At 77.7% G+C, this 57,671-nt stretch carries 44 protein-coding genes and 3 pseudogenes; 21 read left to right on the top strand and 26 right to left on the bottom strand.

Annotation, left to right across the window (positions count from 1 at the left end; all coding sequences use genetic code 11):
- The first annotated feature begins 154 nt into the window (after positions 1-154).
- The 5 genes and pseudogenes from LO771_RS15405 to LO771_RS15385 all read left to right on the top strand — a co-directional run.
- Entirely contained in the window at positions 155-766 is a 612-nt protein-coding gene (locus LO771_RS15405; RefSeq protein WP_230652705.1) for a hypothetical protein, read from the top strand.
- A 170-nt stretch (positions 767-936) separates the two neighbouring features.
- Positions 937-1,770: a polysaccharide deacetylase family protein gene (locus LO771_RS15400; protein WP_230652703.1), complete on the top strand. Its 834-nt coding sequence runs from the start codon at positions 937-939 to the stop codon at positions 1,768-1,770.
- On the top strand, positions 1,763-3,202 hold the full coding sequence (locus LO771_RS15395; RefSeq protein WP_230652701.1) for a glycosyltransferase: 1,440 nt from the start codon (positions 1,763-1,765) through the stop codon (positions 3,200-3,202). The genes LO771_RS15400 and LO771_RS15395 overlap by 8 nt, the downstream gene beginning before the upstream one ends.
- 6 nt (positions 3,203-3,208) lie before the next feature.
- A complete protein-coding gene (locus LO771_RS15390; RefSeq protein ID WP_230652699.1) occupies positions 3,209-3,964 on the top strand; it encodes a sugar transferase in 756 nt (251 codons plus the stop codon).
- 255 nt (positions 3,965-4,219) lie between these two features.
- A pseudogene (locus tag LO771_RS15385) lies at positions 4,220-4,315 on the top strand (oxidoreductase); the annotation flags it as partial.
- Positions 4,316-4,778: 463 nt separating this feature from the next.
- Here the strand turns inward: LO771_RS15385 and LO771_RS15380 are convergent.
- A complete protein-coding gene (locus LO771_RS15380) occupies positions 4,779-5,957 on the bottom strand; it encodes an alpha/beta fold hydrolase (RefSeq protein WP_230652697.1) in 1,179 nt (392 codons plus the stop codon).
- A gap of 521 nt (positions 5,958-6,478) precedes the next feature.
- The gene (locus LO771_RS15375) at positions 6,479-7,570 is read right to left on the bottom strand and encodes an O-antigen ligase (protein WP_230652695.1); all 1,092 of its coding nucleotides are present in this window, start codon (positions 7,568-7,570) and stop codon (positions 6,479-6,481) included.
- A 138-nt stretch (positions 7,571-7,708) separates the two neighbouring features.
- Between LO771_RS15375 and LO771_RS15370 the strand changes: the two genes are divergently transcribed.
- Positions 7,709-8,407, top strand: a complete 699-nt coding sequence (locus LO771_RS15370) for an acetyltransferase (protein ID WP_230652693.1) — start codon at positions 7,709-7,711, stop codon at positions 8,405-8,407.
- Between the two features lie 500 nt (positions 8,408-8,907).
- Entirely contained in the window at positions 8,908-9,504 is a 597-nt protein-coding gene (locus LO771_RS15365) for an NUDIX domain-containing protein (RefSeq protein ID WP_308188910.1), read from the top strand.
- Positions 9,505-9,546: 42 nt separating this feature from the next.
- On the opposite strand, the gene LO771_RS15360 is transcribed toward LO771_RS15365, so the two are convergent.
- The 4 genes from LO771_RS15360 to dhaK form a co-directional block, all read right to left on the bottom strand.
- A complete protein-coding gene (locus tag LO771_RS15360) occupies positions 9,547-10,476 on the bottom strand; it encodes an NAD-dependent epimerase/dehydratase family protein (RefSeq protein WP_230652691.1) in 930 nt (309 codons plus the stop codon).
- A 185-nt stretch (positions 10,477-10,661) separates the two neighbouring features.
- Complete coding sequence (locus LO771_RS15355) at positions 10,662-11,060, bottom strand: PTS-dependent dihydroxyacetone kinase phosphotransferase subunit DhaM (protein ID WP_230652923.1); 399 nt, start codon at positions 11,058-11,060, stop codon at positions 10,662-10,664.
- A gap of 194 nt (positions 11,061-11,254) precedes the next feature.
- Positions 11,255-11,971, bottom strand: a complete 717-nt coding sequence (gene dhaL / locus LO771_RS15350) for a dihydroxyacetone kinase subunit DhaL (RefSeq protein WP_230652689.1) — start codon at positions 11,969-11,971, stop codon at positions 11,255-11,257.
- A gap of 184 nt (positions 11,972-12,155) precedes the next feature.
- A complete protein-coding gene (gene dhaK / locus LO771_RS15345) occupies positions 12,156-13,148 on the bottom strand; it encodes a dihydroxyacetone kinase subunit DhaK (protein ID WP_230652687.1) in 993 nt (330 codons plus the stop codon).
- Between the two features lie 349 nt (positions 13,149-13,497).
- On the opposite strand from dhaK, the gene LO771_RS15340 reads away from it, so the two are divergent.
- Complete coding sequence (locus tag LO771_RS15340) at positions 13,498-13,749, top strand: DUF397 domain-containing protein (RefSeq protein ID WP_230652685.1); 252 nt, start codon at positions 13,498-13,500, stop codon at positions 13,747-13,749.
- Between the two features lie 120 nt (positions 13,750-13,869).
- Positions 13,870-14,364 (top strand): hypothetical protein, encoded by a 495-nt coding sequence (locus tag LO771_RS15335; protein ID WP_230652683.1) that lies wholly within the window; start codon positions 13,870-13,872, stop codon positions 14,362-14,364.
- A gap of 134 nt (positions 14,365-14,498) precedes the next feature.
- On the opposite strand, the gene LO771_RS15330 is transcribed toward LO771_RS15335, so the two are convergent.
- A complete protein-coding gene (locus tag LO771_RS15330; protein ID WP_230652681.1) occupies positions 14,499-15,671 on the bottom strand; it encodes an aminoglycoside phosphotransferase family protein in 1,173 nt (390 codons plus the stop codon).
- Positions 15,672-16,101: 430 nt separating this feature from the next.
- Here LO771_RS15330 and LO771_RS15325 point away from each other — a divergent pair, with 430 nt between their 5' ends.
- The gene (locus LO771_RS15325; RefSeq protein ID WP_230652679.1) at positions 16,102-17,571 is read left to right on the top strand and encodes a hypothetical protein; all 1,470 of its coding nucleotides are present in this window, start codon (positions 16,102-16,104) and stop codon (positions 17,569-17,571) included.
- Between the two features lie 319 nt (positions 17,572-17,890).
- Here LO771_RS15325 and LO771_RS15320 read toward each other — a convergent pair whose 3' ends face one another.
- Entirely contained in the window at positions 17,891-19,060 is a 1,170-nt protein-coding gene (locus LO771_RS15320) for a SpoIIE family protein phosphatase (RefSeq protein WP_230652677.1), read from the bottom strand.
- Between the two features lie 349 nt (positions 19,061-19,409).
- On the opposite strand from LO771_RS15320, the gene LO771_RS15315 reads away from it, so the two are divergent.
- Positions 19,410-20,900: a HEAT repeat domain-containing protein gene (locus tag LO771_RS15315; protein WP_230652675.1), complete on the top strand. Its 1,491-nt coding sequence runs from the start codon at positions 19,410-19,412 to the stop codon at positions 20,898-20,900.
- Between the two features lie 168 nt (positions 20,901-21,068).
- Here LO771_RS15315 and LO771_RS15310 read toward each other — a convergent pair whose 3' ends face one another.
- Positions 21,069-21,623 carry a TetR/AcrR family transcriptional regulator gene (locus tag LO771_RS15310; protein WP_230652673.1) on the bottom strand — a complete coding sequence of 185 codons (555 nt, stop codon included), beginning with the start codon at positions 21,621-21,623 and terminating at the stop codon, positions 21,069-21,071.
- A 270-nt stretch (positions 21,624-21,893) separates the two neighbouring features.
- Here LO771_RS15310 and LO771_RS15305 point away from each other — a divergent pair, with 270 nt between their 5' ends.
- Positions 21,894-22,451: a transglycosylase SLT domain-containing protein gene (locus LO771_RS15305; RefSeq protein ID WP_230652671.1), complete on the top strand. Its 558-nt coding sequence runs from the start codon at positions 21,894-21,896 to the stop codon at positions 22,449-22,451.
- A 487-nt stretch (positions 22,452-22,938) separates the two neighbouring features.
- Positions 22,939-23,928 (top strand): ABC transporter permease, encoded by a 990-nt coding sequence (locus LO771_RS15300; protein ID WP_230652669.1) that lies wholly within the window; start codon positions 22,939-22,941, stop codon positions 23,926-23,928.
- Positions 23,929-24,015: 87 nt separating this feature from the next.
- Here the strand turns inward: LO771_RS15300 and LO771_RS15295 are convergent, their stop codons facing one another.
- Complete coding sequence (locus LO771_RS15295; RefSeq protein WP_230652667.1) at positions 24,016-25,593, bottom strand: TerD family protein; 1,578 nt, start codon at positions 25,591-25,593, stop codon at positions 24,016-24,018.
- A 195-nt stretch (positions 25,594-25,788) separates the two neighbouring features.
- Here LO771_RS15295 and LO771_RS15290 point away from each other — a divergent pair.
- A pseudogene (locus LO771_RS15290) lies at positions 25,789-26,899 on the top strand (glycosyltransferase family 4 protein); the annotation flags it as partial.
- Between the two features lie 565 nt (positions 26,900-27,464).
- Here LO771_RS15290 and LO771_RS15285 read toward each other — a convergent pair.
- The 4 genes from LO771_RS15285 to LO771_RS15270 all read right to left on the bottom strand — a co-directional run bounded on the left by LO771_RS15285 (position 27,465) and on the right by LO771_RS15270 (position 31,360).
- On the bottom strand, positions 27,465-28,559 hold the full coding sequence (locus LO771_RS15285) for an exo-alpha-sialidase (RefSeq protein ID WP_230652665.1): 1,095 nt from the start codon (positions 28,557-28,559) through the stop codon (positions 27,465-27,467).
- Between the two features lie 224 nt (positions 28,560-28,783).
- Complete coding sequence (locus tag LO771_RS15280; protein ID WP_230652921.1) at positions 28,784-29,662, bottom strand: biotin-dependent carboxyltransferase family protein; 879 nt, start codon at positions 29,660-29,662, stop codon at positions 28,784-28,786.
- A 95-nt stretch (positions 29,663-29,757) separates the two neighbouring features.
- Entirely contained in the window at positions 29,758-30,411 is a 654-nt protein-coding gene (locus tag LO771_RS15275; protein WP_230652663.1) for an allophanate hydrolase subunit 1, read from the bottom strand.
- 172 nt (positions 30,412-30,583) lie between these two features.
- Positions 30,584-31,360, bottom strand: a complete 777-nt coding sequence (locus LO771_RS15270) for a LamB/YcsF family protein (protein ID WP_230652661.1) — start codon at positions 31,358-31,360, stop codon at positions 30,584-30,586.
- A gap of 158 nt (positions 31,361-31,518) precedes the next feature.
- On the opposite strand from LO771_RS15270, the gene LO771_RS15265 reads away from it, so the two are divergent.
- Positions 31,519-31,752, top strand: a complete 234-nt coding sequence (locus LO771_RS15265) for a hypothetical protein (RefSeq protein ID WP_230652659.1) — start codon at positions 31,519-31,521, stop codon at positions 31,750-31,752.
- A 423-nt stretch (positions 31,753-32,175) separates the two neighbouring features.
- Here LO771_RS15265 and LO771_RS15260 read toward each other — a convergent pair whose 3' ends face one another.
- A complete protein-coding gene (locus LO771_RS15260) occupies positions 32,176-32,538 on the bottom strand; it encodes a four-helix bundle copper-binding protein (protein WP_230652657.1) in 363 nt (120 codons plus the stop codon).
- Positions 32,539-32,843: 305 nt separating this feature from the next.
- Here LO771_RS15260 and LO771_RS15255 point away from each other — a divergent pair, with 305 nt between their 5' ends.
- The 3 genes from LO771_RS15255 to LO771_RS15245 all read left to right on the top strand — a co-directional run bounded on the left by LO771_RS15255 (position 32,844) and on the right by LO771_RS15245 (position 40,282).
- On the top strand, positions 32,844-34,361 hold the full coding sequence (locus tag LO771_RS15255) for a hypothetical protein (RefSeq protein ID WP_230652919.1): 1,518 nt from the start codon (positions 32,844-32,846) through the stop codon (positions 34,359-34,361).
- 148 nt (positions 34,362-34,509) lie between these two features.
- Positions 34,510-35,412: a hypothetical protein gene (locus LO771_RS15250; RefSeq protein WP_230652655.1), complete on the top strand. Its 903-nt coding sequence runs from the start codon at positions 34,510-34,512 to the stop codon at positions 35,410-35,412.
- Between the two features lie 118 nt (positions 35,413-35,530).
- Positions 35,531-40,282: a hypothetical protein gene (locus tag LO771_RS15245; RefSeq protein WP_230652653.1), complete on the top strand. Its 4,752-nt coding sequence runs from the start codon at positions 35,531-35,533 to the stop codon at positions 40,280-40,282.
- Between the two features lie 79 nt (positions 40,283-40,361).
- On the opposite strand, the gene gndA is transcribed toward LO771_RS15245, so the two are convergent.
- The 7 genes from gndA to mmuM all read right to left on the bottom strand — a co-directional run bounded on the left by gndA (position 40,362) and on the right by mmuM (position 49,154).
- Positions 40,362-41,798, bottom strand: a complete 1,437-nt coding sequence (gndA, locus tag LO771_RS15240; RefSeq protein WP_230652652.1) for an NADP-dependent phosphogluconate dehydrogenase — start codon at positions 41,796-41,798, stop codon at positions 40,362-40,364.
- Positions 41,799-41,951: 153 nt separating this feature from the next.
- Positions 41,952-42,326, bottom strand: a complete 375-nt coding sequence (locus tag LO771_RS15235; protein ID WP_230652650.1) for an LMBR1 domain-containing protein — start codon at positions 42,324-42,326, stop codon at positions 41,952-41,954.
- A gap of 406 nt (positions 42,327-42,732) precedes the next feature.
- Positions 42,733-44,319: a glycerol-3-phosphate dehydrogenase/oxidase gene (locus LO771_RS15230; RefSeq protein ID WP_230652648.1), complete on the bottom strand. Its 1,587-nt coding sequence runs from the start codon at positions 44,317-44,319 to the stop codon at positions 42,733-42,735.
- A gap of 195 nt (positions 44,320-44,514) precedes the next feature.
- Entirely contained in the window at positions 44,515-46,071 is a 1,557-nt protein-coding gene (gene glpK / locus LO771_RS15225; RefSeq protein ID WP_374228182.1) for a glycerol kinase GlpK, read from the bottom strand.
- Between the two features lie 135 nt (positions 46,072-46,206).
- Positions 46,207-46,515, bottom strand: a complete 309-nt coding sequence (locus LO771_RS15220) for a hypothetical protein (RefSeq protein ID WP_230652644.1) — start codon at positions 46,513-46,515, stop codon at positions 46,207-46,209.
- A gap of 683 nt (positions 46,516-47,198) precedes the next feature.
- Complete coding sequence (locus tag LO771_RS15215) at positions 47,199-47,963, bottom strand: IclR family transcriptional regulator (RefSeq protein WP_230652642.1); 765 nt, start codon at positions 47,961-47,963, stop codon at positions 47,199-47,201.
- Between the two features lie 234 nt (positions 47,964-48,197).
- Positions 48,198-49,154, bottom strand: coding sequence for a homocysteine S-methyltransferase (gene mmuM / locus LO771_RS15210; protein ID WP_230652640.1), 957 nt, complete (start codon positions 49,152-49,154; stop codon positions 48,198-48,200).
- Positions 49,155-49,301: 147 nt separating this feature from the next.
- Here mmuM and LO771_RS15205 point away from each other — a divergent pair, with 147 nt between their 5' ends.
- Complete coding sequence (locus LO771_RS15205; protein ID WP_230652638.1) at positions 49,302-49,844, top strand: NUDIX domain-containing protein; 543 nt, start codon at positions 49,302-49,304, stop codon at positions 49,842-49,844.
- A gap of 156 nt (positions 49,845-50,000) precedes the next feature.
- On the top strand, positions 50,001-52,052 hold the full coding sequence (locus LO771_RS15200) for an acetoacetate--CoA ligase (protein WP_374228177.1): 2,052 nt from the start codon (positions 50,001-50,003) through the stop codon (positions 52,050-52,052).
- A 119-nt stretch (positions 52,053-52,171) separates the two neighbouring features.
- Here LO771_RS15200 and LO771_RS15195 read toward each other — a convergent pair whose 3' ends face one another.
- Complete coding sequence (locus tag LO771_RS15195) at positions 52,172-52,675, bottom strand: transposase (RefSeq protein WP_230652634.1); 504 nt, start codon at positions 52,673-52,675, stop codon at positions 52,172-52,174.
- A gap of 96 nt (positions 52,676-52,771) precedes the next feature.
- A pseudogene (locus LO771_RS15190) lies at positions 52,772-53,059 on the bottom strand (transposase); the annotation flags it as partial.
- A gap of 143 nt (positions 53,060-53,202) precedes the next feature.
- On the opposite strand from LO771_RS15190, the gene LO771_RS15185 reads away from it, so the two are divergent.
- Positions 53,203-54,405, top strand: coding sequence for a glycoside hydrolase family 3 N-terminal domain-containing protein (locus LO771_RS15185; RefSeq protein WP_230652632.1), 1,203 nt, complete (start codon positions 53,203-53,205; stop codon positions 54,403-54,405).
- Between the two features lie 368 nt (positions 54,406-54,773).
- Here LO771_RS15185 and ptsP read toward each other — a convergent pair whose 3' ends face one another.
- Positions 54,774-56,444, bottom strand: a complete 1,671-nt coding sequence (gene ptsP, locus LO771_RS15180) for a phosphoenolpyruvate--protein phosphotransferase (protein WP_230652630.1) — start codon at positions 56,442-56,444, stop codon at positions 54,774-54,776.
- Between the two features lie 167 nt (positions 56,445-56,611).
- Positions 56,612-57,061, bottom strand: coding sequence for a PTS glucose transporter subunit IIA (locus LO771_RS15175; RefSeq protein ID WP_230652628.1), 450 nt, complete (start codon positions 57,059-57,061; stop codon positions 56,612-56,614).
- Positions 57,062-57,671: the final 610 nt, after the last annotated feature.

Raw genomic sequence — 57,671 nt, 5'->3', positions numbered from 1 at the left:
ACGACGGAGTACAGACACGGACGGACCGCGGATGGTTGTAGCCGGTCCGGCCGGAACCCGCGCACGGTGCCGCCGGGGCCGGCCGCGGGGGCCGCTGCGGCCCCTCATGCGCTTGACCGTGCCCGCTGCGGGCAGGCGGTATACCGTGAGGCCCATGGAGGATGCGGAGAGCGATCGTGAAGGCGGTCCGCACGGCGCCCCCGCGCCCGGTCCGGCCGCCCCCTCCGGCCCCGGCCTCCCGCCCGGGCCGGCCCTCCCGCACGGCCCCGCCCTGTGGACCGGTTCGGCCCGCAACCCCCACCAGTGGCTGCTGGCCGCCGTGGGCGCCGCCTGCCTGGCGCTCGGCGTGCTGGTCGCCGTCACCGTCCCGGACACCGACGGCCCCGCGGCCTGGGTCATGACCGTCGCCGGATGCCTCGCGGTGGGCGTGATGCTGCTGGCCGGGACCCTCGCCTTCGTGCACGTCGACGTCCGGATCGACCGGGACGCGCTGGAGGTCCGCTGCGGCCACGTGGGCCTGCCCCGCCGCCGCATCCCCCTGGACCAGGTGGTCGACGCGACGTACCAGCCCTGTGCCCCGATGCACTGGGGCGGCTGGGGCTACCGCTACCGGCAGAGCCACGGCGCCGCCGTGGTGGTGCGCAAGGGGCCCGCCCTGGTCCTGGAACTGGGCGGGGGCCGCCGCTTCACCGTCACCGTCGACCACCCGGAGGACGCGGTGCGGGTGATCCGCGACCACCTGCCGCCGCGCCCCCGCGCGGCGTAGCGCACAGGGGGCGCACACGGGCGCACTCCCGCCCCTCCTCCGCCCCTCCTCCTCGGTTCTTTCACATTTCCCGGGCGGCGGCCCAGGACTCCCCCTATCGTGGTCCACGTCCGGCGCGGGGGACAGGCGCCGGGACGCGGCCTCGGGGAGGGGCCGCAGAGGGGGGAACGATGACCCGCACCACCGCCCCGGCGCCCTCCGCCGGAGCCAGAGCCCGGATCAAGCACCTGCTCGCCCGCACCGCCGGAGACCGCCCCGCCCGGGGCGCCACGCTGCTCATCTACCACCGCGTCGGCGGCGGCTCGCCCGACGAGCTCGACGTCTCCGCCGCGGACTTCACCGCCCAGATGGACCTGCTCGCCGGGCTCCCGGGCCGGCCGGTGGTGCCGCTGGACGAGGCCGTCGACCGCCTGGAGCGCGGCGACCGCGCCGGCACGGTCGTCCTGACCTTCGACGACGGCTTCGCCGACGTGCACCGCAACGCCTGGCCGGTCCTGCGCGAACGCGGCCTCCCCTTCACCGTCTACCTCGCCAGCGGCCACGTCGGCGGGGAGATGCGGTGGGAGGGGTCCACCGCCAAGGCCGCCGGCGCCCCCGCCCTCACCTGGGCGCAGCTCGCCGAGATGACCGCGAGCGGCCTGTGCACCGTCGCCAACCACACCCGCAGCCACGCCCGCCCCGAACTGCTCTCCACCGCCGAGCTCGACGCCTGCGGCGACGACGTCGAGGAGCACCTCGGCACCCGGCCCCGCCACTACGCGTACACCTGGGGCGTGCCCGTGCCGCACATGGAGCCCGCGCTGCGCGCCCGCTTCCGCAGCGCCGCCACCGGCGAGGTCGGCCGCAACCTGCCCGGCGCCGACCCGGTGCGGCTGCGCCGGGTGCCGGTCCGCCGCACCGACCCGCTCGACTTCTTCCGCGCCAAGCTGACCGGCCGCCTCGGCCCGGAGCGCGCCTACGCGCACCTGGTCGCCGCCGCCAAGGCGGTGGGCGCCCGTGCCTGACACGCCCGACGTGCCCCGCACGCCCGACGTGCCCCACACGCCCCACGCGCCCTACGCGCCCCGCCGGACCGGCGGCACCCACCGGACGGACGGCCTCCACCCGACCGGCGGCCCCCGGACCGGCGGCGCGCCGCACGCCTCCGCCGCCGGAGCGGTCCCGCGCGGCCCCGGCGGCCGACCGCTGCGGGTCGCCCACCTCACCACCGTCGACATGAGCCTGCACCTGCTGCTCGGCACCGAGCTGCGCCACGACGTCGCCTGCGGCTTCGAGACGTACGGCATCAGCGCCCCCGGCCCCTACACCGACCGCGTCGAGGCGCTCGGCGTCACCCACGTGCCGCTGCCCGCCCTCACCCGCGCCTGGGACCCGCGCCGCGACGCCGCCGCCGCCCGCGAACTGCTGGCCGCGCTGCGCCGCATCCGGCCCGACGTGCTGCACACCCACAACCCCAAGACCGGCGTCCTGGGGCGGGTCCTCGGCCGCGCCGCACGCGTCCCCGTCGTGGTCAACACCTGCCACGGGCTGTGGGCGCAGGCCCACGACCCGCTCGCTCGGCGGGCCCTCGTCCTCGGAGCCGAGGCGCTGGCCGCCCGCTTCTCCCACGCCGAGCTCTACCAGAACGGCGAGGACCGCCGCACCCTCTCCCGCGCGGTGCCCGCCCGCCGCTCCCGGGTGGTCGGCAACGGCGTCGACCTCGACCGCTTCGCCGACGGCGCCGGCCGCGCCGCCGCCCGCGCCCGGGTCCGCGCCGAGCTCGGCGCCGCCGACGGCGACCTGCTCGTCGGCGGCGTCGGCCGCCGCGTCGCCGAGAAGGGGCTCCCCGAGTACGCCGCCGCCGCCCGCGCCCTCGCGGGGAAGGCGCGCTTCGTGTGGATCGGCCCCGAGGACCCCGACAAGCCCGACGCCCTCGCCGCGGCGCCGGGCGGCCCCCTCGACGGCGTGGTGCTCCCCGGCGAGCGGGCCGACATGCCCGACGTGTACGCGGCCCTCGACCTCTTCGTCCTCCCCTCCCACCGCGAGGGGTTCTCCCGCTCCGCCATGGAGGCCGCCGCCGCCGGCCTGCCCATGGTGCTGAGCGACATCCGCGGCTGCCGGGAGATCGGCACCCACGGCGAGCACCTGCTGCTCGTCCCGCCGGGCGACCCCGCGGCGCTCGCCGCCGCCGTCGACCGGCTGCTCACCGACGCGGACCTGAGGCGGCGGCTCGGGGGAGCCGCCCGCCGCCGGGCCCGCGAGGCGTTCGACCAGCGGGCGGTGGCGCGCGTCTCCGTGCAGACCTACGCCGCCGTCGCCCGGGCCCGCGGCCTGGGCTGGACGACCGCGCCGCACGGCCCGGGTGAACCGGACGGCCCCGCCGCGCCGTACGCCCCGGGCAGACCGTTATCCGGCGGCACCGCGCACCGCGGCGCCGCGGACCACCGAGGGGGGTAGGAACGCATGAAGCGAGGGGGGGACCTGGCGCTCGCGGTCCTGGTCGGGATCGTCGCGATCCCGCTGGTACTGGCGATCGCGCTGCTGGTCCGGCTCACCATGGGCGGGCCGGTGATCTTCCGCCAGACCCGCTCCGGGCGCGGCGGCCAGGAGTTCGAGATCCTCAAGTTCCGCACCATGCGCGACAGCCGCTTCCCCGGGGAGCCGGACGCGCCCCGGATCACCCGCCTGGGGCACCTGCTGCGCCGCACCAGCCTCGACGAGCTGCCGCAGCTGTGGAACGTCGTCCGCGGCGACATGGCCGTCGTCGGACCCCGGCCGACCCTCCCGGAGCAGGTCGTCCACTACTCCCCGCGCCAGCGGGGCAGGCTCGCGGTGCGGCCCGGACTCACCGGCTGGGCCCAGGTCCGGGGTCGCAACTCCCTCACCTGGCCGGAGCGCATCGAGCTGGACCTCTGGTACGTCGAGCACCGCTCGCCCCGCCTCGACCTGGCCATCCTGTTCCGCACGGTCGGCGTGCTGCTGCGGCCGGCCGGCATCACCGGAGCCGGCGGCGTCAACCCCGGCTTCCCGGTGCCCGGCGAGGCGGACGGCACCGCAGCGGCCCCGGCCGCCCCGGCCGTCCCGCTGCGGCCGGTCCCGCCCCGGGCCGGGCCGGTCCACCCCCGCCCCGTCGTGCCGCGCCAGGGCGGCCCCGTCACCCCGATGCCGGCCCGCACCCGCTACCGGCCCGCCGCCGAGGCCGCGGAGGAGGCGTCGTAGCAGGGGCCTCGCCGGGTTCTCCGTCGCGGTTCCGGGGACGGGTGCGGGCCGGCCGCCCGCCGAGCGGGCGCCGGCCCCGCATCCCCTCGGGCGCGCGTCCCGGGGGACCGCACGCCCGGCCCGGCAGGGGACCGGCCGGGTGTAATGATCGGGGACGTCGATCGATCGGGTGAGGGGCGGCTTGTTGTCGCTCCGAGAACTGATCCGCAATCACCGAGGGTCCGGCGCCCCGTCCCTGACCTTGCTCGGGCACAGGCCGCAGCGATCACGGACGCCATCGCGTACGCCATCACCCAGCCGGACAGGGTCGACGTGAACGAAATCGTGGTACGGCCCACCGCACAGCGGTGAAGGCCGCCCGGACCTCACGTCGAGGCAGGAGCTGTTCCCCCCTGCGGGGTGCGCGGGCCGGGCCCGCCGCCCGGATGGACAGGTCCAGGCGGAGGCGGCTGTTCATGGCGAGCTCGAACCGGCCGTACGGATGCACATGGGTCCTGAACAGCGGTGACAGCGCCCGGCGGTCCGCGTCGGTGAGCTTGTCTGCCCCCTTCGGGTCGGCCAGGACCTCCTGGGTCAGCAGCGCGTCGACGTGCACCGGCGGCCCCGGGCGCGGGTGCTCGTACCGGTGGGCCGGTTCGCTTCACGGTCGGCCAGGGCACCTGGATCCGAGCGGCCGCCCCACTGATCGCCTACCCGCCCTCGACCACGGGTCGTGCGGCCCACGTACGGTGGCGGGGAGTCAGTGCGGCGTTGCGATGCGGCATGGCGAGGCCCCTCCTGGGCCGCTCAGCCCCGGAGGGGCCGGGGATCGTGTTCAGCTTTCGAGCAGGGGCACAACGGCACGGGCGAACTCTGCCGGCTCAGCGCTTGCGCCCACGTGGTTGCCGGGCATGTCGATCAGAGGCAGTCCCAGCTGGTCAGCCAGTGCTCGGGTGGCCCGGCGCGCCATCTGGTGATGGCTCAGCGCGCCGGCGCACAGGGCCACCGAGATCCGTCGGGTGGCTTCGATGTCGGGGACGTAGAACACCGTGGGGCCGGCCATCCGCCCGAGGAAGTAGCGGTTCTTGTCGAGTTCCGCAGCCGGCAGCTCGGGCAGGGTCATGTGCGTGGGAGGCGTCTGATCCGGGCCCGTGTGGTGGCCGGCGCCGCTGAGGTCGAAGAACTCCTGCGCCGCCCGTTGAGGGTCCGTGTCCGCCGCTGCGAACGCTGCTCCAGCACGCGCTGCCAGGCCCGCGTCGTCCAGGAGAGAGACGAGAGGCGGCTCATGCAGGACGGCCCGGTCGACCAGGTGGGGATACCGCCTGGCCAGTTCCAGCAGCGTCACGGCACCGCCGCTGGTACCGACGAACAGCGCGGGCCCGCCGGTGAACCGGTCGACGAGTGCAGCAAGGTCCTCAGCCAGGACCTCGGGCGTGGGCGCAGCCATCCCCGATACCGCGCGGCTGGCACCGATACCGCGCGGATCGTGGGTGACGACCCTGAACCGTCCTGCAAGCTCGTGCGCCAGCGCTGCAAAGCCGGCCCGCCCCGCCGGCGCACCAACGAGGAACAGCAGCGGCCCCCCGCCCTGGACGCTGAAGGCGATCGTGCAGTCCGGCCGGTCGAGGAGTTCCAGCGAACTCGTCATCCGGTCGCTGTAGTCCGCGATCTTCCGGCTGATCACTTCGAGGGCGCGGTCCAGCTCCTCGCGGCGCTCCTGGATGCGACGGCGGTGAGCCGTGAGCAGCTCCAGCCGGAGGCCGGCCGGATCGGTGACCTTGTCGTCGGCGCCTGTGAACTGCGCGATGTCGGCCAGTGGCATCCCCGTCTCACGGAGATGAACCAACATGCGGATCAGCTCGACATCGACCGCCGTGTACTGGCGACGGCCGGTGCTGTCGCGCCCAGGAGAGGGCACGATCCCCTGACGTTCGAAGTAGCGCAGCGTGTCCGGCGCCAGACCGATCCGCGCTGAGACCTCCGCGATGCCGAACAGCTCATCTGCCTCATCCATGCCACAAGCCTCAACGTTGGACCTCGGTACAAGTCAAGCGGTTGCCACCCGCACACTCGATCAACGCGTCGGGTCGGCGCAGCTGGGCGGCAGCAGCCGCCGGGTTCCCCGACCGGAGCGGGGCTGCAAGGCCGCGGGCCAGCGGGGAGAGGGCCGCGCAGAAGAGGACGGCACCGAGCAGGATGCAGGTCGAGAAGGGTCGCGACGCCGACGCCCAGCCCCCCGCACTGGCGGCCGGCTCCGCCGGACGGCGCAGGCCCCCGAGCACCGCCCCGGCAATCACGGCGAGACGGCCGGAGGTCCGGGCGGGGCCCGGGCCGTGGTCCGGGTCGGAGAGCCGGATGGCCCGTATGCCGGCATGCACCGGGTGCGCGGACGAAAGCGGTCCGCATGAGGGCGGTCCCGGCGGTGTCCCCGTCCGGCTCCTCCCCGTCCGGCTCCTCCCCGGCAGCGGAGCCCCGCGCCGATGCGCCCGCCCCGGACCGCCGCCGCCCCGGACCGCCGTCCCGACGCCGCGTCCGTCAGCCGGCCCCTGCCCGGGTGCGGGGGCGCTCCCGGCCGCCGCCGGACGCGCCCCCGGGCGCCCCCTCGCCCCCGGTGGGACGGGCGGCGGCCAGGCCCAGCAGCAGCCCCGCCCCGGCGGACACCGCCGCGAAGCTCAGCACCCAGTCGACGCACGCCTGCACGGCCAGGCCGGTCAGCGCGGCCGCGGCGGAGAGCGCCACCGCCGTCGGCCGGGGGGAGCGCAGCAGCGTCCACAGCGCCCACGCGAACGCGCACACCAGCAGGGCCAGCCCCGGCAGCCCCTGCTCCGCCGCCTGCTGGAGCGGCGCCGAGTGGGCCTTCGCCGTGTCCCGGTCGGCGCGGGCCGCCGGGCTCACCTCGCCGAACCGGCCCGGCCCCACTCCGCGCAGCGGGTGCAGCCGCACCTGTGCCAGGGCGTCGTCCCACAGCGCGACGCGCCGCTCCGACAGCCCGGCCACCAGGTGCGCCCGCAGCGGCTGCGGCACCGCACCCCGGGCCAGGGCCACCGTGCCGACCCCGGCGAGGACGGCGCACAGCGCCAGCACGGCCAGCAGCGGGCCCCGGCGGCGCAGGCGCGCGGCGGCGCAGGACACCAGCACCGTCCCCGCCGCGGCGGCGGACCCCGCCGCCGACCCGACGGCCGCCGTCAGCCCCGCCAGGACCCCGGCCAGCAGCAGCAGGCCCACCCGTACCGGTGGGCGGCGCGCGGACCAGGCGGCGCAGCAGGCCGCCCCGGCCCCCAGGCAGAGCAGCGCGGCGTCGGCGTTGCCGTAGTGCAGCGGGGGCGCGAGCGCCCCGCCGGACAACCCGCCGGGCACCGCCGCAACCGCCAGTCCCGCCGCGACCGCCGCCGCGGCGGGCGCGGCCGCGGGCAGCAGGGCCCCCGCGACCCGCCCGGCGCCGTAGCCGGCCGCCACCGCCAGCAGGGCCAGCAGCACCCCCTCGGGCCGGGCGGCGTCGCGGCCGTGGGCCGCGGCCAGCGTCCAGACCGCGCAGGCGGCCAGCACCGCCGCGCCGGCCGCGTCCGGCCCCGGCAGCCGGGACCGGCGCGCCGCAGCCGCCCCGGAGACGTCCCCGGACCCCCTCATGCCCGCCCCCTCGCATCCCCCGGCCGGGGGAGCGCGCGGCCCGCCCCGCCGGCCCCGTGGGCGCCCCCGCGGTCCGGCGGCGGCCGCACGGCCCCCGAGCTGTCCACACCGTAGCCTCGGACCGGGCAGGATGTGACCATGTCTCAGAGGATCGCCGTACCCGGCACCGCGACCGTCCCCCACCCCGCCCCCGCCCCGGCAGCGGAGGGCGAGGGCGACGCCGGCGGGCTGTGGATCGCGGGCGCCGGGGGAGTGGGCCGGGAGGCCCTGGACACCGCCCTGGCCGCGGGGGTCGCGGTGGCGGGCTTCCTCGACGACCACCTGGCGGGCGGGCGCGTGCGCGACCTGCCGGTCCTGCCCCCGCAGCGGGGGCCGCGCGGCGCCCGCTACCTGGTGGGCATCGCCGACCCCGCCGTGCGGCAGCGCCTCGTCCTGCTGCTGGAGGAGCGCGGCGCCCGGCCGGCGACGCTGGTGCACCCCCGCGCGGTGGTCGCGCCGGAGACCGAGCTGGCGGAGGGGTGCATCGTGCTGGGCGGCGCCTACGTCTCCAGCAGCGTCCGGCTCGGCCCGCACACCCAGGTCCACTACAACGCCACCGTGGGCCACGACGCGGTGCTGGGGGAGCGGGTCACCGTCTACCCCGGCGGCAATGTCTCCGGCTCGGTGCGGCTGGAGGACGGCGCGACCGTCGGCAGCAACGCCGTCGTCCTCCAGGGCCGCACGGTGGGCCGCGGCGCCTTCGTGGGCGCCGCCGCGGTCGTCACCCGGGACGTGCCGCCGGGCGCCACCGTGGTCGGCTCCCCGGCCCGGCCGATGCCCGGCCGCGAGAGCCGTTAGGGCGCCGCCCCGGGGGCGCCGCCGCAGGGGCGCCCGAAGGTGTCGACGGCGCCGACGGCCCGGTCGGCGGCACCGGTCCACCCGGACGGCGCGGCGTCCGCGTCCCGGAACCCGGCCCACTGCCCCGGCGGGGGACTCCGGACGCGTGCGACGGTGGACCGGGCGAGGGCGGCCACGGTCGCGCCCACGCCGACGGAGCGGCGGCGGTCCCACCGCTGCAGCTGCTGCTTCCGGTCCGCGCGCCCTCGTGCGACCGGGTCGCGGAACGCGAGGTGAGCGGCACCGGCACCAGGAGCGACGTCACCGCACGCGCCACGATCGGCGCCGTGCCCGTGGTGGCGAGCGACGCGCCCCGCCGTTCCCCGCCGGTGCGGCCCGCACCGCGCCGGGGGCCGGCGGACCGGCGGACCGGAACGGCACGACCCGGCCGGGTACGCGTGCCCCGTCGCGGCGGTCGGCCGGTCCGCCGTGCGGTCCGGGAGGGCGCATAGGGTCGGGGCATGGCGATTCCCGAGTTCCTCCGCGACCTGCGCTCCCTCGTCGGCACCCGGCCGCTCTGGCTGGCCGGCGTCACCGCCGTCGTCGTCGACGACGAGGGGAGGGTGCTGCTCGGCCGCCGCGCCGACACCGGCCGCTGGTCGGTCGTCAGCGGCATCCTCGACCCCGGCGAGGAGCCCGCCGACGGCGCGGTCCGGGAGTGCTGGGAGGAGACCGGGGTGGAGGCGGTCCCCGAGCGGATCACCAGCGTCACCGTCTCCCCGATGCTGCACTACCCCAACGGGGACAGCGCCCAGTACGTGGAGATCACCTTCCGCTGCCGGGCGGTCGGCGGGCACGCCCGGGTGAACGACGACGAGTCCCTGGAGGTCGGCTGGTTCGCGCCGGACGCCCTCCCCGAGCTGGGGGAGAGCGCCGCCCGCCGCCTCCGGCACGCCCTGAGCGGCGACCCGGAGACCCACTTCTCCTTCTCCGGCCTGGAGAGGGCCATCGCGGGGGCGGCGGCCGACGGGAGCCCTGCGGGGAGCCCCGACGGGAGCGCCGCCGGGGGCGGTGCCGGGGGCGGTGCGGCCGGGACGGCGGACGGCCGCGAGTCCTGACCGGCCCGCCCTCCGCCCGCACCGCCCGGGCCCCGGCCCGGTTCAGGACTCGCGGAACCACTCCACGGTCCGCTCCAGCCCCTCGCGCAGCGGCACCGGCCGCACGTCGGGGAAGAGCGACCGCAGCCGGGCGTTGTCCGCCTGCGAGTCCCGGACGTCGCCGGGGCGCGGCGCGGTGTGCTCCACCGCGACGGGCCGGCCCAGCACCGACTCCAGTTCGGCGACCAGTTCGGTCAGCGAGGTGCGGGTCCCGAAGGCCAGGTTCACCGGGTCGGGGTGGACCACCCGCCGCAGCACCGCGTCGCACAGCACCCGCGTCACCGTCCCGACGAAGGTGAAGTCACGGGTCTGCCCGCCGTCGCCGTGCACCTGCAGCGGCCGCCCCGCCAGCGCCGCGTCGACGAACGCCGGGACCACCGCCGCGTAGGCGTGCCCGGCCGGCTGCAGCGGGCCGAAGACGTTGAAGAACCGGAACGGCAGCACGTCCAGCCCGTAGCAGTGGTGGAAGGCGGTCAGGTACGCCTCGGTGGCCAGCTTGCTCACTGCGTACGGGCTCATCGGCGCGGTCCGCATCGCCTCGCGCTTCGGCAGCTCCCGGTTGGCGCCGTACACCGACGACGAGGACGCCGCCGCCACGTAGAGGTCCCCGGCCCGCCGGGCCGCCTGCAGCACCTCCAGGGTGCCGGTGGCGTTGGCGTGGTGGCTGGCGACCGGGTCGGCGACCGAGCGCGGCACCGACGGCAGCGCCGCCAGGTGCACCACCGCGTCGGCGCCCGCGAACGCCTCGTCCAGCAGCGCCGGGTCGAGCACGCTGCCCTCGTGCAGGGCCGCGCCGAGGCCCGCCAGGTTCGCCTTGCTGCCGGTGGACAGGTCGTCCACCACCCGGACCTCCGCGACCTCCGGCCGCTCCAGCAGGGCCCGCACCAGGTTGGCGCCGATGAACCCCGCTCCGCCGGTCACGACCACGCGCATGGGCGCGTCCCCCCTCCATGGGCCGGCCGGAAGGGTCCCCCGGGGCGGCCGGCGCTCCCCGGGCGCGATCGTAGCCCCGGGGTGTCCGCCGACGGGCGGGATCGGCCGATCGTCCCCGCCCGGACCGGTCCGCCGGCGGGGCCGGGGGGCCGGCGAGGCCGGGGGCCGGACCGGTCCGGCCGGCGTCAGCCCTTCCGGAACCGGTAGGCCTCCTCCGCGGCGTCGACCACCGCCGCCAGGTCCCCGCCCGCCGAGGCGGTCACCACCGCCGCGACCGCGCCCTCCACGAACGGCGCGTCGGCGAACCGGACCGGGAACGGCAGGCCGTTCTCCTCTGCCTCCGCGAGCAGCGCCCTGACCGTCAGCACCGCGCTCCCCAGGTCCGACAGCACCGCCACGCCCACGCCCCCGTCCACCCGCCGGGCCGCGGCCAGGACCAGCTCCGCGCTGGTGCCCAGCCGGCCGTCCTCGGTGCCGCCCGCCGTGCCGACCGGCGCCGGGTCGCCCGTGCCGACCATCTCCATGGCCATGGCCGCCGTGGCGGCGGCCACCTCCCGGCTGTGCGACACCAGCACCACCCCCACCCGGGCCGGGCCCTCCCGGCCCGCACCGCCCCGGCCGGCCGCCGCGGGCGCCGCCGCCCCCGCCGGGGGCGCGGCGGACTGCGCCCCGCCGATCGGGACGACGTCCCCGCCGGCCGGGACGGCGCCGCCGCGGATCGGAACGACCTCGGCGCCCTCCCGCCCGGACCCCCGCTCCCCCTCCCCTCCGGACCCGGTCACCGCCGCTCCTCCGGCCCGTCCGCGCCCGGCGCGTCCGGCCCGTCCGCGCCCGGTCCGTCCGCGCCCGGCCGGGCCTCCGCCGCGTCCCGCAGGCACCCCACCAGCAGCGCCGCCGACGTGGCCCCCGGGTCCTGGTGGCCGATGCTGCGCTCCCCGAGGTAGCTGGCGCGCCCCTTGCGGGCCAGCAGGGGCACGGTCGCCTCCGCCCCGGCCAGCGCCGCCCCCGCCGCGGCGTCCAGCGCCGCGGCCACCCCCAGGCCGTCCGCCAGCGCGCCGGTGTACGCCTGCGAGGCCGGCAGCAGCGCGTCGACCATCGTCTTGTCGCCGGGTTCGGCGCCCCCCAGCTCGCGGACCGCCGCCACCGCCGCCGCCAGCGCCTCGCCCAGCTCGGGCGGGGTGGCCTCCGGCGCGTCGCCCAGCGCCCGGCCGGCCCGCCGCAGCGCGGTCCCGTACAGCGGCCCCGAGGCGCCGCCCACGCTGGAGATCAGGGTCCGGCCGACGGTCACCAGCAGCCCGCCGGGGCTCTGCGGCGGGTCCTGGAGCACCGCGAGGCGGGCCGCGGTGAAGCCGCGGTCCATGTTGGTGCCGTGGTCGGCGTCGCCGATGGGGGAGTCCAGCTCGGTCAGCCGGGCGCTCTCGCGGCGGACGGTGTCGGCGGCCAGCTCCAGCCAGTGCCGGAAGAAGGCGGTGTCGAGGACGGGGACGGTGGGCATCCGGTTTCTCCGCTCCTGCCTGGGGCGCCCGGCGGCCGGGCACCCCGCTGTCGGCTCTCCTGCACCGCGGTCCGGTCCCGGACCGCCCGGGACCGGACCGGCGCCCGCACCCGGGCCGGGCCGTCCGCGCCGGGCCTCCGCCCGGGCGCGGCGGGACCGGCCCGGCGCGACCGGCCCGCCGTGGTCAGCACCCCCAGCGCAGCGCGGGCGTGCGCACGGGGGCGTCCCACAGCCGCAGCAGCGCGTCGTCGGCCCGGCACAGCGTGACCGAGCAGCCCGCCATGTCCAGGCTGGTCACGTAGTTCCCCACCAGGCAGCGCGCGACCTCCACGCCGCGCTCCCGCAGGATGCGGTCCACCTCCCCGTACAGCACGTACAGCTCCAGGAGCGGGGTGGCGCCCATGCCGTTGACCAGGGCCAGCACCGGGCCGCCCGGCGGGAGGTCGGCCAGCACCGCGTCCAGGACGGCCTCGGCGATCTCCCGGGCGGACATCATCGGACGCCGCTCCCGGCCGGGCTCCCCGTGGATGCCGATGCCGAGCTCCAGCTCGTCCGCCGGCAGGTCGAAGGTGGGGGTGCCCTTCGCCGGCGTGGTGCAGGCCGTGAGGGCGACCCCGAAGCTGCGGGAGCACGCGTCGACCCGCCGGGCCACCGCCGCCACCTCGGCGAGCGGCGCGCCGGTGTCGGCGGCCGCGCCCGCCAGCTTCTCCACGAACACGGTGGCGCCCGTGCCGCGCCGCCCCGCCGTGTACAGGCTGTCGGTGACGGCCACGTCGTCGTCGACCACGACCTGCCGGACCTCCACGCCCTCGTCCTCGCAGAGCTCGGCGGCCATCCGGAAGTTGAGCACGTCGCCGGTGTAGTTCTTCACGATGTGCAGCACGCCCGCGCCGCCGTCGACCGCGCGGGTCGCGGCCGCCATCTGGTCGGGCACGGGGGAGGTGAACACCTCGCCGGGACAGGCGGCGTCCAGCATCCCCGGTCCGACGAAGCCCGCGTGCAGCGGCTCGTGGCCGGTGCCGCCGCCGGAGACCAGGCCGACCTTGCCCGCGACCGGCGCGTCGCGGCGGACGACGGTGCGGGCGGCCACGTCCACGGCGAGCTCGGGGTGGGCGGCGGCCAGTCCGCGCAGGGCGTCCGGGACCACCTGGTCCGGGGCGTTGATCAGCTTCTTCATCGCCGGCTCCTCTCGTGCCGCGCGGGCACCGGCCGGCCGCCCCGTCGGGGCTGCGACCGCTCCTCACCACTCTCGCAAAGCGCGGGCCGCTCCGGAACCGCCGGGAGGGCCCGGCTCCCAGCGTCCCCGCGCCCCCGGGGGCGCCGCAACCGCTGCGGGGCCGTGCGGTGGCGCGGCCCGGCGCGGCCTCCGGCGGCCCGTCCCCGTGCGGAGGCCCGGCCGCCGCCCCGCCGCGGGCCGGTACCGCCGCCGCCCCGCCGCGGAGGGTGGTCTCCGCGCAAAGGCCTGCTGCGCCGCCGCCGCTCTGGCTACGCTGGCCATCGCGGACGACGGCGGGAGGAGCAGGGACGTGTCGGGTGACAGCGCAGAGGTCCTGGCGGCAGGGGTTCCGGCGGACGGGCGCAAGCCGCGGCTCGACCTCAGCGGGGCGGAGTGGCTCTCCAGCAGCCAGGGGGTCGGCGACGTGCAGATCGCCTTCGTGGAGGGGTACATCGCGATGCGGGACGGCCGCAACCCGGACGGTCCGTCGCTGGTCTTCACCCCCGCCGAGTGGCGCGCCTTCGTGCTCGGCGCGCGCGACGGCGAGTTCGACCTCACCTGAGCCCCGCCCCGCCTCCCGGCCGCCCCCCGAGGCGTGCGGCCGGGAGGCGGGGCGCCGACGGCGGCGGGCCGCGCCGGTACGGCTGCACGGCCGCTCCGGGCGGCCCCGTACGATGTCCCCATGCCGTTTCTCCGCCGCCGCTCCGGCACCCCCGCGGGCCCGGACTTCGACGTGCTCGCGATGGACCCGGGCGACTGGCCCGGCCACTTCGGCGCCGCCATCCTGGCGGGCGCCGACGGCACCTGCCAGGGGATCTTCCTGCGCTACGACCTGTTCGGCGGCCGCGGCCCCGCCATGCTGATCGGCAACCTCCCGGAGGGCTCCCCGGCGCGCGACCCCGAGGACGGCGTGCCGTTCGAGGTCCGCCAGCTGCTCGCGGCCCTGGAGAACGACGAGCCGGTCAGCGTGGTCTCCAGCGAGGACTTCCCGGTGATGCTCGGCGACGACCTGCTGATCGTGCGGAAGGTGAAGGTCAGCGAAGGGCGTGTCGCCTGCGCCCAGTTCGGCCGCAGCGACGGCGTCCAGGTCACCATCGCCTCCTGGGACCGCCCCATCTCCGACGACCTGTACCAGCTGCTCAAGCCGCTGCCGGCCGACATGTTCCAGCAGGGCTGACCCCCCGGGGCCCCCGGGGCACCCCCCCGCCGCGCCACCGCCGGCGCGGGGTGCCGTGCCCCCGCACGGCCGCCCCGACCCGCCCGCGCCCGACCCGTCCGCGCCCGCCGCCCCGTCCGGCGGGCGCAGGCGGGTCAGCGGGTCCCGACGGCCGCCCGTACCGCCCGGCGCGCCAGGGACGCGTCGTCGTGCAGCCGCCGGATGAGGATGCGCTGCTCCTCGCCCGCCCCCGGCACGTCGTGCATCCGGATCTCCCGCATGAGCACCAGGATCAGGTTCACCAGGAAGGCGTCCCGCACCACCGTGCCGGAGGCCTGCGCCAGCTGGCTGATCTGGCGGCGGGCGGCCGTGTCGCCGGACAGGACGCTCCACAGCACCGCCAGGTCGTAGCCCGGCAGGTACCAGCCCGCCCGCTCCCAGTCGACGAGCACCGGGCCCGACGGGGCGAGCAGCACGTTCGACAGCAGGGCGTCGCCGTGGCAGAACTGCGCCGGGGTGTGCGCCAGACCGTGCAGGAGCTGCTGCAGGTCGCCGGCGTCGCGGTCGGTGAGCAGGCCCAGCGCGTGGTACCGGGCGATCTCCACCGGGTAGTCCAGTGGGGCGTCGAAACCGGACGGCGGGCGCCACAGGTTCAGCGCCCGGACCGCGCCCAGCACGGCGCGCACCTCGCCCGGGGTCGGCGCGTCGGCGGGGTGGCGCTCGCGGGCCGCGGTCCGGCCCGGCACCCGCTCCAGGATCAGCACGCAGCGGTCCGGGTCCGCGGCCACCAGCTTCGGCAGCCGCACCGGAGGCCGGTGCCGCACGAAGGACCGGTAGGCGGCGACCTCGTGCCGGAAGCCCTCCACCCACAGCATGTCCTCGTCGTGGCGCTCCGCCCGCGGGGTGAGGCACTTGGCCACCACCGGCGTGCGGCCGACCGTGCCCGCCACCAGGATGTGCCGGTCGTCGGCGCGCAGCAGCTGGCGCGGGGTGAAGGCGGGGCATATCCGCGTCACGTGGGCCATGGCGGCCCGGACCGCGGGGGTCTGCAGCGCGGCGGTGTCGGGGCGCCGCTCGGCGGGCTGGGGCGGCCGGCCCCGCAGGCCGGCGTCCCCGCCGGGCCGGGGCAGCAGGGCCGTCCCCGCGGGGGCGCCGGGCCTGCGGACGGCCAGCGGTGCGTAGGCGGACGCCGCGGCGCGCGGGTCGGCCGTGCGCGGATCAAGGACGCGGCCCCCGCGTGCCGGGGCGGCGGGGGCGCCGATCGTGCGCCGCAGGGCCGCGGGGGCGCGCAGGGGTGAGGGGGATGTGACGGTGGCTGAGGGGTACATGGGGGCGGTGGGTCCCTTCCTGCGGGCCGGCTCGGCCACCGGTCCCGGCCGGGACGGCGGCCGGGGGTGGCGGACTGGGGTGGCGGACGGGGTGGCGCCAGGGCGCCGGACACGGACCGCGGAGGAGGCTCCGCCGCGCTGCCGCCGCACCCTGGGGAATGCGGCGGCCGCCCGGCGTGCGGCCGTGTCCGGCGCCCTCGCGCCACCCTCTGCGCCACCCCTCCGCCGCGAGGACCGGGAGGCCGGCCGCGGAGCGGGGAAGGCCCTGGTCCGCGGCGGCTCCCGACGGTGGTCGGGTGGCGCATGTCTACATCACACCGGGTGACGGGTGGCACACCATCTGGCGCACCCTGGCGAACCCTGGCGAATGGTCGCGGGGCACATGACACCCCGTTAATGTCGAAGATGCCGAGGAACCTGGGGGCTTGACGTGAGCAGAGAACCCAACACCCGACTGGCCGACCTCTTCGCCCTGACCGGATGGTCCAAGGGCGAACTGGCCCGGATGGTCAACCGGCGGGGTGCCGCCCTCGGACAGCAGCAGCTGTCCACCGACACCTCGCGGGTGCGGCGCTGGATCGAGCAGGGGGAGATCCCCCGCGATCCCGTGCCCAGGGTGCTGGCAGCCCTGTTCACCGAGCGGCTCGGCCGAGTCGTCACCATCGATGACCTCGGCCTGGAACGGCACCGGCGCAGCAGACCGGGCGCATCCGACAACGGGATGCCCTGGAGGCCGGAGCAGACGGCCGCGGTCCTCACCGAGTTCACGGGAATGGACCTCATGCTCAACCGACGCGGTTTGATGGGCGCGGGCGCGGCACTCGCGACCGGATCCGTCATCACCGACTCCCTGCACGGCTGGCTCACCGGAGAGCCCGCCGCCCCCGCCGTCCCCCGGCCCGCCGGCCGCCGGGGGTCCGTCCTCCCGGCCGCCGAGTCCTCCCTGGACCTCTACGAGGCGGGCCCGGTCGGCACCGACGAGGTGGAGGCCCTGGAGCGCTCGGTGGAGGTGTTCCGCGCCTGGGACGCCTCCCGGGGTGGCGGCCTCCAGCGCAAGGCCGTGATCGGCCAGCTCAACGAGGTGGGCGGGATGCTGACGTTCCGCCACCCCAGGGAGCTGGAGAAGCGGCTGTGGATCGTCGCCGCCAACCTGGCGGTCCTGGCCGGCTGGATGTCCCACGACGTGGGCCTGGAGCCCACCGCCCAGCGGTACTTCGTGATCGCCGTGCACGCCGCGCGCGAGGCCGGGGACAAGCCCCGGGCCGGCGAGGCGCTCTCCCGGGCCGCGCGCCAGATGGTGCACCTCGGCCGTGCCGACGACGCCCTGGACCTCATGCGGCTCGCCCGGTCCGGCAGCGGCGAGCAGACCCTGCCGCGCACCCGCGCCATGCTCCAGACCATCGAGGCGTGGGCGCAGGCGTCGCTCGGCCGCTCCCAGGCCACCCGCCGGGTGCTGGGCGAGGCGGAGGAGCTGTTCACCGCCGACCGGGGGGAGCCGGGCCCCAGCTGGATGCAGCTGTTCACCGAGGCGGAGCTCCACGGCATGGAGGCGCTGGTCTACCGGACCCTCGCCGAGCACGACCCGAAGGCGGCCCCCCTCGCCCAGCGCCACGCCCGAATGGCGCTGCACCTGCGGGCCAAGGAGGGGATGGAGCGCTCCACCGCCTTCGACCGCATCTCGCTGGCGTCCGCCTACTGGATCGCCGGGCAGCCGGACGAGGCCGCCGTGCAGGCCAAGCTGGCGCTCGCGCTGATCCGCGACACCTCCTCGCACCGCACGTGGGACCGGCTGCGCGAGATGTACCGGCTGACCCAGCGCTACAAGGGCCTGCCGGAGGTCGCCGACCTGCGCGAGCAGATCCGGCTCGCCGTGCCGCAGCAGCGGCGCCAGATTGTGTGAGCCCTCCGGGTCGCCGGGCCCTCCGGGCCGCCTCCGCGGGCTGCGGCCCGCCGGCGCACCCGCCGCCCCGCCGGGGTGCGGCGGAGGGCCGGCGCGACGGCGGAGGGGCGGAGGAGCGGCGGGACCGCCGGGAACAAGGGCCGGGAGGAGCAGCGGCCGGGAGGGCCGGGGGCCGGGAGGGCAGGGGGAGGACGACGCCTCCGGGGCCGCCTCCCCGACGTGCCGGACCTGCCTCCGCCCCGCTTCCGGGGGGGGCACCGCGCCCGGGCCCGCCGACCCTGGCGAGCGCCGGCCGGACCTGACCCGACCCGATCCGGGCTCAGCCCACCCGCAGCACGGCCAGCCGCAGAGCCGCGCCGGGCCGCCCTCCCGCCGCCGACCGCAGCAGCCCCAGGGCGAGGTCGGCGCACTCCGCCGCGCTGCCCGCCCCCGCGACCCGCGGGCCCAGGACGTCCGCCAGGTCTGCCGGGTCCGGCACGCCGCCCTCCGGGCCGTCGGCGCCGTCCGGACCGCCGGTCCAGCAGAGCACCACGTCCCCCCGCCGCAGTTCCGTCCGGCCCGCCCCGTGCCCACCCCCGGACGGTCCGCCCAGCGGCCGTCCGCGGTCGGAGCCGGCCGGGAGCCGCAGCGCCGCGCCGCCGCGGAGGACGAGCGGACCCCGCAGCCCGGCCTGCGCCCACGTCAGGACCGCCGGCCTCCCGAGCTCCCCGGCCTCGTACCGGCAGCAGAGCGCCGCGACGGGGCCGCCGGAGCCGCACTGCGGCAGCATCCGGTCCAGCAGACGCAGCATCCGTGCGGGTCCGGCGCCGGTCATCGCCATGCCGCGCAGCGCGTCGCGCAGCACGGCCGGTCCGCTGCCGCCGCCCGCGGCGGGCCCGGCGGGTCCGCCCAGGGCGAGCAGGGCGCCCCCGCCCGGCAGGGGGAACGCGTCCTCCCAGCCGTCCCCGTCGTCGGCGGGGCCCCGCACCGCGAGCTCCGGCGGGGCTGACGGGCCCGGCCCCGGAGCGGGGGCGGTGGCGGGGGCGGCCGGGGGCCGGCTGCGGGCCTCGCCGCGGCCGCGTACGCCGCCGGGTCCACCGGGGGAGCCCGGTCCGTTCGGTCCGCCGAGGTCGCGCAGGGAGAGCCGGAGCGTCTCCGCGTGCCCGTCGCCGCCCATCACCGGGCCGCCGCTGCAGCGGACGGCGCGCACCGTCCCGTCCGGGCGGACGACGCGGAACTCGCCGACCAGGGCGCGGCCGTCGACCAGTGCGGCGGTGACCATGCCCTGGAGGGGGAGCTGGTCCTCGGGCAGGAGCTGGGCGGGCAGCTGGTCGAGGGTGAGCGCGCCGGCGTCCCGGTCCCGTCCGAAGAGCGCGAACACCTCGGGCGACCACAGCACCTCGTCGGTGGCCAGGTTCCACTCGGCCAGGCCGGTCGCGGCCGGCGGGGCCTCCGGGCGGGCGCCGTTCCTCGGGGTGGCCGTGCTGTCCGGGTGCGCAGCGGGATGCATGAGGGTTCCCACGGGTCGGCGGACTGGGGGAGCGGTGACGACTCTGACACAGAGAGCCACCGCCCGTAAGGGTTTCGGCCGACTCCGGCGATGTTCCCGGGGCATATGCCGGAGCTCGGGGGCTTGCGCCGCCCTCGTGCGCCCCGCCCTGCGGCCTTGCGCGCCCCCCTGTCCTCCGGCGGTCCCGCACCCCCGGCGGCGGCGGCCCTGTGTGCGGACAAGCCCCGCGAACGGTACCCTTCGGTGCTTCCGGCCCAGGCCGGGTCCCGGCCCCGTCCGCCGGCCCGCCCGGGGCCCCGGCAGCGGAAATCCCGTTGCCACCAGGACCGCCGCAACGGATGCTGACCTCATGTTCGAGCCCGACATAGCGCCCAGTGCGACCCTTCTCGGCCTGCTGCAGCGGGGCCGCGGGGACGGCACCCTGCACGCGCTGGCGGCCGAGCGGCCGGACGCCCTCGCCGCCCTGGACGCGTGTGTCACGTGCGACCCCCGCCGCGACTGGCGGACCGAGAGCCGGTCGCTGTACTACGCACGCCTCTACTCCGAGCTGGAGGCGCCCCTGGACGGCATCGAGGCCCACCTCTTCCACCCCGAGGACCTCGCCGCCGGCGGCACCGGCGTCCCCGCCGCCGGCACCGGCGGTGCCGGGTCCGGCCCCGACGAGTCCCGCACCGGCCTCGCCCTGTCCGTCCTCGGCCACCTCGCCGCCTACGGGCGCCGCGACGCCCTGGGCCTGCTGCGGCGCTACACCGCCTCCGGCGCCAACTGGGCCTGGGCCCTCGACGAACTCGCCCTGCGCGACGACGACGCCGCCCTGATGCGCCTCGCCCCGGCCGTCCTCGACCGCTTCCCCGCCGGTCCCGAGGGCGACGCCGCGCTGCGCGCCGCCGTCCGCGACGCCTACGAGCCGCGCCCGTGGCGGCTGTGGGCCGCCGCCCACCCCCGGATCGCAGCCGCGGGGGAACAGGCCCCCTTCGACCTGTGGCAGCGCCAGCTGAACCGGACCTCGGCCGCCCCCGGCTGGGGCGCCGCCGAGGTCCTCGCCTGGGCCGACCGCGCCGCCGAGGACGACCCGGCCGTCCCCGCGCGCGACGCCGTGCGCCGCCGCGCGGCGGCCGCGGCCCGCTGTCTCGCCGCCGTCGCGGGCCCCGACGACCGCCCGCTGCTGGTGGACGCCGCCCGCTGCGGTGCCGAGGGCGCCCGCCGCGCCGCCCTGCGCCACCTCCTCGACCGCGACGACCCTGCCGTGCCGGACCTCGTCGAACTCGCCGCCGTCGACCCGGACCGGAGGATCGTCGAGGCGGCGCTGGAACTCGTCGGCCTGATGCGCGGCCCCGCCGCCGTCGGCCACGCCCGCCGCTGGGCCGACCCGGCCACCGGCGGCGCCGACAGCGCCCTCGGGGAGGCCGCCGCCCGGCTCCTCGCCGACGCCGGCGACGAGCGCGACGCCCCGCTGGTGACCGACGCCCTGCGCCGCTGGATCGCCGCCCGCGGCGCCGACGGCGACGGTCTCGGCTGCCTGGTCGACGGCGCCGGACGGCTCGGCGCGGCCGGCGCCGTCGCGGCGCTGCGGTACGTGTACGCGGAGACCGTCTCCTCGCAGCTGCGCGGGCGGGCCGCCCGCGCCCTGGCCGCCACCGACCCGTACTTCCCGGCCGGTCCGGCGGTGGAGTGCCTCTGGGACTGCGAGGAGTCCACCCGCGAGCTCGCCGCCCGCCACGTCGCCACCACGGGGGACGCCCGGGTCCTGGAGCGGCTGCGCCGCCTGGCCGCCGACCCGGCCGAGGAGGCCGAGGTGCACGCGGCGGTCCGCGGCCGCCTGACCTCCGCGCCCCGCTGACCTCCGCGCCCCGCTGACCTCCGCGCCTGGCTGACCCCCGCGCCCCGCTGACCTCCGTTCCCCGTCCCGGCCCCGGCGCCCCGGTGGGCCCCGGCGCCCCGGTGGGCCCCGGGGCCCACCGGTCCGGCCGCGGGTCCGGTTGCCGGTCCGGCCGCGGGGCGCGTCCGGTCAGGGGCGCAGCAGCTCCTGCAGCAGCTCCGCCAGGACGCCGGTGTCCGCCGCCGCGAGTTCGCCGAGGAGCCCGGCCCGGCGCGCGAGGGTGACCCCGATGAACGCCGCCGTCGCCACCTCCGCCCTGAGCTGCGCACCTTCGACGCCGTCGCGGCGGTAGGCGTCCCGCAGCGGTGCCACCATCCGCAGGTCCAGCTCCGCGCGGGCCGCCGTGTCCAGGGCGGAGTCCCCGCTCGGCTGCACCGCGCACCGGAAGACCGGCCCGGGCCCGTGCCTGCCGACGCGGTCGAGCAGCTCCAGCATCCGCTCCTCGTCCAGCAGGTCGGCCGGCGGCGACTCCTCGGACTCGGCCCGCAGCGCGGCCACGCAGAGCGCCGCCTTCCCCCCGTAGTAGCGGGCGATCAGTGCCGGATCGACCCCGGCCCGCTCCCCGATGTCCCGGACCGTCGTGCGGTCGAAGCCCCGTTCGGCCATGAGTTCGCGGGCGGCCCGCAGCAGCCGCTCCCTGGTGCGGGCCGCGTCACGGCTGCGTCCGGTCGGCTCCTGTCCCACGGCATCTCCTCGGTGTCGTCGTGTGCTCTTCCCGCTCTCCCCCTGCCCGACCAGGAGACCACGGGGGCCGCGCCGGCTCCGTGTGACATGACCCTTCTCACGCCGGCATCCGGAATACGGAGCGCGCCGTCGTCATCCTCGCAGCTCAGAGGGGGTGGAGCCGCGCGGTCTGCGGCCGGCGGCGGGAGAAGGGGGCCTTTCTTTGTCATCAATTGATGACAACACTTGATGACTTGATGCCCGAAGCACCGCGTCCCCAGGAGGAAGGCCATGGACATCCTGCGAACCCTCACCCGGCGTGCCGCCCTCGCGGTCTCGGCCGCCGCCGCACTCCTCGTGGCCGCGATGGTCGCCTCGGCGTCCCCGGCGCACGCGTCGGAGGCCGCACCCCGCGCCGCCGTCCCCGTGAGCGCGACGCACCCGCCGCACACGGCGCACCTCGCCCACGCCTCCCACCACGCCCACCTGGCGGCCCTCTCCCACGACCGCGCGCGTCCCCGCGTCCCCCGGGCCGACCGGCACGGACGGTCCGCCGCCCCGGCGTCCCCGCGTCTGACGGCACTGCGGATCGTCGGCGGCGGGTCCCGGTTCCTGTGCTTCTCCGCGATCGTCGAGCGCGAGAGCGGTTGGGACCCCACCGCGGTCAACCCCTCCTCCGGCGCCTACGGCCTGGTCCAGGCCCTGCCGGGATCCAAGATGGCCTCGGCGGGCGGCGACTGGCGGACCGATCCGGCCACCCAGATCCGCTGGGGCCTCTCCTACATGAACGGCCGGTACGGGAGCCCGTGCGGCGCCTGGGCCTTCTGGCGGACCCACCACTGGTACTGACGACGCCTCCGCACTCCTCGAAGGAGCCCCATGCACGACGGCCGCGACCCCTCCGGCGACCGCCCCGCCCCGACCCTGCCCATGCCGCTGCTGCCCGACCTCCTCGCCTACTCCGGCGGGTCCGTCGTCGACTGGTTCGGCTCCGGAGGCCCCGGCCCCTCCCCGTCGGACCCGGCCCCCGGCGGTCCGGCCCGGCCCGGCCCGGAAGGCCCCGGCGACCCGTTCCCCGGCGACCCCCTCGACGCCGAGCCGTTCCCCGCGGACCCGTTCCCCGCCGGTTCCTTCGACGCAGACTCCCTCGACGCCGAGCCGCTTCGGACGGACCTGCTCCCCGCGGACCCGTCCCGCGACGACCTCTCCGGCGACGGCCTGTCCCACGCCGTCCCTCCGCCGCCCGCCGGGACCCCGGACAGCCCCGCGCCCGTCCCCCCCCGACGCGGCGCCGGTCCGCCCGGGCCTGACCGGCCCCGCGGCCGTGCTGCGCCCGGTGGTCACGGTGCTGACGGTGGGCCTCGTCTTCGTCGGCGTCTTCCTCGCCGCCTTCCACACCCCGAAGGCGCACCGGCTGCCGGTCGCCGTCGTGGCCTCCGACCAGGGCGCCGCCCTGTTCGACGTCGGGCTCCAGCGCATGGAGCCCGACGCCTTCCAGGTGGAGCGCTACGCGGACGAGGGCAGCGCGCGCTCCGCCCTGTTCCACCGCAGGGTCTACGCCGCGTACATCGAGCACGGCGGCACCCGCCGGGTGCTCTTCGCCGGCGCCAACGGGCTCGCCGTCCAAGCGCTGGTCGCGCCGCTCGGCCACACCCTGCAGGGCGCGGGCGGGAAGGTGCACACCGAGGACGTCCTCCCGCTGTCCGGCGGCGACAGCCGCGGCCTCTCGGTCTTCTACGCCTCCTTCGGCCTGGCCCTCGCCGGGTTCCTGTTCGGGCAGATGACCTACCAGGTGGCGCCCCGCCTGTCGTTCCGCCAGCGGATGGCCAGCCTCGGGATCTTCGCCGTGGTCGGCGGCCTCGCCACCTCGCTCATCGCGCACACGGTCTTCGACGCGATCCCCGGCCCCTTCCTGGGGATCGCCGCCGTCGTGGCCCTGATGTCCGGGGCGGTCGGGGCGGCCACCGTCCTCCTGATCCGTGTCTTCGGGGCGCTCGGGGTGCCGCTCGGGTCGATCTTCATGCTGGTGATGGGCAACGCGACCAGCGGAGGGGTCCTGCCCCCCTCGTTCCTGCCCGGCTGGCTCCAGCCGATGGCCTCGGTCATGCCCCCCGGGGTGGGGGTGCGCGCCCTCGACGGGCTGGCCTACTTCCACCACGACGGGGTCGGCAGCGGCCTGGTCGTCCTCGGCGTGTGGCTGCTGGTCTGCGTGGGCGGGGTCTTCACCCTCGACCGGATCGCCGTGTCGTCGGGCATCGTCCACGCCGCGCAGCGCGGGCGGCCGGCCGCGGTGCACCGCCACCGCCGGAAGGGCGAGACCGCCTGATCCCGACGCAGCCCTGCGCGGCCCGGACGCCCGGTCCGGCGGCCTCCCCGCACGGGGCGCCGCCGGTCCCGGCGTCCTGAGCCGGAGTCACTTCGAGCTGCGGGTCCAGGTCAGGCCCCAGCCGTACGCGTCGTCCACCATCCGCTGGATGGAGACCGCCGACCGCTGGAAGTACCGGCCCTCGCGGCGCACCACCAGCTCCCCGCCGACGTTCTCGATCACGGCGATCGCGCACCCGACCGCGGGGAAGCCGCACTCGTCCAGCCGCACCTCGACGGGCAGGCCGGACGCCGGGTACAGCGTCGCCACCGCGTCCAGCCCCTGGAAGCTGCCCGCCCCGCCGTAGACGAAGGCGAAGACCAGCAGCCGCCGGAACCGCTGGGCGAAGTCCAGGTTGATCCACAGGTTCTCGCCGCCCGCAGCGGCGCCGGTGCGGTCGTCGTTGTCGAGGAACACGTACGGCGGCGCGTACAGGTCGCCGAAGGTGCGGCCGACCGCCTGCACGATGCCCTTGGTGCCGTCCTGGAGCTCCCAGAGGCAGGCGAGGTCGAGGTCCCGGCCGGCGCCGGGGGCGCCGGCCCCCGCCAGCTTGCGCAGCCAGCCCCCGCCCGTGCCGGCCTGACCGCCCCGGGCCTGCCAGTTCAGGTTGACCCGCATCGCGCCGCCGCCTGCGGCGTGCTTCGTCAGCGACACCGCGGGGGCGTCCTTGGTCAGCGACAGCCGGGTCGGCGCCGCGCCGCCCGCGGCGGGCGCTGGGGAGGGGCCGCCGGGCGCGCCCGGCGGCGGCGCCGGGACGTACGGGGGCGGCTGCGGTGCCCCGTACGGCGTCGGCGCGGACGGACCGGAGGGGTGGGGCGGGGCGGGGTGCTGGCCGCCGGGGTACGGGCCGCCGGGGTAGGGGGCGGGCGGCTGCGGGGCGGAGGGGTACGGGGCGGGCGGCGGCGTGCCCGGCGGGAACGCCTGGCCCGGCGGGAACGCCTGGGGCGCGGGCGGCTGCTGCGGCGGGTACGGGGCGGTCTGCGGAGGCGGCGGCGCGGCCTGCGGCGGGTACGGGGCGGCCTGCGAAGGCGGCGCATACGGTGCGGCGGCGGGCGCCGGGGGAGGGGCGGCCGGGCCGGACGCCGGTGTGCCGGTCCCCGGCTCCTCGTCGACCCGGATGCCGTACTCGGTGGCGAGCCCCGCCAGGCCGGAGTCGTAGCCCTGTCCGACCGCGCGGAACTTCCACTCCCCGCCCCGCCGGTACAGCTCGCCCAGGACGAAGGCCGTCTCCGTGGTGGCCCCCGTGTCCTCGAACCGCACCAGCTCGCTGCCGCCCGCGGCGTCCTGCACCGACAGCCGCAGCCCCGGCAGCGCGCCGAACGGACCGCCGTCGCTGGAGGCCGCCAGCACCACCGTCTCCACCGCGGGGTCCAGTGCGGCGAGGTCCACGGCGAGGGTGTCGGCGGTGCCCTCCGGGGTCTGCCGCTTCCCCTCGTGCCGGACCGCGCCGGAGGCGTCCCGCGGCTGGTTGTAGAAGACGAAGTCGGCGTCGCTCCGCACCCTGCCGCCGCTCAGCAGCAGCGCGGAGGCGTCCGCGTCCGGCACGCCCGCACCGGGCCGCCAGCTCAGCACCACCCGCACGGCGGCCGCCGTGAGCGGCGTGTTCTCACCCTTGCCGACCAGCATGACCGTCCCTCCGCCGACGCCCCCGGAGCGGGTGCCCCGGAGCGGTCGCCCCGGGGCCGGAACCCCTGGCCGGCGTCCCCGGGCCGCCGCCCGGCCCAGCCTATCCCCGCCCCGGGGGCGAACGCTCATACGACGTTCGCCCCCGGGAAAGATCCCCTTGGCCGCGCCCACGCCCTGCCCGGACACAACCGGGACATGCGCGTCGCCATCGTCACCGAGTCCTTCCCCCCCTGAGGTCAACGGCGTCTCCCACACCGTGCTGCGCACCGCCGAGCACCTCGTGCGCCGCGGCCACCGGCCCCTCGTCGTCACCCCCGCCCCCGCGCGGGGCGGCGGGCGGGCCGCCGCCGACGACCCCTGCCCCGTGGTCCGCGTCCCCTCCGTGCCGCTGCCCGGCTACCCCCAGGTCCGGGTCGCCCTGCCCGGCGCTCCGCTGGAGGCCGTCCTCGCCGTCCACCGTCCCGACCTCGTCCACCTGGCGAGCCCCTTCGTGCTCGGTGCGCGGGCCATGGCCGCCGCCCGGCGGCTGGGCCTGCCGGCGGTCGCCGCCTACCAGACGGACCTGGCCGGCTACGCCCGCGCCTACCATGCCGGCCGCGGCCTCGGGGAGGCCCTGGCCTGGCGCCGCATCCGCTCCGTCCACGGCGCCGCCGCCCGGACCCTCGCCCCCTCCACCCCGGCCGCCCAGGAACTCGCCGCGCACGGCGTCCCCCGGGTCCACCTGTGGCCGCGCGGGGTCGACTCCGGCCGCTTCCACCCCCGCCACCGCGACCCGGCCCTGCGCCGCGCGCTCGCCCCCGGCGGCGAGGTCCTCGTCGGCTACGTCGGCAGGCTCGCGCCGGAGAAGCGGGTCGACCTGCTCGCCGGGGTGTGCCGGCTGCCCGGCGTGCGCGTCGTCGTCATCGGGGACGGCCCCAGCGAGCCGGCCCTGCGCCGGGCGCTCCCGGGCGCCGCCTTCCTCGGGCGGCGCACCGGGGACGACCTCGCCCGCTGCTTCGCCGCCCTCGACCTGTTCGTGCACACCGGCCCGCTGGAGACCTTCTGCCAGACCGTGCAGGAGGCCATGGCCAGCGGCGTCCCCGTGGTCGCCCCCGCCGCCGGCGGCCCCCTCGACCTGGTGGCCCACCGCCGCACCGGCCTGCTGGTCCGCCCCCGGGACCCGCAGGCCGTCACCGAGGCCGTCGCCCGGCTCGCGGCGGACCCTGCGACCCGGGCCGCGTACGGGCGTGCGGGCCGTGCGGAGGTGGCCGCCCGCACCTGGGAGGCGGTGGGGGACGAACTGCTCCGCCACTACGGCGAGGTCCTGGGCCTCCCGCCCGCCGCGTCCGTGCCCGCCGGGCCCGTGCCCGCCGGGCTCGTGTCCGCCCCGTCCGTACCCGCCGTCACCGTGCCGGCTGTCCCCCGGCCCGCCGGTCCTCCCCCGGTCACCGCCCCTTCACCGGACGGGCCCGCCGCCGCGGCCGCGACCGGCCGGTCCGCCGCGTCGGAGGCGCCCCCTGCCGCGCGCGTCCCGTCCCCCCGCTCCCCGCAGACCCGCACAGCGCCGGACGTCCCGGACGTGCCGGATGCCCCGGGCGTCCCGGGCACGTCTGCGGCCCCCGCGGCGACGGCCCCCGCCGTGCCGGTCGCGGCTCGTGAGGAGAGGCCCCGATGACCTGCGGCGCGTCCGGCCCGCGGACCGTGCGGACCGCCGCCTCCGCCACCCCCGTCCCGGGCGGCCCGCGCACCGTGCTCCGCCGGCGCGGCGCCGGCCGCCCGGCGGCCGGGCACCACCCCGTCCGGCTGGTGCCCGGCCCGGCCCGCCGGGCCGCCCTGCGGCACCTCCCCTCCGTCCGGCACGCCGATCCGGAGGGAGGGGCCCGTAGCTCGTCTCAGCCGATCGCGACGGCCCGCACGCACAGCACGTCCGGCAGGTGCGAGGCCAGCAGGGACCAGCTCTCGCCCTCGTCGGCGCTCCCGTACACCTCCCCGTTGCGGTTGCCGAAGTACACGCCCGCCGGGTCGGCGTCGTCGACGGACATCGCGTCCCGCAGCACCACGCCGTAGTGGTCCTCCTGCGGCAGCCCGGCGGAGAGGGCCTCCCAGCTGCCGCCCGCGTCCTGGGTGCGGAACACCCGGCAGCGCAGGTCCGGGGGCAGACGCCGGTAGTCGGCGGTCAGCGGGAAGACGTAGGCCGTCCCGCCCCGGTGCGGGTGCGCCGCCACCGTGAAGCCGAAGGAGGCCGGAAGCCCCTTGTCGACAGCCTCCCAGACGGCACCCCCGTCGTCGCTCCGGTAGACCCCGCCGTGGTTCTGCAGGTACAGGCGGTCCGGGTCCTGCGCGTCCCGCGCGACCTTGTGCACGCACTGCCCGAACTCCGGGAACTGCGACCCCTCCGGCAGGAAGGCCGCCCGGACGCCGGCGTTGGACGGCGACCAGCTCCGCCCGCCGTCCGCCGACCGGTACACGCCGCCCGTGGAGACCGCCACCGTCAGGGCGTCCGCGTCGCGCGGGTCGGTGAGGACGGTGTGCACGGCCTGTCCGCCGAAGCCCGCCTCCCACTGCTCCCGCTGCGGGTGGTCCCACAGCGGCTCCACCAGGGAGAACGACTCCCCGTGGTCCTCCGAGCGGAAGAGCGCGCCCGGCTGCGTCCCCGCGTACACCACGCCCGGGGCGTCCTCGCCCGCCGGGACCAGCTGCCAGACCCGCTCCAGCGACGCCTTGGTGTACTCGGGGAACCGGACCGCGGGGGAGGAGGGCTCCTGCCACGTCCCCCCGAGGTCGTCGGACCACCACACCGACGGGCCCCAGTGCGAGCTGTCGGCCCCCACCAGGATGCGCGGACGGGCGCCGCGCCGGTCGACGCCGACCGAGTAGACGGCATTCATCGCGAAGTGGGGACCGGTGAAGTCCCACGTCCGCCGGTCCCGGCTCCGCCCCAGGAAGAGCCCCTTCTGCGTCCCCACCGCCAGCAGTACCTCGGCCATGCTCCGCACCTCGTCTCGAGTGGAGGCCCGCGCCGGCCGGTCCCGCACGGCAGCCCCACCGGGAGTGTGCACCCGACCACTGACAGGTGCCGTCCCGCCGCGCCCCGACGCCCGGTCCGGCGGGCGCACGGCAGTCCGACGCGCGCCCGCAGCCCCGCCGGGCCGGGCGTGCCGCCCGGCTCCGTACCGGCGCGTTTCCGTACCGGGGCGGCCCGCCGCCCCGGCTACGCCGCCCCGGGACCCGCCGGCCCGAAGCCCACCGGCACGAACCGCAGCGGGGTCCCCGGCGCCGCCTGCGCCGCCGCCCCCAGGTCCTCCTCCGGCACCACCCCCACCACCGGGTAGCCGCCCGTGGTGGGGTGGTCGGCCAGGAACACCACCGGCAGCCCGTCCGGCGGCACCTGCACGGCCCCCAGCACCATCCCCTCGCTGGGCAGCTCCCCGCCGCGCGTCCGTTCCAGCGGCGGCCCCTCGGTGCGCAGGGCAACCCGGTTGCTGCGGGCCGCCACCCGGTACCGGGCCCGGCCGAGCAGGGCCGCCGTGCCCGGCGCGAACCAGTCCGCGCGGGGCCCCGGCAGCAGGTGCAGCACCAGCTCCGCCGGCGGGGCCGGCAGCGGGACGGCCTCGGCCCGGGGCGCCGCCCCGGCCGCCTCGCCCAGCGGCAGCCGGTCGCCCGCCGCGAGCGGGGCCGGGCCCAGGCCCGCCAGCAGGTCTGCCGACCTGCTGCCCAGCACCGGCGGCACCGCGAGGCCGCCGGCGAAGGCCACGTAGCTGCGCACCCCGTGCGTGGCGGCCCCCACCTCCAGGACCGCGCCCGCGGGCACCGCCACCGCCGTGCCCCACGGCACGGGCCGGCCGTCCACGGCCACCGCAGCCGGGGCGCCAGTGACGGCGGCGACCAGCGGGACCGACCCGCGCACCGCCACCCCGCCGAGCGTGGTCTCCAGCACGGCGGCGTCCCCGCGGTTGCCCACGAGCCGGTTCGCGGCCCGGTAGGCGGCCTGGTCCAGCGCCCCGGCGCGCGGCACGCCCAGGTGCGCCACCCCGCGGCGGCCCGCGTCCTGCACGGTGGTCAGCGGGCCGGGCCGCACCACCTCCAGCACCCGTGCGCGCCGCTCCCCGCCGCCGCACTCCCCGTCCCCGAGCGCCGCGCCCCCGGGCGCCCCGTCCCGCGCCCCCGCGCCGCCCGCCGGGCCGTTCACGCCGGGCCCCCCGCGTCCGCACCCGCGTCCGCACCCGTGCCCGCAGCCCCGGGATCCGCCGGGACGAACCGCACCCGCGTCCCCGGCGCCAGCAGCGCCGCCGGCTGCCGCCCCGGGTCCCACAGGCGCAGGCCGGTGCGCCCCAGCAGCCGCCACCCACCGGGCGACGCCTGCGGGTACACGCCGGTGTACGGGCCCGCCACCGCCACCGAGCCCGCCGGCACGCTGGTCCGCGGCGTCGCCCGCCGCGGCACCGACCAGCGCTCCGGCAGTCCCGTGAGGTAGCCGAAGCCGGGGGCGAACCCGCAGAACGCGACCCGGTACTCGACCGAGGAGTGGATGCGCACCGCCTCCTCCACGGCGACGCCCCACAGCGCCGCCACCTCCGCCAGGTCCGCCCCGTCGTACACCGTCCGCACCTCCAGCAGCGGCCCCCCGCCGGTCCCGGCCGGCGGCACCCGCCAGCCGGTCAGCTCGGCGGCGAGGGCGGCGGCGTCGGCCAGGCCGTCCAGCAGCACCGTGCACGCCGCCGGCACGATCTCCGCGTCCGCCGGGAGCCGGCCGGCCGCGCGCCGCCGCAGCAGCTCGGCGTGCCAGGCCGTCACCCGTTCGGTGGAGTCCACCTCCAGGAGCAGTGCCCGGCGTCCCACCGGCCGCACCCGCAGCCCTGCCTCCCCCAGTCCCGCCTGCCGCGTCCCGCCCGCTCCGGCGCCGCCCCGCTCCCGCCCGTGCGCCGCTCCCGGCCCGTGCTCCCCGGCCACCACCGGCCTCCTCACTCCCTGCCCGCGGGCCCGCCCGCGCCCCCGGCGGGCCGCTCCCGCCTCACGTGAACGCCTCCACCCGGACGCCCGCCCCCACCAGCGCCTCCCGCAGCCGCACCGCCAGGTCCGCCGCACCGGGCGTGTCGCCGTGCACGCACAGCGAGCGCGCCCGGACCCGCACGGCCTCCCCGGTCACCGCCGTCACCCGGCCCTCGCGCGCCATCTCCACCGCCCGCACCAGCACCGCCTCGGCGTCGTGCACCACCGCCCCCGCGTCCCGGCGCGGCACGAGGGTGCCCGCTGCCGTGTACGCGCGGTCGGCGAACGCCTCGGCCACCACCGGCAGCCCGGCACCGCCCGCCGCCTTCAGCAGCTCCGAACCGGGCAGCCCCAGCACGGGCAGCGGGCCGCCGCACAGCGCCCCGGCCCGCGCCACGCCCGCCACCACGGCGGCCGCCTGCTCGGCGTCGGCCACCACCCGGTTGTACAGCGCGCCGTGCGGCTTGACGTACGAGACCCGGGAGCCCGCCGCGCGGGCGAACATCTCCAGGGCGCCGATCTGGTAGGCGATCTCGTCCGCCAGCTCCTCCGGCGGCACCTCCATCGCCCGCCGTCCGAAGCCCGCCAGGTCGTGGTACGAGACCTGCGCCCCGATCCGCACCCCCCGCTCGGCGGCCCAGCCGCACACCCGGCGCATCGTCGAGGGGTCGCCCGCGTGGAAGCCGCAGGCGACGTTGGCGCTGGTCACCACGGACAGCAGCGCCTCGTCCTCGGTCAGGGTCCAGCGGCCGAACCCCTCGCCGAGGTCCGCGTTCAGGTCGATCACCGCGTCCGCCATGCCAGCCGCCTCCCGCCCCGCGCCGTCCCCGTACCGTCCGGTGCCTCCGCACCGTCCCCCTGCCCTGATCGTAGGCCGCCGCGGCCCGCCCGCGGGCGGGCGGGAACGCGGGTACGGTGGAACAGGGGCCGATCCCGGGGGGCCGCAAGGAGGACGCGATGCCCGGTTCCGTCACCATCAGCCGCCACCACGAGGCCGTCATGGTCGACCACACCGACGCCCAGCGCCTCGCCGCGGTGCTCGGCGAGGTCGCCCGCCTGCTGGAGGAGGCCGGTCCCGACCGGCTCACCGACGCGCAGGTGGCCGCCCTGTGCGGCGGGCAGCCCCACCACCGCGAGGAGCTCGACCGCTGGATCCGCGCCCTCGCCGGGGACCTGCACCACCGGGTGTGATCCGCCGCGGGACCGGTGCCCAGCGGCGCCCCTGACGTACGGTCAGGGATGGAGCCGGCCGTCCCGCCGCCGGAGGAACCCGCGTCGCCACCGGCTACGCGCCCGCCTTCCGCGCGTCGTCCTTCAACACCCCCGACGCCCCCGCGACGGCCGCCCTCCGCGACGCGGTCGGGCTGCTGCGCGGCCACGAGCCGTACCCGGCGGTCGTCCTCGACGTGCTAGCCGCCGCCGACGGCACGGCGCTCCTGCCGGACGGCGACAGCGGCCCGCCTGGCGGACCCGCGCAGCCCGGCGCGGGACCGCACCGTCGGGCCCCGATCCTGCCCGTGCCCGCCCGCACGACTGCGGCCGGGGGCGGAACCCGTCCGTCCCCGGCCGCCGCGGCCCGGCCGGCGCACCCGCCGCGCCGGGTCCCTCACCGCGTCAGGCGCGGACGCCCGTCATCGCGCGGCACTTCTCGGCGCAGCGGGCGGCCGCCTCGGCGCACCGGGCGAGCTGCTGGTCGTCCGGCACGCTGCGACACGCCTCGGCGCACATCTCGCACGCCTTGGCGCACATCGCGCTCACCTCGGCGGCCAGCGGGGACCGGCGCATCATCATGTCGGCGCACATCCGCGTCATGTCCGTGCAGTCCATGAGGGCGCGCATGATGCGCGCGTCCATCCGCCCGCCCTGCTGCAGGCAGTAGCTCATGGTCTCCTCGCACATGCTGTGGCACGCGAGGCACGCGTCCACGCACTCCTGCATCTCCTTGCTCATCCTGGCCATCCCGCCGGTCTGCTGCATGACGCCTCCTGGGCGCACGGGGGAGCCGCTTCCTCGCGGCTCCGGGTGCTTCCGTCCTACGTCCGCCGGACCGCCGCGGCAACGCGGGAGGGCCGGGCGGGGAGGGGTGGTGCAGGGCCGGGCGGGGAGGGGTGGTGCAGGGCCGGGCGGGGAGGGGTGGTGCAGGGCCGGGCGGGGAGGGGTGGTGCAGGGCCCCGGGGCGCCCCGGCGGCGCCCATTCGGGGCGTTTGGGACGTTGTCAGTCCCTCCCTCTAGTCTTGACCCCCGTGACCAGCACCGCCGACCACACCGCCGCCCCCTCACGGGTGCGGCCGACCGTGCCCGCGGCCCCCTCCGCGCCGGGGGCGGCCCGGCCCGCGCCCGGCCCCGCCGCCGACGAGGGCCTCGCCCGGCGGCTCAAGGCGCTGGCCTGCACCGCCCCGCTCCACGACCTGGACGCCCGCAAGGTCAACCTGGCCGGCGAGTACTCCGCCTACGCCATGGCCGAGGTCGGCCTCGCCGCGATCGACCTGGTCACCCTCCACATGGACTTCGACACCGGCGCCGACCGCGAGCTGGTCCTGGCCCGGATGCTGCCCCGCGTCGCCGCGCAGAACCCGGGCCGCCCCGCCGCCGAGCACGAGCGCGTGGCCCGCTGGGTCCTGGAGTCGCTGATCAACGTCGGCAGCGTCGACCGCGGCTTCCGCGCCGTCTACGGCACCTTCGGCCCCGACGGCTCCTACGTCCGCCGCGACTACGACTTCAAGCTGGTCGAGGAGGTGCCCGGCCCCGACGGCGGCGTCTACCTGCGCACCACCGACGAGGCCGTCAACGTCCTCGTCGGCGCCCTCGACACCGACGTCACCTCCGCCCAGATCGCCGCCGAGGTCAAGCTGGAGGTCCTCATCCGCCGGGGCCGCCTCGCCGACGCGCAGCTCGCAGCCGAGCAGGCCCGCTACCGCACGGTCCAGTACGCCGAGACGCTGCGCCGCGCCCTGGAGGCCACCCGGCGCAACGTCCGGGCGGTGGACTGGGCGGTCGCCGTCCCCGACATGATCGCCGAGGCGCTCGACCACGTCGCCGACCGCTACCGCCACGAGAACGCGATCCTCACCAACATCCGCCGTGCCCGCGACGAGTCCGAGGACCCCGAGCACAAGCGCCGCGCCGCCGAGCTGGTCGACATCGTCCAGGACTGCATCCGCCGCCACACCCAGCTCCAGACCCGGCTGCTGGAGGCCGGGCCGCTCTTCCGCGCCGAGCAGGACCGCCAGGCCTTCGCCGCCCCCGCCGCCCGCTCCGGCATCGACCTCTACGGCCAGCTCCTCGCCCCGCTCCTCCCGCTCCCCGTCGAGCGGGCCACCCGCCCCACGGACGCCTTCTTCGCCCGCGGCGCCGGCCTGCGCACCCCGTCCGCCGTCCGCGTCGCCGACCTCGTCGACCTGCTGCTCACCCCGCCGCCCGAGCGCGAGCACCTCGGCGCCGAGCTGCCCGAGCCCGACCTGGTCGCCACCCCGGACGACAGCCGCTTCTCCGAGGAGCAGCTCGAGGCCGCCCTGCACCTGCTCGACCTGCCCGCCGACGCGCCCCGCCGGCTCTCCGGCCTGCTCGCCGACGCCCGCCGCCAGGACCCCGAGCTGCCCTACCTGGTGGCGCTGCTGGCCGTGCACGCCGCGAGCCCGCCGGTCGGCACGGCCTACCGGCAGGGGGAGGGGCGGCTGCTCTTCGCCGTCGACGACGGCACCCCCCTGCGGGACCCCGAGTTCGGCGGCGCCGACCTCGTCGTCGGCAGCGCCCTGCTGGACTCCGCCGGCATGGCGGCCGAGCGTGCGGAGGCCGGATGACGTCCCCGACGCCCTCCCCGCCAGCGGCCCTCCCCCCGTCCGCGGCGCCCTCCCCGTCCCCGGCCCGTCCGGCCCCGAGCCCCGCCGGTGCCGCCCGCCCCGCGCCGGCCCGCCCCGTACCCGCAGCCACCCGCCAGGAGCACCGCCCGTGACCACGTCCGCCGACGACGGCGTCCCCTTCGCGACCGACCCGGGCCCCGGCGAGGCCGGCCGCGGCGCCGACCGCGCGGCGGCCCTCACCCCGGGCGACGTCGCCGACGCCTCCCGCCTGGTCTCCTTCGGCATCCAGCCCAAGCTGCTCCCCGCCCGCGACGCCGAGTACGGCGAGCTGGTCCGCCGCTACCGCGAGGACCCGCCCTTCGCCCGCCTCGCCGACGCGGTCGCCACCGGCCTCGGGCTGGTCGTCCTGGAGGTGTCGCCCCGGGCCGGCATGGCGGTCGCCGCCGCCGAGGACTCCGTCTTCGCCGTCCGGATGGGCGACTACTCCCGCCGCGCCGCCTCGGAGTCCACCGACCGCTTCCTCCACGGCCTCGCGCACCTCGCCGTCGCCGCCCTGGCCTTCCCCCGTCCCGAGGACCTCGCCGACGACGGCTACATCGGCCGGATCAGCGTCAACGGCGTCGACGCCTTCGTCCGCCAGGCCTGCCGCCGCCTGGAGGAGCAGGCCGCCGCCGACGGCGCCAACACCGACCCCGCGAGCGACGCCCCCGGCCTGGAGGCGGCCTGGCGGGTGTGGGCGCGCCGCAGCGCCACCGGCGCCACCAAGGACGCCCGCCGCCTCTCCGGCTCCACCACCGGCATCGTCGGCAAGGCCGTCGCCTTCCTCGTCGACTCCGGCTTCCTCCAGAAGGCGTCCGACGACTCCGGCGGCACCTACCGCACCACCGCCCGCTACCAGCTCCAGGTCCGCGACCTGGCCGGGAGCGCCGCCATGGCCGAACTGCTCGACCTCGGCGTCGTCCCCGTCACCGACGGCACCGCCACCCTGCTGCCCGCCGACGAGTCCGAGGAGCTCGTCGCCGACGCCGGCCTGCCCTTCCACAACCTCTGACCCCGGTGCCGGGCCGCCCCCGGCCCGGCACCGGGAACCGCACGGCGGACCCGCAGACCGCGGGCCGCGCCCGCCCCGAACCCGACCCCCGCACCAGCCGCTCAGGAGACCCCGCCCCATGTACGAGCTCAACCGGGTCCGCCTCTACTCGATCGGGCCCGCCGGCGCGCGCTACGCCGACACCGTGCTCGATCTGCGCGGCGTCGGGGAGCCCGTCAGCGACCCCGCCCCCCGGCAGCCCGGCCTCTTCGGCGAGGAGCCGGACGGCCCGCCCCGCCGCCCCGCCCCGGCGGGCGTGCTGTTCCTGGAGAACGGCGGCGGCAAGTCCGTCCTGCTCAAGCTGATCTTCTCGGTGATGCTGCCCGGCCACCGCAACACCCTCGGCGGCGCCAGCTCCGGCGTGCTGCGCAAGTTCCTCCTCGCCGACGACTGCGGCCACGTCGCCCTGGAGTGGCAGCACACCGTCACCGGCGAGTCGGTCGTGGTCGGCAAGGTCAGCGAGTGGCGCGGCCGCCAGGTCTCCTCCGACCCGCGGAGGTTCGCCGAGCTCTGGTACTCCTTCCGCCCCGGCCCCGGCATGAGCCTGGACTCCCTGCCCGTCGCCGAGCGGGTCGTGCTGCCGCCCGTCCCCGGCCCGGACGGCTCCGGGGCCGCGGCCCCCGTCTCCCGGGGGCGCCGCCGCACCATGAAGGGGTTCCGCGACGCCCTCACCGAGGCCGGCCGCGCCGACCCCCACCTGGAGGTCACCTTCGAGGAGGTCCACGACCGCTGGAACGAGCACCTCGGCGCCCTCGGCCTGGACCCCGAGCTCTTCCGCTACCAGCGCGAGATGAACGCCGACGAGGGCGAGGCCGCCGGCCTGTTCTCGGTCAGGAACGACTCCGACTTCACCGACCTGCTGCTGCGCGCCGTCACCGACACCCGCGACACCGACGGCCTCGCCGACCTCGTCCACGGCTTCGCCGCCAAGCTCGGCCGCCGCGCCGAGCTCACCGCCGAACGCGACTTCACCGCCGGCTCCCTCGACCTGCTGCACCGCATCGCGGACGCCGCCGACGCCCGCGGGACGGTCCGCGAGGTCCACCGCGCCGCCGACCGCCGCACCCGCCGCCTCGCCCGCGCCCTGGCCGCCCGCGGCGGCGTCGAGCGCGACCGCGCCCACGACCTCGCCGTCGAGGTCGCCGCCGCGGCCTCCGCCGTCACCGCCGCCGAGGCCGACCGCACCCGCCACTCCCTCATCACCGCCGAACTGACGCACCGTCACGCGACGCTCGGCCTCGCCGCCGCCACCGCCGACGCGGCCGCGCTGCGCCGCGAGCTCACCGACGCCCGCACCCTGCACTCCGCCTGGCAGGCCGCCGAGGCCGTCCTGCGCCACCGTGCCGCCGCCGACCGCTCCGCCCGCGTCGCCGCCGCCATCCGCGACGCCGAGCGCGACGCCGCCCCGGCCCTGGCCGCCCGCGCCCGCGCCGCCGCCGCCCTGGTCCGCGCCCTGGAGTCCGCCGCGGCCGACGCCGAGGGGCAGGCCGACCGCGAGGACGCCCGCGCCGCCGCCCTCCAGTCCGACGGCGAGACCGCCCACCGCGACGCCACCGACGCCGCCACCGCCGCCCAGAAGGCCCGCAGCGAGGCCGACCACCTGCGCCAGCGCCTCGCCGAGGTCGAGCAGGAGACCCGCGCCGCCGTCGAGGCCGGCTGGATCGCCGACACCCCCGGGGGCGAGGGCCCCGCAGACCCGGCCGACCCCGCCCGCGCCGCCCTCCAGGCCGCCGACGCCGAGAAGGCCGCCACCGCCGCCCTCGACCAGGCCCGCGCCGCCGCCGAGCAGGCCGCCGCCCGCACCCGCGAGGCCGCCGCCGCCGAGTCCCGCGCCGAACTGGCCGCCGCCCGCGCGGCCGACGCCCGCGCCGCCGCCGAGCGGGCCCTCGCCGCCGAGCGCCGCACCGCCGCCCGCCTCGCCGCCGAGCCCCGCCTCGCCGCGCTCCTCTCCCTCGACCCGTACCCGTTCGACCCCCTCCGCGACGACGACGCCGCGGAGGCCGCCGCCGGCGCCCCCGGCACCGGCGTCCTCACCCCCGACCTCCTCGACACGGCCGCCGAGGACCTGCGCGACCTCCTCGACGAGGCCGTCGCCACCGCCGAGCGCACCCTCTTCGACCTGCGCACCGCCGCCGCCGACGACTCCCGCATCCTCGCCGCCCTCGGCGACGGCGGCCTGCTCCCGCCCGGACGCGACGTCCTCGCCACCGTCGAGCACCTCGGCGAGCACGGCATCCCCGCCCTCCCCGGCTGGCGCTACCTCGCCCAGTCCGTCGACCCCGCCGACCACGACCGCATCCTCGCCACCCGCCCCGAGCTCGTCGACGGCGTCGTCGTCACCGACCCCGGCGCCCTCGGCCGCGCCCGCGAGGCCCTCGCCGCCGCCGCCCTGCTGCCGCGCTCGGCCGTCGCCGTCGGCACCGCCGCCGCCCTCATCGCCCCGCCGCCCGCCGACGGCCCCCGCGACGTCTTCCTCGTCCCGCCGAACCCCGCCATGCACGACGAGCGGGCCGCCGACGACGAGCGCCGCGAGCTGCGCACCCGCGCCGCCGCCCGTGAGGAGCACATCCGCGAGCTCGCCGCCCGCCTCGGCGGCGACCGCGCCCTCGCCGCCCGCCTCGCCTCCTGGCGCACCGGCTGCCCGCCCGGCGGCCTCGCCGAGCTCGCCGCCGCCGCGGGGCAGGCCCGCGACGCCGCCGGGCTCGCCGCCGCCGAGCTCGCCGCCGCCCGCGAGGAGCACGCCGAGGCCGAGGAGGAGCGCGCCTCCGCCGCCGCCGTCCACGAGGAGCGCCGCGACGCCGCCCAGCAGGCCCGCCGGTCCGCCGACGCCCTCGCCGGCCTGGCCTTCCGCCTCCGCGAGCGCGACACCTGGAACCGCCGCCTGCGCGAGCTCGCCGCCGACGCCGCCGCGTACGAGCAGCGCCGCCAGGTCTGCGCCGACCGCGCCCGCACCGCCGACGAGGACCGCCGCGCCGCCCAGCGCACCGCCGACGACGCCCGCCGCACCGCCCGCGCCCTGCGCGCCGAGCGCGCCGAGATCACCGGCACCGACCGCCCCGACCCCGCCGACGCCGACGCCGGGACCGGGACCGACGGGGTCCCCGCCGGGACGGAGGCCGCCCCGCGGCCGTCCCTCCCCGCCCTGCGTGAGGCCTACCGCGCCGCCTCGCAGCTCTACGAGAAGGTCGGCGTCGGCGCCGACCTGCGCGCCGAGCAGGCCCGCGCCGAGAGCGCCGAGACCGCCGCCCAGGCCGAGCTCGACCGCCTCACCAACAGGGTCCGCGCCCGCGCCGAGGACCTCCTCGGCGGCCCCGAGGGCGCCGACGCCCCCTCCCGCCAGGCCGCCGCCGCCCGCGCCGAGGACCTCGTCCAGCTCATCGAGGCCCGCTCCGCCGCCGCCAGCGAGCAGCTCGGCCGCCTCCGCGGCGAGGCCGAGCGCTCCGCCCCCGCCGCCGGGGACGCCCACACCGAGCTGCCCGACCACCTCGTGCCCGCCGACCCCGACCACGCCCAGGCCCTGCTGCGCAGCGCCACCGCGGACCTCGCCGAGCGCACCGAGCGGCTGGAGGCCGCCCGCACGGAGCACGCCGAACTGGTCCGCGCCCACGACACCGCGCAGGCCGCCGCGGCCGCCTTCGAGGAGGCCGCCGCCCAGCTCCGCGACGGCCTGCGCGACCCCGCGGCCGCCGACGAGCCCGAGCAGCCCGCCGAGCCCTGGCCCGGCACCCTCGCTGAGGCCCGCACCGCCGCCGCCGACGCCCGCCGCGTCCTGCGCGCCGCGGCCGCCGACCTCTCCGCCGCCGAACTCGCCGTCCGCGACGCCTCGGACGTCCTGGTCCGGCACGCCAACTCCGTCCGCTACGAGGCCGTCCGCACCCCCGCCCGCCAGCAGATCCGCGAACTGCCCGCCGCCGCCCTCCCCGAGCACGCCGCCGCCTGGGCGGAGGCCTTCGCCCCCCGCCTGCGGGTCCTCACCGACGAGCTCCAGCAGCTGGAGCGCAACCGCGACTCCATCGTCGACCGCCTCCGCGGCCTGGTCGAGACCTCCCTCACCACCCTGCGGGCCGCCCAGCGGCTCTCCCGCCTCCCCGACGGCCTGGGGGAGTGGTCCGGCCAGGAGTTCCTGCGCATCCGCTTCGACGACCCCGACCACGCCCTCCTCGTGGAGCGCCTGGGCGAGGTCGTCGACGAGGCCACCCGCGCCGCCGTCCGCAAGAACAGCGACCTGCGCCGCGACGGCATGTCCCTCCTGCTGCGCGGCGTCCACGCCGCCCTCGGCCCCCGGGGCGTCTCCGTGGAGATCCTCAAGCCCGACGCGGTGCTCCGCGCCGAGCGGGTCCCGGTCAGCCAGATGAACGACGTCTTCTCCGGCGGCCAGCTCCTCACCGCCGCCATCGCCCTGTACTGCACCATGGCCGCCCTGCGCGCCAACGACCGCGGCCAGGCCCGGCTGCGCCACGCCGGCACGCTCTTCCTCGACAACCCCATCGGCCGCGCCAACGCCACCTACCTGCTGGAGCTCCAGCGCGCCGTCGCCGACGCCCTCGGGGTCCAGCTCCTCTACACCACCGGCCTGTTCGACACGACCGCGCTCGCCGAGTTCCCGCTGATCATCCGGCTCCGCAACGACGCCGACCTGCGCGCCGGCCTCAAGTACATCTCCGTGGAGGAGCACCTGCGCCCCGGCCTGCCCGTCCCGCCCGAGCCCGACGCCCCCGCCGTCCACGGCGAGATCACCGCCACCCGCATGTTCCGCCGCCCCGCCGAGGCGCCCGAACGCGCCCAGGCCCCCGCACGTGCGGAGCCCGCCGGGCCCACCGCGGCCGGCTGACCCGCCCGGCCCCGGACACACGGGAGGCCCCCGCCGCACCCGGCGGGGGCCTCCCGCGAAGGAGCGCGGAGGGTGCCGCCTACGCCCCGACCTCCCGCCGGTCCCCGCCCCACAGCGTGTGGAACGCACCCTCCCGGTCGACCCGCCGGTAGGTGTGCGCCCCGAAGAAGTCCCGCTGCCCCTGGATCAGCGCCGCCGGCAGCCGCTCCGCGCGCAGCCCGTCGTAGTACGCCAGCGCCGCGGAGAAGCCCGGCACCGGCACGCCCAGCTGCGTCGCCGTCGACACCACCCGCCGCCAGGAGTCCTGCGCCCCGCCGAGCGCCTCGGCGAAGTAGTCGTCGGCGAGCAGCGACGGCAGGTCCGCCCGGGTCTCGTACGCCGCCCGGATGCGGTCCAGGAACTTCGCCCGGATGATGCAGCCGCCCCGCCAGATCGTCGCCATCGCCCCCGGGTCGATCCGCCACCCGTACTCGGCGCTGCCCGCCTGGATCTGGTGGAAGCCCTGCGCGTACGCCACGATCTTCGACGCGTACAGCGCCTGCTCCACGTCGTCCGCGAACCGGTCGTGCGCCGCGCTGTCCAGCCACGTCTCCCCGGGGCCCGGCAGGTGCCGGGCCGCCGCCCGCAGGTCCGCGTGGCCCGACAGCGACCGGGCGAAGACCGCCTCGGCGATGCCGCTCACCGGCACGCCCAGGTCCAGCGCGATCTGCACCGTCCACCGCCCGGTGCCCTTCTGCTCCGCCCGGTCCTGCACCACGTCCACGAACGGCCGGCCCGTCTCCGCGTCGGTGTGGGCCAGCACCTCCGCGGTGATCTCCACCAGGTAGGAGTCCAGCCGTCCGCCGTTCCAGGTGCGGAACACCTCCGCGATCTCGGCCGGCTTCATCCCGCCCACGTGCCGCAGCAGGTCGTACGCCTCGCCGATGAGCTGCATGTCGGCGTACTCGATGCCGTTGTGCACCATCTTCACGAAGTGCCCGGCGCCGTCCGGCCCCACGTGGGTGCAGCACGGCACCCCGTCGACCTTCGCCGCGATGTCCTCCAGCAGCGGGCCCAGCGCCGCGTACGACTCCTCCGAGCCGCCCGGCATGATGCTCGGCCCGTGCAGCGCGCCCTCCTCGCCGCCGGAGATGCCGGTGCCGACGAAGTGGATGCCGCGCTCCCGCAGCGACGCCTCGCGCCGCCGGGTGTCGGCGAAGTGCGCGTTGCCGCCGTCCACGATCATGTCGCCCGGGTCGAGCAGCGGCGCGAACTCCTCGATCACCTCGTCCGTCGGCCGGCCGGCCTTGACCATCACCACCAGCCGCCGGGGGCGCTCCAGCGAGGCGACGAACTGCTCCGCCGTCTCCGCGGGGAGGAACACCCCCTCGCTGCCGAACTGCTCCACCAGGTCCCTCGTCCGGGACGGCGTCCGGTTGTGCACCGCCACCGGATGCCCGTGCCGGGCGAGGTTGCGTGCCAGGTTGCGGCCCATGACCGCCAGTCCCGTGACCCCGATGCGTGCCTGCTGCGCCATTGCCGAAGCTCCCGCCTTCTCGTCCGCCGCCTGTCGTCCCGTCCACCAGCCTGCCTCCCCCCGGCCGCCGGTGCACGCGGACTCAGCCCCTCGCTACGCAGCGCGACCCGGCGGTGGTTCACGGCGACCTGCGCGTACGCCCCCGGGCCGCTCTCAGGCCGGGCTCGGGTGGCGGCGGCGCCGCGGCCGCCGTCCGGCGCCCGCGGCCCCGGCCCACGCCGTGGCGGTGCCGCTGCCCCAGGTGCGCTGGGCGGCGACCTGCCGGGCGATCCAGACGTCCAGCAGCCCCCAGGTGGAGGCCAGCACGCTCGCGGCGGTCACCAGCAGCGAGGGCAGGAAGAGCCAGGTGTGGCCCAGGGCGGCCAGCACCGTCACCATGAGGCAGAAGAGGGTGAAGGAGAAGGCCATCCAGGCGCGGACCGCGGCGGACCGGACCTCGTCCGGCAGGCGGCGGCGCACGGCGCCCTCCCCCTTGTCGCCGGTGCTCCTGCCGTCCCGGGTGCTCCTGTCATGCCGGGTACGTCCCACGGGTGACCCCCTCCGAAGTGCGACGGCCGGGCGGCGCTGCTGACGCACCGTCCGTCCGGCACCCTGCCCGGTGCCATGGGGTTCATGCCCGGATCTGCGGCGGAACCACCCGGTCCGGCCGCCGCATCCCGCCCGCCCGGCGGTACCGCGCCACCCGGACGGCCCCTGCCGGACGGTCCTGACGGAGCGTCACCTGCCTCGCGCCCCCTGCCCCTCCGACCCGCTTCCGCCCCGTCGGCCCCGCCCGCCCCGGCACGGAGGGCGGCCGCGCCCCGCGGGGCCCCGCCCGCCCTCCGCCGCGCGCCGGGCCGCAGCCCTCACCCGCCGGCCCGGGCGCGGCCGGGAGCGGGGCCGGCCGGCCCCGCCCCCGCTCCCCGCGGGACCGGCCGCACCGGTCCCGCGCGCCTCACAGCCCCTGGCCCCGCTTCTCCAGGAACGCCCCGACCCGCTCCCGCACCTCGGGCGTGTCCAGTCCGCGGACCGTCATGGTGGTGCGCCGCCGCAGCACGTCGTCCACCGTGTACGCCCACTCCCGGTCGGCCGCGAAGGCGGCCTGCGCCCACACGTCCGGCCCGTCCGGGTGGATCGGCTCGCCCAGCGCCGGGTCGTCGGCGATCAGCCGGGCGATGTCGAAGGCGAGCGTGCCGTAGTGCGAGGCGAGGTGCCGGGCGACCAGCGGCTCCATCCGGGCCCCCGGCTCGCGGTCGACGAGCAGCCGGTGCGCGACGGCGTCGGGCGCGCCGACGCCCGGCAGCGGCACCGTCCGCGGGAACTCGGCCATGTCCTCCGACAGCCCCACGCCCGGCACGTTCCGCAGCTTCTCCAGCACGGTCCGCCCGATGTGCCGGTAGGTGGTCCACTTGCCGCCGGCCACCGACAGCATGCCGCCGCGGCCCTCGGTGACCACCGTCTCCCGCTTGGCGGCGGCGGTGTCGCCGGGTCCGCCGGGCAGCACCCGCAGGCCCGCGAAGGAGTAGGTGATCAGCGACCGGTCCAGGTGCTCGTCGCGGACCGCGTGCCCGGCCTCGCCGAGGATCTGGTCGATGTCGGCGTCGGTGGCCCGCACCTCCGCCGGGTCGCCGGTGTACTCCTCGTCGGTGGTGCCGAGCAGGACGTGGTCCTCCCACGGGATCGCGAAGGAGACGCGGTACTTGTCGATCGGGATGGTCAGCGCGGCCCGCCACGGGGTGCGCCGCTTCACGACCACGTGCGCGCCCTTGGAGAGCCGGATGCTGGGTGCCGCCCCGGCGTCCTCCATGCGGCGCAGGTGGTCCACCCACGGCCCGGTCGCGTTGAGGACCAGGCGGGCGTCCACGCCGAACTCGGCGCCGTCCAGCCGGTCCCGCAGCTCGGCGCCGGTGACCCGGCCGCCGGTGAAGCGCAGCCCGGTGACCTCGGCGTGGTTGAGCACGACGGCGCCGGAGTCGACGGCGGCCCGCACGGTCATCACGGCGACCCGGGAGTCGTTCATCTGGTGGTCGCCGTAGACGGCGACCGACCGCAGGCCCTCGGTGCGCAGCGCGGGCACCTGCTGGGCGGCGTGGGCGGCGGTGGAGACCCGGCCCATGCCGTCGCGGAAGGCGGAGAGCGCCGAGTACAGGAAGACGCCGGCGCCGAGCTTGGGCGCGCTGTGCGGGCCGCCCTTGTACACGGGCACGAAGAAGGTCAGCGGGTTGACCAGGTGCGGGGCCACGTCGGTGGCCAGCGCCCGGCGCTCCTTGTGGTTCTCGGCGACCAGCTTCACCGCGCCGGTCTGCAGGTAGCGCAGGCCGCCGTGGACGAGCTTGGAGGAGGCGCTGGAGGTGGCGCCGGCGAAGTCGCCCGCGTCGACCATGGCGACCTTCAGCCCGGACTGCGCGGCGGTCCAGGCCACGGCGGTGCCGAGGATGCCGCCGCCGACGACGAGCAGGTCGTAGGTGGTGCTGCTGAGGAGTTCGCGGGCCTGCGCCCGGGTGGCGGTGCGCTGGGAGCCCTGGGTCGGGATGGTGGCCATGGTGTGGTGTACGGCTCCGGGGTCTTCGCGGGGCCCGCGGGGGCCGTGTCTCCTCTCTCGGATGTGCGGTGCGGCGCGCCCGCACGGGGTGGTGCGGTGCACCGTCGTTCGGCGGGCCGCCCGCCCGTGCGCACGCGGTGCGCCGGCGGGCGGCCCGGGCCGGGGGACGCGGTCCGCGTCCCCCGGCCCGGCGGGTCAGTGGTCGGAGGGGTCGTCCTCCTCGTCCTCGACCCACCCCTTGGTTCGCTCGACGGCCTTGATCCAGTTGCGGTACTCGCGGTCCCGCGTCGCGTCGTCCATCCGGGGCGTCCACTCGGCGGCGCGGTGCCAGTTGGCCCGCAGCGTCGCGAGGTCCGGCCAGAAGCCGACGGCGAGGCCGGCCGCGTAGGCGGCGCCCAGCGCCGTGGTCTCGGCGACGTACGGGCGCTCGACGGGCACGTCGAGGACGTCGGCGATGTTCTGCATGAGCAGGTTGTTGGAGGTCATGCCGCCGTCGACCTTCAGCGAGGTCAGCTGCACCCCGGAGTCCTTCTCCATGGCGTCGACGACCTCGCGGGTCTGCCAGGCGGTGGCCTCCAGCACGGCCCGGGCCAGGTGGCCCTTGGTGACGTACCGGGTGAGGCCGGCGATGACGCCGCGGGCGTCGGCGCGCCAGTACGGGGCGAAGAGGCCGGAGAAGGCGGGCACGATGTAGGCGCCGCCGTTGTCCTCGACGGTCGAGGCGAGGGTCTCGATCTCGGCGGCGGTGGAGATGATGCCGAGCTGGTCGCGGAGCCACTGGACCAGCGACCCGGTGACGGCGATGGAGCCCTCCAGGGCGTACACCGGCTTCTCCCCGCCGATCCGGTAGCCGACGGTGGTCAGCAGGCCGTGGTAGGAGTTGACGATCCGCTCGCCGGTGTTGAGCAGCAGGAACGTGCCGGTCCCGTAGGTGGACTTGGCCTCGCCCTCGTCGAAGCAGGTCTGGCCGAAGAGCGCCGCCTGCTGGTCGCCGAGCGCCGACGCGACGGGCACGCCCTCCAGGTCGCCGACCGCGTGGCCGTACACCTCGGCGGAGGAGCGGATCTCGGGCAGCACCGCCATCGGCACGCCCATCGACTCGGCGATCCTCGCGTCCCACTCCAGGGTGTGGAGGTTCATCAGCATGGTGCGGGAGGCGTTGGTGACGTCGGTGACGTGGACGCCGCCGTCCGGGCCGCCGGTGAGGTTCCAGATCACCCAGGTGTCCATGGTGCCGAAGAGGATGTCGCCGGCCTCGGCGCGCTCGCGCAGGCCCTCGACGTTGTCCAGCAGCCAGCGGATCTTGGGGCCGGCGAAGTAGCTGGCCAGCGGCAGGCCGGTCTCGCGGCGGAACCGGTCCTGGCCGACGTTGCGGCCGAGCTCCCGGCAGAGCGCCTCGGTGCGGGTGTCCTGCCACACCAGGGCGTTGTGCACCGGCTCGCCGGTGTGCCGGTCCCACAGCAGCGTGGTCTCGCGCTGGTTGGTGATGCCCACGGCGCGGATGTCGTGCCTGGTCAGCCCGGCCTTCTCCAGGGCGCCGCGGACGACCGACCGCACCCGGGTCCAGATCTCGGCGCCGTCGTGCTCGACATGGCCGGGCTGCGGGAAGATCTGGCGGTGCTCCTGCTGCTCGACGGAGACGATGCGCCCGTCCGCGCCGAAGACGATGCAGCGGCTCGACGTGGTCCCCTGGTCGATGGCGGCGACGTAGCCGGCCCGGTGCCGGTCGCCGGTCGTCCGGTCGCCGGTCAGCGGGTCGTGCGTCGCCCGGTCCGGGGTCGCCTGGTCGTGGGTCATGGGAGAGGCCTCATTCGGTGGGGGGAGGGCCAGGACGGGTGGTGCCGACGGTGTGTCGTTCCCCGCCGCCGGGCGGAGGGCAAACCAGGGTCACGGCGCGGCAGGGCGGAGCAGGCGGCCGGGCACCCCGGCGGCGGCGGGCCCGGCGGCGGGGGTCCGGGAGCGGTCCCGGTCGGGGCCGCCCCTCCCCGTGCGGGCGCCGACCGGCACGCCGGGGCCCCGGCCGGAGGGGCCCCGGCCGGAGGGGCCCCGGCCGGAGGGGGCCGCGGGCCGCCCCGCGCCGAACGCCCCGGCTCCCCCGAGGGGCGCGGCGGCGCGGGCGCGGCCGCCCGTGAGGACCGGCGCGGCCGCATCGACGGCCTCGCCGGCCAGGATGCCGCCGTCGGAGTACGCGGACACTGTGACTCCCTTGTCCCTGTCCGGCGGGTCGTTCCCGGCGTCCGCCCCGCGGTGCGGGCGGGGCGGCGGTGGTACGGCTCGTCGCCGAGCGTCGGAGGCCCGCGGCGCGGTGCCGCGGCCCTGCGGGGCGGCCCGGTCCCGGGGACGCCCCTGGTGGTGCCCGGTGCGGGAGCGCCCGGGCGGTCGGCGGACGCCTGCCGCGGCGGTGCGGGGCGCGCGGAGCGCCGTCCGTCCGTCGTTCGACATTGTCGACCGTCATCCGGCAGTTTTTCCCGACGGTCCTCGCGGAGTCAAGGGCGCCGGCCTGTCTGTGACGCACGGATCCCGCCCCACCCTCCGGCCGGGAGGGCTCGGGCGCACCCGTCCGCACCGCTCCGGTGCGCCGCGCGGCGGCTCCGGAGGGCCCGTCCGCCCGCAGGCGGGCCGGCGGTCGCCGACGGGGCGCGGACCTGAACGGGGGCGTCGCCGCAGGCCGGAGCGCGGGGCCGCGGCGCCCGGGCCGGGGCGCGGGGGTTTCGACCGGCGCCCCGCGGCGTCGTGCGCCGGGGCCTGCGCTGGAACCTGCGGGCCGGAGCCTGCGCGTCGGGGCCTGCGGGCGCGCCCGGGGCCTCCCCGGCCGCCCCGCCCCCACGGCGCCCAACGGGGCGCCCCCCGGTGCGGCCCGCCGGACGGGACGTACGCGGTCAGAAGCGCGCCGCGCCCAGGTCCCGGGAGATCGACCGTGCGGCGTCCCGCACCGAGGCCACCAGCTCCGGCCGGACGAACCCGGCCTCGCACACCCGCTCCACCGCCCCGCTGACGCCCACCGCGCCCACCGGGTTCCGCCGCCGGTCCCTGATCAGGGCCGCGGCCGAGGCCACGCCCTCCCAGGTCTCCTCCACCGCCCCCGCCCAGCCCCGCTCCCGGGTCAGCGCGCACTCGGCGTCCAGGTCCGCCAGGTCGGTCAGCGTGCGCGGGGTGTACGCCTCCAGCTCCGCGCCCTCCAGCTCGCCGCGCGCCACCGGGTCGTACGCCAGCAGCACCTTGCCCAGCGCGGTGCCGTGCAGCGGCTGCATCGAGCCGACCTCGAGGACCTGGCGGCTGTCGTCCGGCCGGAAGACGTGGTGGACGATCAGCACCCCCCGCTGGTGCAGCACCCCCAGGTAGACCTGCTCGCCCGTGGCCCGGGCCAGGTCGTCCGCCCAGACCAGGGCGCGGGCCCGGAGCTCGTGCACGTCCAGGTAGCTCTGCCCGAGCCGCAGCAGCTCGGCGCCCAGCTGGTACCGGCCGCTCTCCGGGTCCTGCTCGACGAACCCCTCCAGCTGGAGGGTCCGCAGGATGCCGTGCGCCGTGCCCTTGGCCAGGTCCAGCGAGGTTGCGACCTCCGACAGTCCGAGCCTGCGCTCGCCGCCGGCCAGCAGCCTCAGGATGGCCGCCGCGCGCGAGAGCGACTGGATCGGGCCGGGCATCGCACACCTCCGCTGGGACGGCGGTCGACAATGCCGAACGGCATCAGGTCATGTCGACCGCATCGCTGTCCCCAAGAGTGTGCCAGGCCGGACGCCGCCGCTCCATCTCCCCATTGCACCCGCCCCGCCGACCCCCGCCCCGCCGACCCTCTCCCCGCCGACCCTCTCCCCACCGCGCCCGCTCCGCGCCGACGACGCGGCCACCGCCCCGCCCCGCCCGGCGCGGTTCGGCGTTCACCCGCCCCGGTGCCCCAGCGCCTCCGCCACCCCGGCGATCCCCGCCGGCCCCACCCGGCAGCAGCCCCCGACCAGCCGTGCGCCCGCCGCCGCCCACGCCGCCACCCGCTCCGGCCCGAACACCGGACGCCCCCGCCAGGCCCGCGCCGCCGCGTCCCACACCTCCCCGCTGTTCGGGTACACCACCACCGGCTTCCCTGTGATCCGGGCCGCCGCCGCCACCGCCGCGTCCGCATCCTGCGGCGCGCAGCAGTTCACCCCCACCGCCACCACCTCGTCCGCGTCCGCCGCCGGCCCGAACGCCTCCTCCAGCGACTGCCCGGCCCGCGTCCGCACCCCCGCCGCCCCGCCCTCCACCGTGTACGACAGCCAGACCGGGACCCCCAGCCCCCGCACCGCCCGCAGCAGCGCCCGTCCCTCGTCCGCGTCCGGCACCGTCTCCAGCGCCAGCACGTCCGGCCCCGCCTCCGCCAGCGCCTCCACCCGCGGCCGGTGGAACCGCTCCAGCTCGTCCACCGACAGCCCGTACCGGCCCCGGTACTCCGACCCGTCGGCGAGCATCGCCCCGTACGGGCCCACCGACGCGGCCACCCACAGCGGCCGCACCGCCCCCCGCGCCCGTGCCCGCGCTGCCGCCTCCCGGCCCAGCTCCACGCTGCGCCGCAGCAGTCCGGCCGCCGCCTCCCGGCCCACGCCCCGGCGGGCGAACCCCTCGAAGGTCGCCTGGTAGCTCGCCGTGGTCGCCACGTCCGCACCCGCCGCGAAGTACGCCGCGTGCGCCTCCACCAGCGCCTCCGGGCCGTCCGCCAGCAGCCGCGCCGACCACAGCGCGTCCGACAGGTCGTGGCCGGCCGCCTCCAGCTGGTTGGAGAGGCCGCCGTCGAGCACGACCGGGCCGGCCGCCAGCGCCTCGGCGAGCGGGGGAGCGGGGGAGGGAGAGAAACGGTCCGCCATGATCCCCACCGTAGTCCGGCGGACGGACCGGCCCGCCCGGGCCCGACCGCCCCGCCGTGCCCCGTCCGGGCCGCCCCCGCTATACCCCGCCCGGGCCGCCCCCGCCCCACCCCGCCCGGGCCGCCCCCCCGCCGGTACGCTCCCCCCATGCCCGCCGACGAGGTCACCCACTGCAGCCGCTGCGGCTCCCCCTACGCCCCCGGCACCGACGCCTGGCCCCGCACCTGCCCCGCCTGCGGCGCCACCGCCTACCGCAACCCGCTGCCCGTCGCCGTCGCCCTCCAGCCCGTCCGCACCCCCGACGGCGCCACCGCCCTGACCGCCGTCCGCCGCACCATCGAGCCCGGCCGCGGCCTGCCCGCGCTCCCCGGCGGCTTCGTCGACCACGGCGAGACCTGGCAGCGGGCCCTCGTCCGCGAACTCGCCGAGGAGACCGGCATCCGCGCCGACCCCGCCGCCGTCCGCCTCGCCGACACCCTCAGCGACCCCGAGGGACGCCACCTCCTCGTCTTCGGCCTCCTCCCGACCCTCCGGGAAGCCGACCTGCCCCCCTTCACGCCCACCGCCGAGACCGACGACCGGCCCCTCCTCACCGCCCCCGCCGACCTGGCCTTCCCCCTCCACACCCGCGCGGCCCGCACCTGGTTCGCCGGCGGCTACCCGCCCCACCCCGACGACCCGGCCGCCTGACCCGGCGGTCCCGGCCGCGGCCCACCCGCCGCGGCCCCCGGCCCCTCTGGCGCGGGCACCGCCCGCATGGCAGGGTCAGCCACGTCAGGACCCCACGGGCGGGCCGCCGCCACAAGCACCGCACCCGCCCCACCCTCCGGCCGGGAGACCACCACCGTGAGCACAACGCCGCAGGACGACACGGCGACCGCGCCCCTCTGGCGCCCCGACCCCCAGCGGGCCGCCGCCACCCGCATCGCCGCCTTCCAGCAGTGGGCCGCCCGTCACCACGGCGCCCCCGCCACCCCCCTGGCCCCGGCCGTCGACGACGCCGACGCCGCGGCCCGCTACGCCGCCCTGCACGCCTGGTCGGTCGAGGACCCGGCGCGCTTCTGGAGCGCCGTCACCCAGTGGTTCGACGTCCGCTTCAGCACCCCGCCCGAGGCCGTCCTCGCCGACGACGCCATGCCCGGCGCCCGCTGGTTCCCCGGAGCCCGCCTCAACTACGCCGAGCACGCCCTGCGCCACGCCGACGCCGACCCCGACGCCCCCGCCCTCCTGCACCTCGACGAGACCACCGCCGAGCCGCAGCCCCTCAGCTGGGCCGAGCTGCGCCGCCAGGTCACCGCCCTCGCCGCGGAACTGCGCCGCCTCGGCGTGCGCCCCGGAGACCGGGTCAGCGCCTACCTGCCCAACATCCCCCAGGCCGTCGTCGCCCTCCTCGCCTCCGCCGCCGTCGGCGCCGTCTGGACCTCCTGCGCCCCCGACTTCGGCGCCCGCAGCGTCCTCGACCGCTTCCGGCAGATCGACCCCGTCGTCCTCTTCGCCGTCGACGGCTACCGCTACGGCGGCAAGGAGCACGACCGCACCGCCGCCGTCGCCGAGCTGCGCCGCGAACTCCCCGGCCTGCGCGCCGTCGTCCACGTCCCCGTCCTCGGCACGCCCGCCCCCGAGGGCGCCCTGCACTGGGACGACCTCACCGCGGCCGCCCCCGGCGGCGCGGCACCGGACGGCGCGGTCTTCGAGCAGCTCCCCTTCGACCACCCCCTGTGGGTGCTCTACTCCTCCGGCACCACCGGCCTGCCCAAGGCCATCGTGCAGAGCCAGGGCGGCATCCTCGTCGAGCACCTCAAGCAGGCCGGACTCCACCTCGACCTGGGCCCCGGCGACCGCTTCCTCTGGTACACCTCCACCGGCTGGATGATGTGGAACTTCCTCGTCGCCGGCCTGCTCACGGGCTCCACCGTCGTCACCTACGACGGCAGCCCCGGCCACCCCGGCACCGGCGCCCTGTGGGAGGTGGCCGCCCGCACCGGCGCCACCGTCCTCGGCACCTCCGCCGCGTACGTCGTCGCCAGCCGCAAGGCCGGCCTGCACCCCGGCCGCGACCTCGACCTCTCCGCCGTCCGCTGCATCGGCACCACCGGCTCGCCGCTGCCCCCCGACGGCTTCCGCTGGATCTACGACGAGGTGAAGAGCGACGTCTGGCTCGCCTCGGTCAGCGGCGGCACCGACGTGTGCAGCTGCTTCGTCGGCGGCGTCCCCACGCTCCCCGTCCACGTCGGCGAGATCCAGGCGCCCTGCCTCGGCGCCGACGTCCAGGCCTGGGACCCCGTCGGGAGGCCCCTCGTCGACCAGGTCGGCGAACTCGTCGTCACCCGCCCGCTGCCCTCCATGCCCACCGGCTTCTGGAACGACCCCGACGGCGCCCGCTACCGCGCCAGCTACTTCGAGACCTACCCCGGCGTCTGGCGCCACGGCGACTGGATCACCGTCACCCCCCGCAACACCGTCGTCATCCACGGCCGCTCCGACTCCACCCTCAACCGGCAGGGCGTCCGCATGGGCTCCGCCGACATCTACGAGGTCGTCGACCGCCTCCCCGAGATCCGCGAGTCCCTCGTCATCGGCCTGGAGGAGCCCGGCGGCGGGTACTGGATGCCGCTCTTCGTCGTCCTGGAGGAGGGCGCCGTCCTCGACGACGCGCTGCGCGGCCGCATCCGCACCGCCCTGCGCGAGCAGCTCTCGCCACGGCACGTCCCCGACGAGGTCGTCGCCGTCCCCGCCCTCCCGCACACCCTCACCGGCAAGCGCATCGAGGTCCCCGTCAAGCGGCTGCTCGCCGGCGCGGCCCTCGACCAGGCCGTCAACCCCGGCTCCGTCGACAACCCCGACAGCCTGCGCTTCTTCGAACGCCTCGCCCGCGAGCGCGCCGCCGACCGGTCCTGAACCGGCCCGCCGGGCAGCCGCGTCCGCGAGCACGGCCCGGCGGGCACCCGTCCGCCGGGCCGCCGCCGCGACCCGGCACCGCCGTGGGCCGGCCGCCCCGCCCGACCGACTGAGCACTTTCAGCATTGCCTCTCCAGGGTGAGGACGGCCTTGGCTGCTGACGTGAGCCGGTTGGGGCCGCAGCGGGCGTGGCGGAACATCCGCCGGTTCTTCACGGTGGCCATGCCGCGTTCGACTGGGCAGCGCAGGCGGGCGTGGGCTCGGTTCCGCGCCCTCGGGCGGGCGGTGAGGTCCTGGCCGGGGCGGTCGCTCTCGGCGAGGGTGCCGTCGACCAGGACGTCCTCGGCGTCCGCTTCGCGCAGGGCGCGGGTCAGGCCGGGGGCGCGGCGGGCGGGCAGGCCGGTGACGGAGCGGACGTAGGCGTGGGCGGTGCCGACGCCGATGCCGAAGCCGGCGGCGATCTGCGTGAGGGTGTCGTGCCTGCGCAGGTGCACCAGCGCGACCAGGGCCCGCTGGGAGGGGCGGAGCTTGCGCCGGCGGTCACCCTCGCGGGTGACGATGAGCATGGTCACCCGCTCCACGAGCGCATGCGGCAGGTCCAGTGCTGCAGGACAGAGGACCATCGAGGCTCCCCGGTGGGCGAGTCGAGGTGTCGGACACCTCGCTCAACCGCCCGGGAGCCTCGTCCGTATCCTGTCCCAGTCCTGGCGGCCCGCGGAGTCGGTGATCGTGGAGATCGTCGACTTCGACACGCTGGCGCCGCAGACCTCCGCCAGGTGGGCCGAGTTGCCGCCGTGCGTCAGGCCGCGGGCGGACAGGGAGAGAACCGTCTCGTCGACGCCGGTCAGCCGCCGCTGACACTTCTTGGCGATCTGCGGCTCGAAGCTTCCCTCCCGGTCACGCAGGACCTCGATCGGCCGGGGCAGGACAGGGCACTGCTCGGGGAGCCGATCCACCGTCCGCGCAGAGTCGGCACTCCGATGCGTCCGGCGGCCAGTCCTCTCCACGGTCCGACCATGACCAGGCGCGGTGCAGCCAACCCCCACGGTGTCGAAGCTGTGTTCGCTGTGCGAACATGCCTGCGTGGACGCCGTGCGCGAGCGGGCAGGGACCACCCGGCCCGTGGCGGGCGTAACGGAAGGGGTCTCCCATGACGTCGCAGCGAACGTCCTCCCGCGGTTCGAGGGGCAAACGCGGGCTCTGGCCCGTCCTGCCGCTGACCGTCTCACTGGCCGCAGCCGGCCTCGGCGTCGCGCAGGCCGAACCGGCGAACCCCGCTCCGGTGACCGGTGTCCGTGCCGTCACCTGCGTCGACCGGGTCTTTGCGGGAATGACCGGACCGCAACGCGTCGGCCAGCTCTTCATGGGGGGCGTCAACGCCTCGCTTCCGGACCGGAAACGGCTCCAGGTCCTGCGCCAGTACCACGTCGGGTCGGTGTTCCTGGCCGGACGGAGCAAGTCCGGCACCAGGGCGACCAAGTCCCTGGCCGACGGCCTCCAGGCGAAGGCCGACACCGTGGCCGGGCACCGTGTGGGCCTGTTGGTCTCCACCGACCAGGAGGGCGGCCAGGTCCAGGTCCTGTCCGGCCCCGGCTTCTCCACGATCCCCAGCGGACTCGTGCAGGGAAGCTGGTCCACCTCGAAGCTGCGCAGTTCGGCAGCCCTGTGGGCGAAGCAGCTCAAGGCCGCCGGCGTGAACCTGAACCTCGCGCCCGTGACCGATGTCGTACCGTCCAGCCTCGGCAGGAACAATGCTCCGATCGGCCGCTACGACCGCGAGTACGGCCACACCGCGACGACCGTCGCCTCCCACAGCGGCGCCTTCGCCGCGGGCTTCGCCCAGTCGAAGGTGCTGGCCACGCTCAAGCACTTCCCCGGACTCGGCTACGTCCGCGGCAACACCGACACCACGGCCAACGTGGTCGACTCCGTGACGACCGGCAGCAGCGCGAGCATCACGCCGTTCCGCTCCGGGATCAAGGCCGGCGCGCCGTTCGTCATGATCTCGCTGGCGACCTACAGCAGGATCGACTCGAAGCACAGGGCCGTCTTCTCCTCCGCGGTGATCCAGAAACTGCTCCGCACCTCCCTGGGCTTCCGAGGCGTGGTCGTCTCCGACGACCTCGGCAACGCGGTGGCGGTCAGGTCCGTCCTCCCCGCTGACCGCGCCGTGGCGTTCCTCAACGCCGGCGGGGACCAGGTCCTCACCGTCGAACCGAACCTGATCCCCGCCATGGCCAAGGCCGTCCAGGCCCGCATGGCGCACAACCCTGCCTTCCGCCTCAAGGCGGACCGGAGCGTCCACCGCATCCTGGCCGCGAAGCAGAAGGCAGGCCTGCTGTACTGCGGCTGACCCCGGGCGGCGATCGTGGCGACGACGGCGCGCCGCGGCCGTCGGCCCGCTGACAGGGAGCCCCGGCCCGACCGGCCCGGCGCGGTCCGGCGGTGCCGGGGCCGGCGGGCCCGCTGGATGGCCACCCACGCGACAAGCGCATACGGCAGGTCCAGTGCTGCAGGACAGAGGACCATCGAGACTCCCCGGTGGGCGGGTCGAGGCGTCGGACACCCCGCTCAACCGTTCGGGAGCCTGGTCCGTTCTGCACCCCTCCAGCGTTGCTCGGGCGCCACCCGATCGAGCCCCCGCTGAAACGGCTCACCGACCGACTGCCCGCCCGCCTGACCGCTCTGCCCGGCGGGCGGCCGCCCCGCGCACCCGGCCCCTCACTCCCCGGACAGCACCTGGTGCGCCGCCGCCCGCGCCTCCTCGGCCGTGTCCGCCGCCCGCGCCGCGGCCGCCGCCCGCCCGCACTGCGCCAGCGTGTGCCGGGCCAGCGCCGACCGCACGTACGGGATCGCCGCCGGCCCCATCGACAGGCTCGTCACCCCCAGTCCCACCAGCACGCACGCCAGCGCCGGATCGGCCGCCGCCTCCCCGCACACCCCGCACCCCTGCCCGGTCTCCCGCGCCGCGCCCGCGGCCGCCGCCACCAGGTCCAGCAGCGCCGGCTGCCACGGGTCCTGCAGCCGGGCGACCGCCCCCACCTGCCGGTCCGCGGCGAACGCGTACTGCGCCAGGTCGTTGGTGCCCAGCGACAGGAACTCCACCTCCTGCAGCACCGCCCGCGCCCGCAGCGCCGCCGCCGGCACCTCCACCATCGCCCCGCACGCGGCCCGCAGCCCCACCGACCGGCACGCCTCCGCGAACGCCCGCGCGTCGACCCGGTCCGCCACCATCGGCGCCATCACCTCCAGGTGCACCGGCAGCCCCTCGGCCGCCCGCCCCAGCGCCCGCAACTGCGTCCGCAGCACCTCCGGGTGGTCCAGCAGCGTCCGCAGGCCGCGCACCCCGAGCGCCGGGTTCGGCTCGTCCGCCGGCGTCAGGAAGCCCAGCGGCTTGTCGGCGCCCGCGTCCAGCACCCGGACCACGACCCGGCCCTCCGGAAAAGCCTCCAGCACCTCCCGGTACGCCTCGACCTGCCGGTCCTCCGACGGAGCGCGCTCCGAGTCCTCCATGAACAGGAACTCCGTGCGGAACAGCCCCACGCCCTCCGCCCCCGCCCGCAGCGCCGCCGCGACATCGGCCGGACCGCCGATGTTGGCGAGCAGCGGCACGCGGTGCCCGTCCGACGTCCGTCCCGGCCCCGAGGCGGACGCCAGCGCGGACCGCCGCTCCTCCGCCGCCCGCCGCAGCTCCGCCCGGAGCTCCGGCGACGGCGCCACGACCACCTCGCCCGTGCTGCCGTCGACCGCGACGACCACGTCCTCCTCCAACGAGGTCGCCCCCGGGAGCGCCACCACCGCCGGCACGCCCATCGCCCGCGCCAGGATCGCGCTGTGGCTCGTCGGGCCGCCCTCCTCGGTGACGAAGCCGAGCACCAGCGTCCGGTCCAGCAGCGCCGTGTCCGCCGGCGCCAGGTCGTGCGCCACCAGCACGTACGGCTCGTCGCTGTCCGGCACCCCGGGCATGGGGACGCCCAGCAGCCGGGCCACCGTCCGGTCGCGGACGTCGTCCAGGTCGGCGACCCGCCCGGCCAGGTAGTCCCCGGCCGCCGCCAGCACCGCGCGGAAGGAGGCCACCGCGTCGTGGACGGCGCGCGCCGCCGTGCTGCCCACCGCGATGCGCCGCCGCACGTCCGCGCCCAGCTCCGGGTCGAGCGCCATCAGCGCCTGGGCCTCCAGGACGGCCTGCGCCTCCCCGCCGGCCAGGTTGCCGCGGGCCCGCAGGTCCGCCGCCACCGCCTCCAGGGCCTGCCGGGCCCAGGCCTGCTCCTGCGGCGCCCGCTCGACCGGGATCCGCTCCTCCGGCGGCTCCAGCGCCGCCGTGCCCATGTGCCGCACCGGTCCGATCGCCACGCCGTGGCTGACCCCCACGCCCTGCAGAGTCTCGTCCATATCGTCCGTCTCCACCCGCTCCGTCTCCCGCATCCGTCCTCGACGGCGCCGTCCCGGGGCGGACCGCCGCCCGCGGCCGCCCGGCCCCGTCCGTGCAGTCCCGTCCGTGCAGTCCCGTCCGTGCAGTCCCGTCCGCCCGGTCCCGTCCGCGCGGCGCCCGTACCTTCTCAGTCCCAGGTGAACAGGCCGCCCCCGCTCTCCACGAGGCCCTCCACGACGACGTGCGCCAGGTGCTCCGCCGCCGCCTCCAGCGCCACGACCGGGCAGACCGGGGACCGGCCCGTCTCCTCCACCCGCACCGGGTCCCACCGCACGACCGGCCGGCCCCGCTCCACCGGCTCGCCCCTGACCACCAGCACCTCGAACCCCTCGCCGCCCAGGTGCACGGTGCCGATGCCCAGGTGGGTCAGGACGCAGTGGCCCTCCTCGTCCCGCACCACGAACGCGTGCGGATGCACCGACACGACGACACCGGACACCGGAGCCACGGCCGCCCCGGCGCGGCGCACGGGGTCGACGGCCGTGCCCGGCCCCACCAGGGCCTCGGCGAACACCGGATCGGGAACGGCCGCCAGCCCGACGGCACGCCCTGCCAGCGGTGACGTCACGGTCGTCATGGTGCTGCCTCCTGCGGGGCGGGGTGCGACCTCGCGCGGCGGGCCGCGGAGATCGTGACCAATCATGGCAAACCGGGTCTGCGTCAGCGATCCCACGCACGACCGCCCGCCCCCCGTCCTTTTCGAACCCCTCCAGACCACCTCTGTGACCTGTGCGGATGCGCGCAGTCCGCAGGGAGTGCCTCCCCTCGCCACACGTTCGGCCCCCGGGGTGCGCGCCGAACGGATGACCACGGCCGCCGCCGATTTGCCTCACTGTCGGACAGGAGGTACGTTCATGTCTCCGCCGACGGAGATGTCGCTGGTTCCGCATGGATCCGGTGGCCCGGACGGCCCTCCGGGGCCGATTCGGAAGAAAGCGCAGAAACCAGTAAAGTGGTGGACGCCGCCGAAAGCGGATCCCACTCCGGCGGGAAATCGGAAACGCAGAAGCAGTTCGCGGGTCTGATAAGCTGGAGACACGGAAGAACGAAGCGCCCGGAAGGGCCCGCAGGGGCCGCGAAGGAAGCGTCCGTTCCTTGAGAACTCAACAGCGTGCCAAAAGTCAACGCCAGATATTTGAACCCTCTGGGTTCCTTTGAAGATACACAGCAGCGAGGACGCTGTGCGC

It is taken from the genome of Streptacidiphilus sp. ASG 303, from assembly GCF_020991365.1.
Lineage (GTDB): Bacteria > Actinomycetota > Actinomycetes > Streptomycetales > Streptomycetaceae > Peterkaempfera.
The sequence above is the reverse complement of the archived record's forward strand: the minus strand, read 5'-3'. Positions and strand labels throughout refer to the sequence as shown.

What these genes read in the sequence shown, in the direction of transcription:
- LO771_RS15405 (WP_230652705.1), top strand. Translation starts at nt 155, where the DNA reads ATGGAGGATGCGGAGAGCGATCGTGAAGGCGGTCCGCACGGCGCCCCC.
- LO771_RS15400 (WP_230652703.1), top strand. Translation starts at nt 937, where the DNA reads ATGACCCGCACCACCGCCCCGGCGCCCTCCGCCGGAGCCAGAGCCCGG.
- LO771_RS15390 (WP_230652699.1), top strand. Translation starts at nt 3,209, where the DNA reads ATGAAGCGAGGGGGGGACCTGGCGCTCGCGGTCCTGGTCGGGATCGTC.
- LO771_RS15380 (WP_230652697.1), bottom strand. Translation starts at nt 5,957, where the DNA reads ATGGATGAGGCAGATGAGCTGTTCGGCATCGCGGAGGTCTCAGCGCGG.
- LO771_RS15375 (WP_230652695.1), bottom strand. Translation starts at nt 7,570, where the DNA reads ATGAGGGGGTCCGGGGACGTCTCCGGGGCGGCTGCGGCGCGCCGGTCC.
- LO771_RS15370 (WP_230652693.1), top strand. Translation starts at nt 7,709, where the DNA reads ATGTCTCAGAGGATCGCCGTACCCGGCACCGCGACCGTCCCCCACCCC.
- LO771_RS15365 (WP_308188910.1), top strand. Translation starts at nt 8,908, where the DNA reads ATGGCGATTCCCGAGTTCCTCCGCGACCTGCGCTCCCTCGTCGGCACC.
- LO771_RS15360 (WP_230652691.1), bottom strand. Translation starts at nt 10,476, where the DNA reads ATGCGCGTGGTCGTGACCGGCGGAGCGGGGTTCATCGGCGCCAACCTG.
- dhaL (WP_230652689.1), bottom strand. Translation starts at nt 11,971, where the DNA reads ATGCCCACCGTCCCCGTCCTCGACACCGCCTTCTTCCGGCACTGGCTG.
- dhaK (WP_230652687.1), bottom strand. Translation starts at nt 13,148, where the DNA reads ATGAAGAAGCTGATCAACGCCCCGGACCAGGTGGTCCCGGACGCCCTG.
- LO771_RS15335 (WP_230652683.1), top strand. Translation starts at nt 13,870, where the DNA reads ATGCCGTTTCTCCGCCGCCGCTCCGGCACCCCCGCGGGCCCGGACTTC.
- LO771_RS15330 (WP_230652681.1), bottom strand. Translation starts at nt 15,671, where the DNA reads ATGTACCCCTCAGCCACCGTCACATCCCCCTCACCCCTGCGCGCCCCC.
- LO771_RS15320 (WP_230652677.1), bottom strand. Translation starts at nt 19,060, where the DNA reads ATGCATCCCGCTGCGCACCCGGACAGCACGGCCACCCCGAGGAACGGC.
- LO771_RS15315 (WP_230652675.1), top strand. Translation starts at nt 19,410, where the DNA reads ATGTTCGAGCCCGACATAGCGCCCAGTGCGACCCTTCTCGGCCTGCTG.
- LO771_RS15305 (WP_230652671.1), top strand. Translation starts at nt 21,894, where the DNA reads ATGGACATCCTGCGAACCCTCACCCGGCGTGCCGCCCTCGCGGTCTCG.
- LO771_RS15295 (WP_230652667.1), bottom strand. Translation starts at nt 25,593, where the DNA reads ATGCTGGTCGGCAAGGGTGAGAACACGCCGCTCACGGCGGCCGCCGTG.
- LO771_RS15285 (WP_230652665.1), bottom strand. Translation starts at nt 28,559, where the DNA reads ATGGCCGAGGTACTGCTGGCGGTGGGGACGCAGAAGGGGCTCTTCCTG.
- LO771_RS15270 (WP_230652661.1), bottom strand. Translation starts at nt 31,360, where the DNA reads ATGGCGGACGCGGTGATCGACCTGAACGCGGACCTCGGCGAGGGGTTC.
- LO771_RS15265 (WP_230652659.1), top strand. Translation starts at nt 31,519, where the DNA reads ATGCCCGGTTCCGTCACCATCAGCCGCCACCACGAGGCCGTCATGGTC.
- LO771_RS15260 (WP_230652657.1), bottom strand. Translation starts at nt 32,538, where the DNA reads ATGCAGCAGACCGGCGGGATGGCCAGGATGAGCAAGGAGATGCAGGAG.
- LO771_RS15245 (WP_230652653.1), top strand. Translation starts at nt 35,531, where the DNA reads ATGTACGAGCTCAACCGGGTCCGCCTCTACTCGATCGGGCCCGCCGGC.
- gndA (WP_230652652.1), bottom strand. Translation starts at nt 41,798, where the DNA reads ATGGCGCAGCAGGCACGCATCGGGGTCACGGGACTGGCGGTCATGGGC.
- LO771_RS15230 (WP_230652648.1), bottom strand. Translation starts at nt 44,319, where the DNA reads ATGGCCACCATCCCGACCCAGGGCTCCCAGCGCACCGCCACCCGGGCG.
- LO771_RS15215 (WP_230652642.1), bottom strand. Translation starts at nt 47,963, where the DNA reads ATGCCCGGCCCGATCCAGTCGCTCTCGCGCGCGGCGGCCATCCTGAGG.
- mmuM (WP_230652640.1), bottom strand. Translation starts at nt 49,154, where the DNA reads ATGGCGGACCGTTTCTCTCCCTCCCCCGCTCCCCCGCTCGCCGAGGCG.
- LO771_RS15205 (WP_230652638.1), top strand. Translation starts at nt 49,302, where the DNA reads ATGCCCGCCGACGAGGTCACCCACTGCAGCCGCTGCGGCTCCCCCTAC.
- LO771_RS15195 (WP_230652634.1), bottom strand. Translation starts at nt 52,675, where the DNA reads ATGGTCCTCTGTCCTGCAGCACTGGACCTGCCGCATGCGCTCGTGGAG.
- LO771_RS15185 (WP_230652632.1), top strand. Translation starts at nt 53,203, where the DNA reads ATGACGTCGCAGCGAACGTCCTCCCGCGGTTCGAGGGGCAAACGCGGG.
- ptsP (WP_230652630.1), bottom strand. Translation starts at nt 56,444, where the DNA reads ATGGACGAGACTCTGCAGGGCGTGGGGGTCAGCCACGGCGTGGCGATC.
- LO771_RS15175 (WP_230652628.1), bottom strand. Translation starts at nt 57,061, where the DNA reads ATGACGACCGTGACGTCACCGCTGGCAGGGCGTGCCGTCGGGCTGGCG.